Genomic DNA, 57,671 nt, shown 5'->3' on the forward strand with positions numbered 1-57,671 from the left:
GTCCGCAGCAGAGTGGTTCTGGACAATGATGTCCATAACAGCTCAAGGTATAGCTCAAGTATAAAAGTATAGTAGGAGTATAAAGTATGGCTTTTCAAGCCAGTCGGATTGCAAATCCGACATAATATGTAGGCACGGATTGCAAACCCGCGCCAGAGAGAGGAGAAGCGGACACTTGCCCCAGAAAAACTCATCCTAAAAAACCACTCCACCCCATACCAACCACTATAAACTTAAAATTCGTACCTTGCACAGTATCTATACTTAGCGGATTAAAGTATGCAGACGCAACATATCATCACGCCACCTACACCAGAGGAGTACGGCAATAACATGGCCAGCTACGTGCAGCAGGCCCGCACCGAGGACCTGATCGAAGGCCTGACGGCGAGCTACGTGTATATTACCGGCATGGTGCAGGGCCTGACAGAGGAACAACTCCTGTACCGTTACGCCGAAGGCAAATGGAGCATCAAGCAAATGATGGTGCACCTAATCGATGCCGAACGCATCTTCTCCTACCGCGCCCTGCGCTTCGCGCGCCAGGACAAAACCGAGCTTCCGGGCTTTGAGGAAAACCTGTACGCACAGACCGCCAAGGCTGATGCCCGCGACATCAACTCTATCATCGCCGAGTATACCTCGCTGCGAACCGCCACGATTGAGCTTTTTAAGAGCTTTGATGAAGAGGCCTTGCAGCAAAGGGGCATAGCCAGCGGCAAGGAAGTGAGTGTGCGTGCCATTGGCTATATGATCCTGGGGCATGAAGTGCACCACCAGAAAATTATACGCGAGCGCTACCTGAAAGCTTAATACCAAGCTGCGGGAGGCATGGTTATACTTAAGTTTTACTATATTTAAGGATTAACCTTTTGTAAAACTAGAGTATAACCATGGCCTTGACCCGTCGCAATGTAGGTATGGTAGTGGCGCCGCTGCTGGCGCTATTGGTATGGTCCCTAACACCCGCCCTGGCTTATGAAGCCCGAATGGTGGCTACCATCATGTCCTTCTGCCTCGTATTCTGGATGGCCGAGGTAATCCCGCTTTCCATGACCGCTTTTCTGGGCGTGCTGCTGGCCGTGATGCTCGGCGTTGCCGAAATGGAGACCGCCTTTCAGAACCTGGGGCACCCCATCATCCTGCTCTTTATCGGCAGCTTTCTGCTGGCCCGCTCCATGACCCGCCACGGCCTCGACAAGCGCATTGCCCTGTTTATACTTTCCCGACGGTTTTTTCAGAAGAGCCTTTTTCGCATGTTCCTGGGGTTTTCAGGCATATCCTTCCTGCTGTCGATGTGGGTGAGCAACTCCGTGACGGTGGCAATGCTGCTGCCGCTGACGCTGGGGGTAACGCAACTGGTGTGCCAGCCGGAAGATGGCAAAAACTCTGCGCTATACTTTCTGTTGGGCATCGCCTACAGCGCCTCTATTGGAGGAATCGGCACCATCATCGGTTCGCCCCCTAACCTGATTGGGGTAAACTACCTGGCGCAGCAGGGCATCCGGATCGACTTTCTGCAGTGGATGTACCTGGCGCTGCCCATAGCGGTGAGCATGTATGGGGTGATGCTGCTTTACATGCGCTATTTCCTGGGCAAAAGCGGGTACGACCCACAGGCGGTGAAGGCCTACGTAGCCGAGCGGCAGCAGCAGAAAGAGCGCTTACGCAAGGGAGAGCAGGTAACCATGGCTGTTTTTATACTGGCGGTTATCCTCTGGCTGTCACCGGGTGTTTTTAACCTGATGGGCCTGGAGCAGGCCTATACCTTCATGAATACTTATTTTGCGGAGAGTACGGTGGCCGTGCTGGCTGCTTTGCTGCTGTTCCTCATTCCGCCCGGGCAGGAAACCGGTGGCCGGGGCACGCTCACCGCAGAGGACCTGGTAAAAATAGACTGGGACACCATTCTGCTCTTCGGGGGCGGTATGGCTTTGGGGCAGCTGGTCATCAGCTCCGGCCTGGCCGATGTGATTGGCCGCAGCATCACCTCCCTTTTAGATCCTGACCAACGGGTGCTGCTGGTGTTCGTGCTGGTGCTTCTGGTGCTGCTGCTGACGGAAATAAGCTCCAACACGGCTATTGCCATCACCTTTGTGCCAATCATCATAGGCGTGCTCAACGGGCTGAACCTGCCTTTGCTGTACCCGGTGCTGGGCGTAGTGATTGCCTGCAGCTTCGCCTTTATGCTGCCCATCGCCACGCCGCCAAACGCGATTGTGTATGGCAGCAAACTGGTGCCGATCGGCCAAATGGCAAGGACAGGTATGTTGCTGAACCTGGTCGGTGCTGTGCTGATTACAGCGTGGGTGATACTTTACATGAGCCTTGTGGGCTAAACGCCGTAGATCCTATACTATACCCTATACTTCACTTCTTATGCAGAACCGCAGATTTTACAGAATCATACTGGCCGTAGCAAGCTTTGTGTTTGCAGGCCTGAACGCATACCAGATAATTAAAGGAGAATACGAGACCATGGACGTGGTGCTGATGGTAGTTTTCCTGGCAATTGGTATAACTTACCTTTTTATACTTTTCCGGAAAGACAAAACTGAGTAAGCAGGGGAGGAGACAAAAAAGAAAAACCTGAAAGTCTACATTATTCCTTCTGAACAATCAGACTTTCAGGTTCTCAACTTTTAGCCAAAGGTATCTATATTTACGGGAGCGATTTGCAGAAGGTTATACTTTGGTGTATAATTTTTCTTTTTTTAATAAATTCCCCCTCTCCAGTCCGGTTAAAACTCGAATCATAACTGTACATATTCAGGAAAGCTCAGGTAGGCGACCGTTACCTGCCAGACAGCAGGCTACACCGGGTCCACGTCGGCCACTACCCTTATCCCCTTAAAATCGGGCAGCAGCTTCAGGTTGAAAATAGCTTGCGCAATCTGGCCTTTGGCAGCCTTCAGGTTGGTCGTGTCGCGGGGCAGCTTGATGTGAATCTCCTGCAGAAACAGGTTACGGATCTTGAAGATATAGGGTACCTCCGGCCCCAGCACCTGCTGCTTGCCCAGCCTGTCTGTTAAATCCTTAGCCAGCACGATAGCGGCATTTTCCGTGGTGCGCTCTTCGGCGTGTTTCACCGTGATGCGGATCATGCGCGTAAACGGCGGGTAACCGAAACGCAGGCGTTCCTCTATCTCGTGCTCGTACAGCGTCTGGTAATCGTTGCCCATCACCTTGCTGAAGATGGGCTGGCGCGGGTCGCGGGTCTGGATGATTACCGAGCCCGGCTTTCCCTTGCGGCCGGCGCGGCCGCTTACCTGCACAAACAGTTGGTACGCCCGCTCGTGGGCGCGGAAATCCGGGAAGTTGATGATGGTATCGGCATTGAGGATGCCCACCAGGCTCACGTTCTCAAAGTCGAGGCCCTTGGTGACCATCTGCGTACCCACCAGCACGTTGGTGCGGCCGCTCTCAAAGTCCGCGATGATCTGCTGGTAGCTGTTTTTCTTTTTGGTGGTGTCCAGGTCCATGCGCTGCACCTCGGCGCCGGGCAGGAGCAGTTTTAGCTCGTCCTCCACCTTCTCGGTACCAAAGCCCATACTTTTAAGGGTGGTGGCACCGCAGGCGGGGCAGTCGTGGGGCATGCGCTCGTGGTAGCCGCAGTAGTGGCAGCGCAGTTCGTTGTTATACTTGTGGTAAGACAGGCTCACGGCGCAGAACTTGCACTTGGGTATCCAGGAGCATTCGTCGCAGGAGATGAAGGGCGCGTAACCACGGCGGTTCTGGAAAAGGATCACCTGCTCCTGTCGCTTCAGCCGTTCCTCAATATCGTTCAGCAGTTTGGCCGAGAAGTGGCTGTGCATGTTCTTGCGCTGCTGCTCACGGCGCGTGTCCACCAGCTCTATCTCCGGCAGTTTGGCCTCCCCGAAACGCTTGGTCATACTTACCAGACCCCACCGGCCGGTTTTGCAGTTGTAGTAACTCTCAATGGCGGGCGTGGCTGAGCCCAGCAAGGTTTTGGCCCCCTGCAGGTGCGCCATCATCAGGGCCGTTTCGCGGGCGTTGTAGCGCGGGGCCGGATCGTACTGCTTGTAGCTTGGCTCGTGCTCCTCGTCCACAATTACCAGCGAGAGGTCGTGGAAAGGCAGGAAAATGGAAGAGCGCACGCCCACCACCACCTGGAAACGTCCGGAAAGCACGCCTTGCCATACTTCGGCGCGTTCATTATCGGAGAACTTGGAGTGGTAAATGCCCAGTTTGTCACCAAACACCTTCATCAGGCGCGTCACGATCTGGGCGGTAAGGGCAATCTCGGGCAGCAAGTATAACACCTGACCGCCGCCATCGAGCGCGTGCTTTATCAGGTCGATGTATACTTCGGTTTTACCACTGCCCGTTACGCCGTGCAGCAGCACCGTCTCCTTCTCCTTAAACAATCCCAGGATCTCGTCCTTGGCCTGCAACTGATGCTCCGACAGAGCCATCGGCAGCTGCTGGGTGCTGTTATCCATCGGGAAGCGCGACACAATCTGATCGAACTGCTCTAATACACCCTTTTTGATGAGCGTGTTGATAGAAGAGGCCGACAGGTGCGGGTTGCCGGTCAGGGCGCTTTTTTCGATGCCGCGGAAGTTGAGGTGGATGTCCTGGTGCACGGGCACGAGCTGCAGGTAGTTGAGCAGGATGTCGAGTTGCTTGGGCTGCGGCGTAAGCTGGTTAAAAAGCTCCTCCAGCAGGCCCTCTTCCTGCACAAAATGCTCTGACAGGCGCACCTTCTTCACCACCTTGGGCGAGAATTTGTCGCTTACCTGCTCATAAATGATGATCGCCTCTTTTTGGATAAGCGATTTGATGAACTTGTGGTAGTTTTTGATCTGCAGCAGGTTGCCTACTTCGGTGAAGGTGAGGGCCTGGTTGTGCTGCAGGGCAAAAATGATCTTCTCCTCCTGCGGGGCAAGTATAAGCTCGTCCTCCTCGGGGTTGTAGTGGGGGTGCAGCTGTATCCGCGACTCACTGCTGAGCTTGAGCGCTGAGGGCAGGGCAGCGTTGATCACCTCACCCAGGGTGCACATGTAATAGTCGGCAATCCATTTAAACAGCTTGAGCTGCGGCGAAGTGATGATCGGCTTGTCGTCGAGCACGTCCAGGATATACTTGGCCTGATAATCGGCGGGGGCATTTTCGTGCACCTCGGCCACAACGCAGCTCAGCACCTTTTTGGCCCCGAACTGCACAATCACCCGCACGCCCACCGATACCTCGTCGTTCATCTCGAAGGGGATGCGGTAAGTATACAGCTTGGGCAGGGGCAGGGGCAGAATCACGTCGGCAAACAGCGTGACGCGCTCTGTGGCCGGCTCCGGCGGGTAATTAAAGTTCAGAAGATCCGACAAGGGTGTTTATACTTTTGCTTCCTACAAAGGTCGTAAAAAAATGATGAATTGCGCAGGCGTGGAGGATAGAAGTAAAAGCGGCGGAATTATACTTTGGCAGGAGCGGGTAAAACGCTTAACTTAAGCCCTGGGAAATTATTCACAGACGATTATCATCCCCCTACCCCCTTCGAAGGGGGACTTTTCTGTAAGTGTAATAAAAGTATACTTTAAGAAATTACACCTGTGGGTGTCCCCCTTTGAAGGGGGTAGGGGAATGATTTATTACCTCAATATAAACCTATACTTTCACTAAACCCTGAATCCCTATGTTAACAAAAGCGGTATACTTTGCCAGCCTGTTGCTGCTGTTTTGCAGCACTTCTGTACTTGCCCAAACCCAAACAATGCGCGTTGCCACCTACAACACCCGGTACGACAATAAAAGCGATACCGTCAACGCCTGGAACAAACGCCTGCCCGTGATTGCGGACCTGGTGCAGTTTCATGATTTCGATATTTTCGGGACGCAGGAGGTGCTGCACCACCAACTGGAGGGGATGGCCGGAGAGTTGCCAACGTATGGATATATTGGTGTGGGCCGCGACGATGGCAAGCAGGCAGGAGAGTATGCTGCCGTGTTTTTCAAGAAGGACAAGTACAAACTGCTAAAGCAGGGCAATTTCTGGCTTTCCGAGACCCCTGAGAAACCGGGTAAAGGCTGGGATGCTGATTTCCCGCGCGTGTGCACCTGGGGCCAGTTCAGGGACCAAAATTCTGGTTTTGAGTTTTTCCTGTTTAACGTGCACTTCGACCACCGGGGTGAGAAGGCCCGCCAGGAGAGCGTGAAGCTGATACTGAAGAAAGTGCAGGAGATAGCTAAGAAGGCGCCGGTTATACTGATGGGTGATTTCAACTTCGACCAGCGCGATGAGAAGTATAAAACCATGACAGCCTCTACGCTGAAAGATGCTTATGAGATAACCGCCATACGCTACGCACCGCGCGGTACCTTCAACGGCTTTGAGGCCACCCGCAAATCCGACGGCCGCATCGACCACATCTGGCTTTCCCCGGATTTCAAAGTAAGCAAGTATGGCATTCTGACCGACACCTATGCCAACGGCCTATTCCCATCAGACCACTTCCCGGTATTGGCAGAGGTGAAGTATGAGGTGAAGAAGAAGTAGGAAGTATAAATCAAGTTTCGATATACGACCTTGGTGAAGGTGTAAACCCACCCCTAACCCCTCCAAGGAGGGGAGTCATATTACACTTACAGAAATTCCCCTCTTGGGAGGGGCGGGGGTGGATTAATTGCAACTGTGATTGTAAAGTAAAAAGAGGCTCCCGACCAGGAGCCTCTTATACTTTATACTGGTACCGTCGCTTTACTTCAGGTTGATTGTCCGCTCCACATTTATCTGTTCCAGAAAATACTGGTCGTGGGAGACAACGAGGAGGGTGCCCTGGTACTCGTTTATAGCTGAGGTCAGGATTTCGATGTTCTGGATGTCGAGGTTGTTGGTCGGCTCGTCCAGCACGATGATGTCCGGGGCATGGTTGCTGATGGTGAGGCAGCAAAGTATAAGCCGCATCCTTTCCCCACCGCTTAGCGCGCCGCAGGGTTTATCCCAAGTGTCCTTGGAAAACAGAAAACGATTCAGCCTGATTTTTACCTCATGCTCCTGCAAGGCGGATTGGTTAAACTGTTGCGCCTGCTCGTAAACCTTCAACTCACTTTGGAGCAGGGAATAATCCTGGTCGATGTACACGGCCTTGTTGTCAGCCCTCCGGATTGTTCCGGTGGTAGGGGCAAGTTCGCCCAGCAGGAGCTTGATTAAAGTCGTTTTTCCCGCACCATTCAACCCTTTCAGGGTTATTCGCTCGCCGCTCGTCATCTGGAAGCTCAGCGGCTCTTTCCAAAGTATAGCTTTCCCGTAGCTGTAGTTCATGTTTTCTGCCTCGACTAAGACCTTCCCCCGGTGCAGGGTGGAGTGGTCGAAGCCAAACTTTATTTTATCTACCTCGGGCAGCTCCTTTCTTAGCTCCTGCAGCTCCTGCGAGATAGAACCGACTTTTTCAGCATGAATGCCTTTTAGCCTGGAGGTGCTGTTCTCGGCACTGTTCTTCATGATGTTCATCATGATTTTAGGCATGCCCGCTTTCTCTTGCTTTTTCTTGCCGCGGCTGTCGAGCTTCTGCTGCCTTTCCAGTGCCTCGCGCTCCATTTCCCTGGCCTTGCGCAGGGCCTTTTCCTTGCTTTTAACATCCTCTTGTAAGGCATTGCTTTGGAGCTGCTTTTGCTCCTGATAAAAATCGTAGTTGCCGCCGTACGTCGTGATGCCTCTTTTGCTCATCTCATACACCGTGTCCAGCAGGTTTAGCAGGGTTCTGTCGTGGCTCACGATCAGCAAGGCGCAGGAGCTCGAAAGTATAAAGTCGTACAACAGCTTTCTTGCGGCAAAGTCCAGGTGGTTACTGGGCTCATCCAGCAGCACCAGCTCCGGTTGATGGATGGCGATACCAGCCAGATATACCTTCGTTTTCTGCCCGCCGCTCAAGGTAGCCATCGGTTGGGTGAGGGCAACCTCCTCGAGTTTCCAGTAGCGCAACGCCGCCTGGCACCGCTCTTCAATCGTCCAGTCGTCGTTTAGTAGCGTTAGGTTTTCTTCCGTTACGTACCCTTTCAGGATGTCCTCCAGGGCCGTTAGTTTCTCCTCAATCTGCAGCGCCTGGGCCACGGATAGCTGGTCGAACTGACCGAAAAGCTGGGGCACGTAATAAGGCGTCGCCTCTGCTATGACTTGCCCACCGGAAGGCTTTGCTTTACCGGCTATAATTTTGAGCAAGGTAGATTTCCCGACTCCATTATGGCCAATCAGGGCAGCTTTCTGGTGACGGTTAAGGGTAAGACTTATGTTGCTAAACAATAAATCTTTATTGGAATGGGTATAGGAGATGTTCTGTAATGTAAGCATCATTTCTTTCTTTAAAGGCGGGAAATAACGGCAAGCCGCGCTGCAGCCTGAATTTGGTTCTTCCTGAAAGAAATGAGTGATTACATAGTTGATGCGTTGGGGGTTTGTGCCTGCAAATATACGAAGTTTTTATGGAAATGGTGTAATTGCTAGGTCTAAAATAATCTTTCCATGGCTGACGAGTGTTGAGGTACAAAATGCAGCTTGGGATCGCTGGAGCTTGCTCAATTTCATGCTCGTGGAGAGGGAAAGTATAGAAACACAAAAGGCTACTTATCTAGTAGCCTTTTGTGTTTCTATACTTTATAAAGTGTTGGTATTTTAAAATATGAATGATAGGCAATCGAACTGATTTATCAATAACGCAAGCTTCCGCTTGTTCCAAGATGCTTTTTTGCACTGATAGTATTAGCCCTTATTTTTAATAAGCTTCTTTATGTGATTTTCAGTTAATGGTTCAGTGTAGTCCACTGTGATAAGTTGCACTCCTTTTTCAGCACACAATAATCGTTTCTGTTGATCTCTTTCCTTGACTTTCTGAAGTCCTTTTTCTCCTCCCCAAGCTTTAACAGGATGGTAATGTTGTTGTCCTTGATACTCAAATGCTAAGTTGATCTTTGGTATGTAAATATCAAGTTCAAGGCCCTTCAACCAACTTGGTCTGTGATGACGGATAACTTGCTCCTCAGGGAATAGACGCTGAACTATTTTACAAAGAATAGATTCCCCTATCCATCCTTCACCTACTTTTCTAAAACCAAATTCTTGCCTAACAATATTCTCAATTTTGTTAGAGAGTTCACGATGTAGAGCTCTTGATTCTTTGTCAAGCTGTTTGTAGGTTTCTGCTTCTTCCATTTTAACATTTGACCAATAGGTTATCTCGTCATCTGATATGTCAGGTCTTTTTGGCCCAGAAACCATTTCATTTAATTTTGACAACTCCTTATATGCAGCCTTATGTGCTTTATGACCTTGTTTTACAAGTTCTACGATTTCATCAGGACATTTGCTCTCTAAATAATTGCCATGCTGGTTAATACCAAGATGAAAGTATTGTTGCTTTATGTACCAACCGTAATATTGCTTGAACTTACCACCATACATAGGGTGCATGGCTCTTACTGACGGTGTAGCAAGATTACATTTATGACAAATCTTTCCTTTGTATTTAAAAAAATGCTTGGTTTTAAGTGCTTGTTCAGAAAAATTCTCAAATACTAAGGGTGGAAAATCATGACTTAGAAGAATAATTATATTTGTCAAGTTCGAATCAATTACCTCTGGAGTTTGCTCCAATAAGTCTAAATAGTTATTAATTGCTGGCTCATTGCATAAGCAGAAGTAGATCTGTTCATTTGGTTGAGAAGCAAATCCAATAAAAGTCCCATATATATTTGGATATAAGACATACGGTAAAGGCAGTTCTTCTTTAATAAAACTACTTTCAACAAGAACTTCAGCATCCTGTCCGGTCTTTGGTCGGATTCGTTGTGTCTGCCTAAAACTATGGTTTTGCTCGTTCATCTATTTAACCAACTACAGGAACTCAATATGTACAACTTACCGCACCTGCGACTTATCCACCCTTGTCGGTGTATCCTCGCCATTTACCACACCCTCAGAGGCCAAAGCAATGGCGCGGATCATGTTGGTGAGGTGCTCCATGTTTAGCTGCTCCAGCTCGTCGTGCACCGTGTGGTAAGTTTTGTCCTGGTCTATCTGCACCGAGGAAATGGTATGAGCCGGCACACCGAGGCGGGCCAACGTGGCGTTGTCGGAGCGGTAGAACAGGTTCTGCTCCGGGTATGGGTCTGGGTGGATGCTGTAGGTGGTTCCTTCCAGTCGTTTCTGCATCAGCGGGCCCAGGTCAGAGCGCTCGAAGCCGGTCAGGTAGGCACTGTTCGGGCCGAACCTAGATGGTTTGCCTACCATCTCGATGTTGAACATGGCCACAATCTGATCGGGGTTGAGTTGCTCGGAGAAGTACTTCGAGCCAAAGCCGCCCATCTCTTCTGCCGTGAAAGCCACAAACAGTATAGTGCGCTCCGGCTGCTGCTGTTTTTTGTAGTAGTCGGCCAGCAGCATCATGGCCGTGGTGCCGGCCGCGTCATCGTCGGCGCCGTTGGCGATGCTGTCGCCGTCAATAGCCGGCTGAATGCCGATGTGGTCGTAGTGGCCGGAGAACACCACAAACTCATCTTTGCGCTTGCCCTCTATCATACCGCCCACGTTGGTGAGCTGCAGCTGCTCTACCTTGTTCTCCACCTCCAGTTTATACTTTTTAGCCTGCAGTTGGTCAGTAAGTATAAACACTTTGCTGCTGTTCTCGCCAAGCTGCTGCTTTACGCTGCCGCGGCCCATGTAGTGCTGGTAGCGGCTAAAAATCTCCTGATGCTTCGGGTGTACCAGCACCAGCATATCCTCGGTCGAGCTGTTCAAGTCACGCATCACAGTCCGGAAATCGTCGTTCTCGCCAATGGCTACCACCTTCTGCTTGCCCTTGTGTTTCCACTCTACTTCCTCTTTCTCCGTGATGGCGAACATGCTTTCCGGGTTAATCTTCTTACCGTTTAGCTTGGCCTCTTTTTCATCCGGGGTGATGCGGTACACGCTAAAGTTCTGCAGGTAACTTTGCTCGCCAGGCAGTGGCTGCAGCCCAATGCGCTGGAACTCGGCCTGAATAAATTTGGCGGCCTTCTCGATGCCGGGCGTAAAGGAGGCACGGCCCTGCATGTCGTCGGCGCTGAGGGTGGATACGATGCGGGTTACCTCGGCCTGCGAGATGGTGTTTACGTCCTGTGCAGAGGCAGCGGTATAAAGGCCACAGGCAAGCACAAGGGCGGTAATTTTTACTTTCATGGGGTAGCGTCTATGGATTCTGAGAAAATTATGAGCATATTGTCGGCGGAGGCAGGCGATGCCTTGGCAGAACAAATATAGTATTTCTATGGACAAAAGTGCTGAGATAAACTGGCTGAAGTGGCTGCAGTTTACCGTGCTGGTTTCGGTGATTTTATACTTTGGGAGTACGCTGTTTATTCCGCTCAGCTTTGCCTTGCTCATCAGCTTTGTGCTATACCCGGTTTGTCGCTGGCTAGAGGAGAAAGGCCTTCCGCGCTGGGCCGCTATTTCGCTGTGTCTGTTCCTGCTGGTGGTGCTGGTGGGCGGACTGGCGTTCCTTCTGGTGCGGCAGGTGATACAATTCGGGCAGGAGTGGCCGCAGCTGCAGGATAAAATCAGCGCTGCCTGGGCTGATATCAGCCGGTACGTAGAGCATCAGTTGGGTATAGATGCATCTCAACAGGTGAAGTGGCTTGAAAGTATAGCCTCTGATGCGGCTTCTTCGGCTTTTAACATGGTGCGGGGCGTACTTTATACGTCGGCTGTATCGGCGGTACTGCTGGTGCTCATACCTATTTACGTAGCGCTTATACTTTACAACCGCGAATCCCTGGCCAGGGCGCTCTCATCATTTTTCCCGCAGAGCGAGCACGGCAAGATCCGCCAGATTCTGCACGAAACCATCACGACCTACTACAACTTTATTAAGGGAATGGCTATCGTGTACCTGGCAGTGGGTTTTCTCAACAGCCTGGGCTTGTTTCTTATCGGGGTGCCGCACGCTATTTTCTTTGGTGCAGTGGCCTCGGTGCTGACGTTTATACCTTACGTGGGCATTACCATCGGCGCCATACTTCCGATGACGGTGGCCTGGGTGACTTATGATTCGGTGTGGTATCCGATCGGGGTGGTAGCAGTGTTTGCGGTGGTGCAGTACCTGGAGGCAAACCTGATTTTCCCGCTGGCCGTGAGCGCGCGCCTGCAGGTGAACATGCTCTTTACGCTGCTGGCCATTGTGGCGGGCGGGATACTTTGGGGAGCTTCGGGCATGATCCTTTTTATACCGTTCCTGGCTATACTTAAGCTGATTGCCGATAAGCACGAGGATATGCGCCCGATCTCGCTGCTCCTGGGCAGCGGGGATAAAGAGCCGGCTAAAAAACGTAAATAGACTATTTTTATACTTTCACAGAGGAAAAGGGGGCCTGCCGTTAGAAGGGGAGTGCTGATTGATTCGGTAGGGCCTTTAAATTTGCTTCATTTTCGTCATCCTGAAAGGAACTTGGTAGCGGATAGCGGAAGCTTGACCTCCCTTCCACCAAGATTCTTAACAGAATGACAGACGGTTGGAAGGCTTTGCGAGTGGAATGAAACAGCACTACCTGTAGCAAGTATAAATATCAACCCAACAAGTATAAAACAAAAAAGGCCACCCAAGCGGGTGGCCTTTTCTATATCTAAAGTGCTATACTTTATTCTTTTGTCTTATCAGTGTCTGTAGACTTGGTTGGCTCCGTTTCTTCCTCGCCGTCGTTGGCTTGCTTGGCTTTTTTGCCATTCGACTTCTTCGACGTGAAGGTAAGTTTCTCTTCGCCTTCCTTGTAATCGATCTGGATCACATCGCCCTGGTTAACCTCGGCTTTCAGTATCTCCTCCGCAATTGGGTCTTCGATATACTTCTGAATAGCGCGGTTCAGCGGGCGGGCGCCATACTTCGGATCGTATCCTTTCTCGGCTACAAAGTCCTTCGCCTCTTTTGTCAGTTCGATGGTATAACCCAGGCTTTCCACACGCTTGAACAGCTTGCCCAGCGACAGCTCGATGATCTTGTGCATGTCCTCACGGCCAAGTGAGTTGAACACGATCACGTCGTCGAGGCGGTTCAGGAACTCAGGCGAGAACGTTTTCTTCAGGGCGCTGGCAATCGTGCCTTTCATGATGTCGTCCACATTCTCCTGCTTGGCCTTCGACATAAAGCCGATGCCGGCACCAAAGTCCTGCAAGTCGCGGGCACCAATGTTGGAGGTCATGATGATGATCGTGTTACGGAAGTCTACCTTGCGGCCCAAACCATCCGTCAGGATACCATCGTCCAACACCTGCAGCAACAGGTTGTACACATCCGGGTGCGCTTTCTCGATCTCATCCAGCAGTACCACAGAGTATGGCTTGCGGCGGATTTTCTCGGTCAGCTGGCCACCTTCTTCGTAGCCCACATATCCCGGAGGCGCTCCCACCAGGCGAGACACGCTGAATTTCTCCATGTACTCACTCATGTCGATACGCACCAGCGAATCCTCTTTATCGAACAGGTAAGTGGCCAGCACTTTGGCAAGCTCTGTTTTACCCACGCCCGTCGGGCCGAGGAACACAAACGAACCAATCGGCTTCTTCGGATCTTTCAATCCTACGCGGGTACGCTGGATGGCTTTCACCAGCTGCGTAATCGCTTTGTCCTGACCGATCACTTTGCCTTTCAGCTCTTCACCCATGTTCAGAAGTTTCTGTCCTTCGTTCTGAGCGATACGCTTCACCGGTATACCTGTCATCATGGCAATAACCTCTGCCACATTTTCCTCTTTTACCGTGTAGCGCTTCTTCTTGGTCTCGTCTTCCCAGTTGCGTTTCGCAGTTTCGAGCTGGTCGATGAGTTTTTTCTCCTTATCGCGCAGTTGGGCTGCCTCTTCATACTTCTGGCTCTTCACCACGCGGTTTTTCTCCACCTTGATGTTCTCGATCTGCTCTTCCAGCTTCAGGATATCATCCGGCACCACGATGTTGTTGATGTGCACGCGTGCACCCGCCTCATCCAGAATGTCGATAGCCTTGTCTGGCAGGAAGCGGTCGCTCATGTAGCGGTCCGAAAGCTTCACGCAGGCCTCAATCGCCTTGTCAGTGTAGTTTACGTGGTGGTGGTCCTGGTACTTGTCCTTGATGTTGTGCAGGATCTCCATTGTCTCCTCGGGCGTGGTAGGGTCTACCATCACAATCTGGAAACGACGGGCCAGGGCGCCATCCTTCTCGATGTACTGGCGGTACTCGTCCAGCGTAGTCGCGCCAATGCATTGGATCTCGCCACGGGCAAGGGCCGGCTTGAACATGTTAGAGGCGTCCAGGGAGCCAGAGGCGCCACCGGCACCCACAATAGTATGTAGCTCGTCGATGAACAGGATAACATCCGGAGACTTCTCCAACTCGTTCATTACGGCCTTCATACGCTCCTCAAACTGACCTCTATACTTTGTACCGGCCACCAAAGAGGCAAGGTCCAGGGTTACCACACGCTTGTTAAAGAGCACGCGGCTTACCTTTTTCTGGATAATGCGCAGGGCAAGACCTTCGGCGATGGCAGTTTTACCAACACCCGGCTCACCTATCAGGATAGGGTTGTTCTTTTTGCGGCGGCTCAGCACCTGGGCCACACGCTCGATTTCTTTCTCACGGCCAACAATCGGGTCAAGCTTATCGTCTTCAGCCAGCTTGGTCAAGTCGCGGCCAAAGTTGTCGAGCACAGGTGTGCGCGACTTTTCGCCTGGTTTCTTGCTTGCAGAGCTGCCTGAGCGGGACGATGAGCTACCAAACAGCTTGTCGGAGTCGTCGGAATCGTCCGTATCGGACGACGCCAGCGGATTATTGCTATGATAATCCAGTGAGTCTCTTATTGCTTCGTAGTTCACGTTAAATTTCGCTAGGATTTGAGAAGAAATATTGTCCTCGTCCCGCAGGATGGACAATAACAAGTGCTCTGTGCCTATGATATCGCTCTTGAAGATCTTAGCCTCCAAGTACGTTATTTTGAGCACCTTTTCGGTTTGCTTCGTCAGAGGGATACTGCCCGTGATGTTGCTGCTTTGCGACGCTGTATTTCGTGTAGCCTGTTCTAAAGCGTACTTTAATTCATCTATCGAAACGCCAAGCTTCTTCAGCAGAGAGATGGCCGTACCTTCTCCTTCCCGAATCATCCCCAGCACCAGGTGTTCGGTGCCGATGTAGTCATGCCCCAACCGGATGGCTTCTTCGCGGCTAAGCGAGATGACTTCTTTTACTCGGTTTGAGAATTTTGCTTCCATGTATACTATACTCCGTGTATTCTGATTAACTATGAATTGTTATAACTGCTTGAGCCAAACAACTTTCCTTCTTTTCAAACAAGCTTTTTGGTACAATTGTTCAGCTTGCAGGGCTTCTTATTGCAGGTAGGAAATTGAAGCGGGCCCTTGGGTAAATAACAAGTCAATTATACTAAGCTCTGGTGCAAATTGTTTGCCAAACACTTGCGTATACGGTTTTACGTGCAAATTGTCAGGATAGATTTTAGGATGTATCCTGTTCCTGAGGTCAAGCACGCCTTCCGGGGCCTCGGCCTGGTACGTTGTGGTGTACTCCAGCGGCTTGTTTAGTTTGAGTAATTTAAAATAAAGCTGCAAAAGTTCAACGTTCAGGTCGAATAAAAATTTTGGCTGCCGCTCATACACCTCCTGCAGGTAATCACTGTAAAATTCAAAATAGGGCGCCCGGCCGTAAGCCGCCTGAATGGTGCGCCAGTGCACGAGTTGCCACTTCTGGCTGTAGTCAATCTCTATTTCCCGGATGGGGGTTTTTACCTGGCTGTTCCCGCGCAGCACGGGCACGCTCAGCGGCTGCACGCCGTGGGCCGTCAGCACGTGGCAACGGTTGCGGTAGCTCTGCTTCACGTAGTTCTCGCTCGCTTCCAGCAGCACGGCGTCTGCCCGCAGGGCATGCCAGAAGTAGCTGACCGGCGGGTTATACATTATTTCGGTTAAGAGAATCAAGGGGAGTTTAGGAGTTAGAGAGTTTAGGAGTTAGAGAGTTGACTTTGTGACAATGGACTGTTTGACAAAGGAAACAACGTATGAGTATCCAGTTTTTGAGAAGTCCATTGTCTTTTGTCCAACAGTCCATTGTCGGCAGCAGGGCTGCCGTTTGCTAAATAAGCACAAGTTCGGGGTATTTCATAATGCGGGAGCAGGGTTGTACCTTTGCGGCTGCACTTTTGGCCCGTGAACAAACGCATCAACATACCGCCTGCTTATTACCCGCTCTGGCTGCTGCTCAAAGGATTGGCCGCGCTGCCTCTGCCCGTTTTATACTTGTTTGCCGACTTCCTGTACTTTCTGATGTACTACGTGATTGGCTACCGCAAGAAGGTGGTGGAGCAAAACCTGCGCATGGCTTTTCCGGAGAATGGGGAGCAGGAGCGTCAACGTATAGCCAAGGCCTTTTACCGCCAGTTTGCCGACGTGATGGTAGAAATACTACACCTGGCCAGTATGAGCCGCGAGGAGATGCTGCGGCGCACCACCTTTACTAACCCGGAGGTGCTATCCAGGTATGTGGAGGGCGGTACCCCAGTACTTATACTTGGCACCCACGTAGCCAATTGGGAGTGGAGCCTGTCAGCGGCGGCCGTTACCTTTAACTTTCCCGCAGAGGGCGTGTACAAGCCACTGAACAACCCATTTTTTGAGAGCTACATGCTGCACACTCGCAGCCGGCTGGGGGCGCACCTGATCAAAATGAAAGACACGCTGCGTGAGTTTGTGGCCAAGCGAAAGGTGCCGCGCGTGGTAGCCCTGCTCTCCGACCAAACCCCGCTCCGCAGCGAGATAAACTTCTGGACTGAGTTCCTGCACCAGGACACGCCTTTTTATACCGGGGCCGAGAAACTATCGCAGCGCTTTGGGTATCCGGTGCTGTTTCTGGATGTAAAGCGCACCAGCCGCGGCCACTATGCCCTCACCTTTGAAGAAATCACGGACGGCAAAACTGTACATGGCCTGTCCACAGAAGCAGAGTTCCCGGTTACAGTAGCCTTTGCCCGAAAGCTGGAAGCCGCCCTCCGCCGCGCCCCCGCCGACTACCTCTGGACCCACAAGCGGTGGAAACACAAACGGCCGAAGAGTTAGAGAGTTAAAGAGTTTAGGAGTTTAGGAGTTTGGGAGTTAGAGAGTTGAGGAGGTAGAGAATGTATTTCTAAAGTATAAAGCCTCCTGCCGCAAGTTTAGCGAAGTGTAACTTGTGGTTATGTATGGCAGCAGTTTGAAACTGCTTTGCAAAAGCAAGAATACGAGGGCTTTGGCTATACTTTATACTTTGACTATAAAGCATCTATCGCTCGTCCCTTAAGTCCACCGAAGTATAATTGTCAGTAATTACACCAACAAGAGCGGAAAAGAATGTTAGCTATACTTTAGCCATGACCAATTGAAGTATAAAGTCTTCTTCTAACCTATACTTTTCTGCTCACGCAGAAAGCAAGTTGCAAACTTGCCTCATGCACAGCCACAAGTTACGCTTCGCTAAACTTGCGGCAGGGAAAACAAAGTATAAGCGGGGTTAACTTTCTAACTTTTTAACCTTCTAACTTTTTAACCTTCTAACTTTCTAACTTCTACAACTCTCTAACTCCTAAACTCCCCAACTCTCTAACTCTAAAGGTATTGTTCGATATCGCCGGCGCCTTCGCGCAGGACCTCAAAGCTGTTGTTGGTCACATCCACCACCGTAGAGGCAATGTTGTTGCCGGGGCCGCCATCAATTACGGCATCTACCAGGTTTCTATACTTTTCATAGATCAGTTCGGGGTCGGTGCTGTACTCGAGTATCTCATCCTCGTCGCGGATGGAGGTGGAGAGGATGGGGTTGCCAAGCTCCTTTACCAGCTGCAGCGCAATGTTGTTGTCGGGCACGCGAATCCCTACCGTTTTCTTCTTGGCGGCAGCATACTTGGGCACATGGCTGGTTGCGTTCAATACGAACGTAAACGGCCCCGGAAGCGCCTTTTTCATCACCTTATAAGTAGGAGTATCGATCTTAGCGTAGTCGGAGATGTGGGTGAGGTCGGAGCAAATAAAAGATAGGTTCACTTTATCGGGCTTCACCCCCTTTATCTGGCACACCCGCTCAATGGCACGGGCATTATGGATGTCGCAGCCAAGGCCGTAGATGGTGTCGGTAGGATAGATGATGATACCGCCGTTGCGGAGTATGTCTGCTGCTTCCCGGATCTTACGCTCCTGCGGATTGTCTGGATGAATCTGAATAAAGGCTGCGTTACTCATGGTGTCTGTTGTAGGTTTAAGGTAGAAGTACTGGTTCGGCAGTGCGATCGTTGCACTAAAACCTAGCCCTCATACTCGCTCCGGAGCAGGCTGTATACTTCTAAGTCATGGTAATGGTCGTTGAGGAACTCCCCGTCGCGCTCGACGCCCTCCAGCGAAAAGCCAAGCTGCCTCGGGATGTTGCTGCTGCGCTGGTTGTCCACGCCTACCCGTATCTCGATGCGGTTCATGCGCAGCTTCTCGAAGGCGTAGGTTACCAGGGTTTGGCAGGAGCGGCGCATGATGCCCTTTCCCTGCTTGTGCTCGGCCAGCCAGTAACCGATTTCCAGTTTCTTGTTCAGCCTGTCAATCCGCTTGTAGCCAATCAGGCCGCATACTTCCCGCTCATGCACAATCACGAAAACAAGGTCGGAGGTGTTGTTGGAGGCGGATACATACTTTAAGTAGGCCTCCGTATCGCCGGGGTCTTGTGTGAAGTCGATGAAGGGGAGCCACTCGCGCAGATAAGGGCGATCGCGGTCGATGATAAAGTATAAATCCTGGGCGTCGGCGGCGGTGGCGCGGCGCAGGTAAAGGTCTTCGGCTACAGGCAGTTGCAGCAGGGGTGCAGTGGATTTCATAGTCAGGGGTTTTATAGGCATTAGCAATATAATCAACTTAAAGCACAAGTCCAGCAAGGGTGGCGGATTAAGGGTTTCCTACGTATAGAGGTAAAGTATAAGAAGCTATGTGTATGAAAAAGATTTTTACGCTTTTCGTCTTTATCGTTGTCAGTTCCTTTACCCGCCAAGCGCTTGCGCAGGATAACGCCGAGCTGACCATCGGAGCCAAGGCGGGCATTAACTTCTACAGCCTGAGCAGCGACGCGCTGGTGGAGGATGACGACACAGGCGTGAGCTACGAGTTTGGTGTTTACGGGCGGATAGGGGACCGTTTTTTTGTGCAGCCGGAGCTGAACCTGGTAAGCCACAAAACACACCTGATTACGCGCACGCAATCCAGGGCAGGGGAGCGCGACGCCCTGAATGTACACTACCTGCGCGTGCCCGTGTTGTTTGGCTACCGTACAGACTATGAAGGGGCAGTGGCCTCGCAAATAAGGTTTATGGTGGGGCCCTCCATCTCTTATGCTTTCTCGGTAGCCGATAACAACATCAACGTAAGCAAGCGCGACCTGCATAAGGCCCAGTTTGCCCTTAATGGCGGTGTTGGGTTCGAGGTCTGGGTGCTGCACCTGGACCTGATGTACCATCACTACCTCACCTCCCTATTTAACGACGGCCGCTCGGAAGGGAAGGGGCGTGCATTCTCTTTAACCGCTGGGCTGGGCTTTTAAGGCAGATTTTATTTTACACTTCACCATGCAGCAGAACGGCGTTATACTTGTTCCCGGCCTTGGCGACTCAGGGCCTGACCACTGGCAGACCCTTTGGCAGCTGCAGCACCCTGCGTTCGATCGGGTGCAGCAGCAGAACTGGGACACGCCGGCGCGCGAGGAATGGGTAGCGGAACTGCACAAGGCCGTGCAACGGCACAATCCCGCGCAGGTAGTGCTGGTGGCGCATAGCCTGGGCTGCATTGCCGTGGCGTTCTGGGCCCAGCAGTACAAACTAAAGATAAAGGGCGCCCTGCTGGTAGCCCCCGCCGACACCGAGGCACCTACCTTTCCGGAAGAGGTTACCGGATTTGCGCCCATCCCCATGCAACGACTTCTGTTCAGAACCATACTAGTGGGCAGCAGCAACGATGCCTACCTTACCGCCAGGCGGGCACATGAGCTGGCAAGCGCCTGGGGCAGCCAGTACGTAAACATCGGCCTGGCCGGGCACATCAATAGCGCTTCCGGCTATGGCCGCTGGGACGAGGGCCTGGAGCTGCTCCGCGGCCTCTGCGGGACTTCGCGGTTGTAATGTCGAATTTCGCTCCTTTCCCAAAGCAGGGAGCGGCAATTTGCAGTACCGGGTCTAACCACCCCTTGCCCCCTCCTTAGCCAAGGAGGGGAATTTTCTACAGCCGATTACACCCCTATGGTCCCCTCAAGGGGACAGTCTGTACTTGTTGCATAGTAAAGACTGCTGCTATCGAATAGATTTCCAGCCTTTGGGTTGAGCGCCTTGTGAGATCCGGTGCCCGGTGAGGGCATGCTGAGCGGCAGCGAGGCAAGGAGGGAACACAGCGCCGAGCGGGAAAACGTGGCCTCCCGGCCTTGAGGGCACCAAAGCAGGAGGTGAAACAGTAGCTGATGTAAGGCTGGAGGATGAACAGAAGCTAGTAAGGATAGCCTGGTTGAGGTCGCGGGAAGCGGCGGCTAGGAAAGTATAATTCGCAAGTATAAAGTATAACCGAAGTATAAAGTATAGCCAAATTATAGGTATGGCTCTGCGAGCCAGTTGGGTTGCCCTGTCCCGAAGCATTTCGGGAAAACTCGACACTTAGTGAGACACGGGTTACAAACCCGCGCCAGCGGCGGGATAGAAGTATGGCCAAAGCATAAAATTCAGCGAATCCTTTAATCCTGAAAATCCTGATTCAGACAATCATAAAAGTATGGCCTGCGCGGACAAAGATGTCCGGAACAGCGGGAAAAGCTCAAGTATAAAGTATAGGAGCTTCCTTTCGTTAATTAATCTGCTTTCTAAAACCACCCCTGCCACTACCTTTGCGGCCTTTGTTGCCGGACGACCCAAAGCTTTTGCCCCTCACGTTACTGCCACTCGCAATGTTTTCCTTACTGGCTATACTTTTAAGCTGCTCCACTTCTTCCGGAGTGAGGTCGCGCCACTGGCCGGGTTGCAGATCTCCTAAGCTCAGCGGCCCTATACCTGGGCGGATAAGGCGCAGGGTAGGGTAGCCCACGGCGGCTGTCATGCGGCGCACCTGGCGGTTCATCCCCTGCGATATCCTGATTTCGAGCCAGGAGGTGGGAATGTTCTTGCGGAAGCGGATCGGTTTTGAGCGCTCCCATACTTCGGGCGCCTCCTCCAGCAGCCGCACTTTGGCCGGCGTGGTTTTGCCGCCTTTTATCTGTACCCCCAGCCGCAGCTTTGTCAGGGCTTCGTCAGCGGGCACGCCATCCACCTGCACCCAGTACGTTTTCTCAACCTTAAACATGGGGTTGGAGAGGCGGTGCTGCAGTTGTTTGTCGTCGGTTAAGAGCACCAGGCCCTCGCTGTCGTAATCGAGGCGGCCGACAGGGTAGATGCCGGGAACGGGCACAAAATCCTTGAGCGTGGCACGACCGGCCTCGTCTGTGAACTGCGTGAGAACCTCGTAGGGTTTATTGATGATGATGTATCGCAAAGTATAAAATGTATGGTTAGTAGGATGATTAAGGCCGGTGCTACACGTTATGCTTCAGCTTCCATGCCTCAAATTCCGGCTTCAGGAGCGAGTAAATGTAGGTATCCACCAGGTGTTCGTCTACTAGGTAGTGGTTGCGTAGCAGCCCTTCCCGCTGAAAACCAAAATGTTGCATGAGCTGCAGCGAGGGCGTGTTGTACGTGGTAATCACGGCCTCCACCCGAAACAGGTTCATCTGCCCGAAGCCAAAGGTAAGTATACTTTCCAGCGCTTCCTTCATCAGGCCCTTGTTTTTATACTTTTCATTCGTGATGGCATAGCCGATCTCAGCCCGCCGATGGCCGGGCACCCAGGTATGGTAGTCGCAGTGGCCAATTACCTTATTGGTTGCCTTATCCAGCAGGTGGAAGCCCTTAAAATCCTGGAAATAGGTGGTGATGCCTTTGGTGTAGCGCTCCTCCATATCGGCATACTCCTGGTCGGTTTTCAGGTTCAGGTACTCCATTATCTCCTGCTTCGTTTTCCGGAGGAACAGGTTATTGAACATGGCCGGAGTCAGTTCGCGGAGCAACAGGCGCTCGGTGGAAAGTATAACAGGAGAGGCGCTGAACATGTTGGCTGGATCAGAACTTACAGGATTTTTGGATGCACGGGATATAAGAAGCTTCATCATACTGGTATAAGTTCAGCAAAGTATAACTCAGAATAAAACCTCCTTTCCGCACCGCAAAAACAAGTATGGAAGGCAATCGAAAGTATAGATGCGTTCGAACTACAAACTCATCCAACAACTAATAACGATGCTTAATAGCTGCCGTTATACTTGCGCACAAACCACTCCACGCACACCAGGCCCAGCAGCAGGAAGAAAAGCCACTTCAGGTCCACCAGGTCGTTGAGCTCCTCTTTGCTGTAAATAACATTCTTGTGGTCGGCCTGCAGGATGTCCTGCTCCAGCTGCTGCAGCTGCTGCGGATAGTATAACTTGGATCCGCTGTTGCTGGCCAGTTGGTAAAGCAGGTTATGGTCGGCTACGGCGTTTAGGGCCTCCAGCTGCAGCTCCTCCACCACAAACTCGCCTTCGTCTTTCTGCCGCTGCCCGTTTATACTTGCCGTGGCCGTGTAGGTATAGCGCCCACCAGGCAGGGTGCCGATGTTTACACCGCTCTGGTTTTCGCCGTTGGCAAAGGTAAATGTGCGCGGCTGTTCGTCCTCCCCTCTAATGGTAAGGGTGATGCTTTGTCCGTAAACCGGCTCCAGCGCCTCGTTGTAGGCCTCGGCGTTAAAGCGAATCTCATCAGAAGAAGTGTACTCGGTTTGGGTGGGGTATACGTTCAGGCGTTTTTTATTCCGGGGGGCGCTCAGCAGCTGCACCAGGTTGGTGATGAGCTGGTTGTAGGCCTGCGGCTGCTCGTGGTTGGCTGCCTCCTGCAGGCGCCATTGCCAGGTGCCGGAAGCCAGCAGCACCGCCGTGCGCCTGTCGTCGGAGGTTTGGACGGTGAGCAGCGGCTTGTTGGTGCGCACACGGCCCACCTGCTGATAAAGTATCACCTCGGTATTGGGCGCTAACCGCACCTCGCCATATGGTACCCGGGCCGGGGGGTATTCCTGCAGCCGATCCGCGGCATTTTCGGGCAGCTGGAAGTTGCTGAAGCTGGAGTTGGGCACGGCTGTTACCTCATCCGTCTGGCCGCTGCTGTTCAGGCTGATGCCCGTGTTCAGCCGGTTAAAGCCGGACAAATCGCTTTGCGGGCCGAGGATGTAAAGAACGGGAAGGTTTTTCTGGCGCACCAGGTTGAGGGCAGGCCCGGCCCCGCCGGTGCGGCCGGGCAGTTGGTGGAGCACTGCCACATCGTAATCCTGCTGCTGCAGCTCGTTTACGCCAGGGATGAACAGCACGGTCTCATAGTTCTCATTTGATTCGATGGCAGCGCGGATAGCCTTGATGTCGGGATGCGGCGATGCGGCAGCCACCAGCACCCGGATCTTTCCTTTCACCACGTCGATGTAGGCGTGCTTGGTATTGTTGAGGGTGGTGAACTCACCTTCCAGCGGCTCTACCTGCACCACGTAGTGGCGCTTCCCGGTTCCGCTGGCCAGCACCTGAAACGGCACCTGCTGCACCGGCTGGTTATCCCGGAACGTGACTTTCTTGCTGGCAATGGTTTTGCCGTTCTCCTGAAGTATAACGTTGGCTGTTCTGCCGCCAAAGCCCTCGTGCTGCACCTCCACCTCCAGCGGGAAACGGTTGCCGCTGTAATTTACCTTGTTGTAGCGCAGCGAGGCTACCAGCACATCTTTCTTCGGTATGGTGTCGCCTACGGCCACCGGGTACAACGTATAGCCGTAATTGCTGTACACTGGCGAGATGCCTTGGTTCACAATACCATCCGACAGCAGCACCACGCCCGCCAGGTTCTGCTCGGCGTAGCCGTCCTGCACCTGCCGCAGCAGCTGGCTTAGGTTCGTTGTCTCGGAGCCGAATTGCACCTCGTTTATACTTTGTAGTTGCTCCTCGCCGAGTGTCTGAACCGCTGTGGCATAGCCCTGTTTCTCCAGCCGCTCGCGCACCTGCTGCAGTTGCTGCTGTGTGCCTTGTAGGGCCGCTGAGTCAGAAAACAGCTTCACCGACTGCGAATTATCCACTGCAAACACAATGGTGGGCGGCACCGTGGTGTTGGATACATACCTTACCAGCGGCCCCATCAGCAGAAAACACAGCACACTCACCACCACAAAGCGCAGTGCTGCCAGGCCATAGTTGAGCGGCCTGGGCCAGGGCGTTTTTTTGCTGTAGAGCAGCCACGCATACAGCGCGCCCGCTGCCAAGCAGGCAAGTATAAGCCAGGGTGAGGCGGTGGTGATGAGGCGGAACGACACTTTAAAGTTAGAAAGTTAGAAGGTTAGAAAGTTAAAGAGTTATACTTTACGGCAGTTCTGCAAGTATAGGTGCTGGTGTATCTTTTATACTTTCATACACTTTAAGACAGGCTCAGCAACTAAATATAAAGTAAAAAGACCAATGCTACTAACGTTAACGCTATCGCATTGGTCTTTTTCTATTATCAGGTTTGAGATTAGGTACTTTCCACTCCTAAACTCTCAAACTCCTAAACTCTTTAACTTATTACGTCAGCATGCCGCCGTCTACCTGCAGCACCTGGCCGGAGATGTAGGCCGAGTCGTCGGAAGCCAGGAACACGGCTGCTTTGGCCACATCCTCCGGCGTACCGCCGCGCTTCAGCGGAATCGCCTTGCGCCACTCGTCCACCACTTTCTGGTCCAGTTCGCCGGTCATCTCGGTCTCGATAAAGCCCGGGGCGATGGCGTTGCAGCGGATGTTGCGTGAGCCCAGCTCCAGTGCCACCGATTTGGTGAAGCCGATAATGCCTGCCTTGGAAGCCGCATAGTTAGCCTGGCCGGCATTGCCTTTTATACCCACCACAGAAGTAATATTGATAATAGAACCGGCTTTGGCGCGCATCATGTGCTTGGTGGCCGCCTTGGTCACGGAAAACACCGATTTCAGGTTCACGTTCATCACCGCGTCCCACTGCTCCTCGTTCATGCGCATCAGCAGGCCGTCGCGCGTGATACCGGCGTTGTTTACCACGATGTCGATTTTACCGAACTCCTTTACTACGTCCTCTACCAGTTGCTCGGCCTGGGCGTAGTCGGAGGCGTCGGAGCGGTAGCCTTTTACCTTGCCGCCGCCGGCTGCCAGCTCCTGCTCCAGTTGCTGTCCTTTTTCAACACTCGAGAGGTAGGTAAACGCTACCTGTGCGCCTTGCTCCACAAACTGTTGTGCGATAGCGCGGCCTATTCCTTTTGATGCCCCTGTAATAAGGGCTACTTTTCCTTCTAATGCTTTCATAGGCGCCAAAGTTAAAAAAGATTTCGGTAAACAGAAGAGGGGAGGAGATCGGCTGGCAAAGTATAAAACAAATCCGTTGATGATAAGCGTGTTATGGAAGGTATAGTAAAGTTAAAATGAACCACTTTTCCGGGAGATTGTACTTTAGTTTAGCTGTAGAATTCCATGGAATTGATGGTAACATATTTACAATCTGAATATTGTGCGAAAATTGTCTTTTATTTTTATAGGTTAAATTCTATTTTCGTGCGACTGTTAACCAAAGGTATCCCAAAAAATCATGTTGAAACGCAGAAAAGGACTTGCCCTCCTGATCGCGTTGTCGTTGTTGATCTGCATTACGGCTGCGCAAACATTGGACTTTATCCCATCTAACTTGCTGGGCTCAAAGCGAGTAGAAGCGGCTTCGGTGAGCGAGCTCGCTGACGCTGAGGAACACGTAAAACTGCCCGCACCCATCGTGTACGGCATCCCCACCGACTCGCTGGAGATAGTGGAGGCGGAAGTAGCCCGCGGGGAGGTGCTCTCCCAACTGCTTGCCAAGTATAACATCGACGCCACCACGGTGCACAACCTGGCCCAGAAGGCAAAAGATGTTTTTAACGTGCGCCGCATTGCCGCCGGCCGCAACTACACCATCCTGCACCAGCGCGACTCAGCCCAGACTGCACGGTATTTTATTTATGAGCCAAGCCAGGTAGAGTATGTGATTTTTGATTTGCGCGACAGCCTGAATGTAACCTTGCACCAGCGCGAGGTGCAGGTGCTGGAGCGCACGATTGCCGGCGAAATCCGCAGCTCGCTTTTTGAAAGCATGGTAGACGCGGGTGGCTCGCCGCAGCTGGTGAACCTCTTTGCCGATATCTTCGCCTGGCGCATCGACCTGAACCGCCTGCAGCCCGGTGATACTTTTAAGCTGATCTATGAGGAGAAAGTAGTGGAAGGGCAGAAGATTGGGTATGGCGAGCTGAAGTCTGCTGTGTTTGCGCACGAGGGCGAGGAGATCTACGCCATCGGCTTTGACGAGGGCAACGGCCTGAACTACTACGACCAGAAGGGGCAGAGCCTGAAAAGGGCATTCCTGAAGGAGCCGCTGGAGTATACCCGCATCAGCTCGCGCTATACCAAAAGCCGCTTCCACCCGGTGCAGAAGCGCTACAAGCCGCACCTGGGCACCGACTTTGCCGCGCCGCACGGCACGCCCATCCGTACAGTAGGCGACGGCGTGGTGCTGGCCGCCCACTATACCCGAGGCAACGGCTACTTTGTGAAAATCCGCCACAACGATACTTATACCACGCAGTACCTGCACATGTCCCGTTTTGCGAAGGGCATCAAAAAAGGCTCGCGCGTAAAAATGGGGCAGACTATCGGCTACGTGGGCAGCACCGGCCTGGCCACGGGGCCGCACCTGTGCTACCGCTTCTGGAAGAACGGCAAACAGGTAGATGCCCTGAAGGTAAAACTTCCGGCTGCCAATCCTGTTAAGAAGGAAAACATGGAACAGTTTGCGCTGATTAAGGATGAAACGATGGAGCGCATGCAGGCCATCGACATTAAAAGTATAAAACAGGAGCTGCTGGCTTCAGAAGTGACGAAGGAACCAAACGATGCATAGAACTATACTTTAGTGAACATTTAATTTTATACGACAGGAGGCGCTTTTTATAGCGTCTCTTGTCGTATTATAGCTTTTATACTTCATAGCTCCTGCTGGCGCAAGTCTTCAGACTTGTGTCCTACGTTGGCGTCAAGTTTGCAACCTGACTGGCTTGAAAAGCCATACCTATACTTTGTGTATACTTTAGCTATACTTTATACTTCAGTTTATACTTTCATAGCTGCTGCTTTCTTCCACTTGAACCAAGCTATCCTTACTAGCTTCCGTTCATCCTCCAGACTTGCATGAGCTACTGTTGCACTTCTGGCTTTGGAGCTCTCAAGCCCGAGAGGCCTCGCCTTGGGGGTAGGGGCCCTCGATAAGGGCATCGCGCGGTGTACATTTCCTTTGCTGCCCTTCGGTCGCAATGCCTTTCAGGCACCGGAAATCTAGAAGGCGCTCAACCCAAAGGCTGGGATATGGTCGATAGCCACTGCTAGCTGCTAATACTACTGTCCCCTTGAGGGGACTTCAGGGGTGTAAAGCCAGTGGTAAAAGCTTTCGCTAAAAGTAAACACCCCTATGGTCCCCTCAAGGGGACAGTTTCTGTAGAATTTAACAGCCAAAGTCCCCTTTGAAGGGGCCAGGGGATGAGAATCGCCTGCCAGATTTATACTTTGCACAGACAGCAGCGATGAAACTTATACTCCAGCCAAAGTAATGGCAGGCTCCCCGCCTTAGATAAGGAGGGGTAGGGGTGGTTGGACACGGTATTCTCGGCTATACAGTTTCTGTAGGTATTAAGCGTATCAAGGGATCATGTTACGCACCGGTCAGACACTTGCACCTGTAAAAGAAAATAGACGCAAAACCTGCGTCTATCCAAGTATAAAATCTTCGTAATTTATTACATCCTACAAATCACCGGTCCTACTTACAATACTTCTTCAGATAAGGCTCAGCCTCTTTCAGGCCGAGTTTCTTGGCGGTGGTCCAGTCGGCGCAGGCGTTGGCTTTTTCGCCGATGTTGTAGCGGGGGGCGCCGCGGTTGTAGTAGGCTTCTGCGTAATCCGGGTCCAGCTGGAGGGCCTTGGTATAGTCGGAGATGGCGCCGCTGTTGTCTTTGAGGGCGTAACGCACCAGGCCGCGGTTGTTGTAGGCGCGGGCGTCCTTGGGCTTTAACTCGATGCCTTTGTTAAAATCCTGAAGGGAAGCTTTGTAATCGCGGAGGTTATACCTGGTGAGGGCACGGCTCAGGTAGGCCTCAGCATACTTTGGGTTAACCGAAATGGCTTTGGTAAAATCGTCAATGGCTCCCCGGTAATCGCGCAGGCGGTCTTTGGCCACGCCGCGGTTGGTCAGGGTGGCGGCATGGCGCGGCTCCAGCTTCAGCACCTCGTCGTACTGCTGTATGGCTTCCTGGTAGCGGCCGGCCTTAAACTTCTCGTTCCCGTTCCTGAAATAATCCTTGGAAGTTTGCTGTGCGGCAGCGCTGAAGCTAAACAGGACGAAAATCAAAAGGGGTAGAACTTTGTGCATAGGTACTGACTAATTTATACTTTCGCGGGCTAAAGTATAGAATTGAGTGTATTAGTCAAAATTATTTTTGTATTATTAAAGTATAAGTGGAGTTGAATATAGTTTTTGCGATAATATCCGTCTTAAAATCAGGAGGGTAAAAGGTGGTTTTGCAGAGTTGGGATTATCGTTTAATTTTGTCTGCAAACTTATAATAAAGAAACTATGGCATCAAAATACGATTTAGTAGTGCTGGGTAGTGGCCCGGGAGGCTACGTGGCGGCAATCCGTGCCTCGCAGCTAGGGATGAAAGTAGGCGTTGTCGAGCGCGAGTCGCTGGGAGGCATCTGCCTGAACTGGGGCTGTATCCCGACCAAGGCACTGCTGAAAAGCGCTAACGTGTTTGAGTATATTAACCACGCAGCCGACTATGGCATCAGCATCGGCGAGGCTTCGGTTGACTTTAATAAAGTAATCCAGCGCAGCCGCGGCGTGGCCGATGGCATGAGCAAAGGCATCCAGTTCCTGTTCCGCAAGAACAAGATCGACGCCATCATGGGCAACGGCAAAATCGTTGGCAAAGGCAAGCTGGAAGTGACAGATGCCGAAGGCAAGAAGAGCATTGTAGAAGCTGACAACATCATCATCGCTACGGGTGCCCGCTCCCGCGAGCTGCCTAACCTGCCTATCGACGGCAAGAAAATCATCGGCTACCGCCAGGCCATGGCCCTGGAGAAGCAGCCTGAAAGTATGGTGGTGGTAGGCTCTGGCGCTATCGGCGTGGAGTTTGCCTACTTCTACAACGCCATGGGCACGAAAGTGACCATCGTGGAGTATATGCCGAACATCGTTCCGGTAGAGGACGAGGAGGTTTCACGCCAGCTGTCCAAGTCTTTCCGCAAGTCTGGTATCAACATCATGACCGACTCTTCTGTGGAGCACGTGGATACGAAAGGCGACCTGTGCAAGGTAACGGTGAAGACGGCCAAGGGCGAGGAGATCCTGGAGGCGGAAGTGGTGCTTTCTGCCGTGGGTATCCAGACAAACCTGGAGAACATTGGCCTGGAAGAACTGGGCATTAAGGTAGACCGCGGCCGCGTGGTGGTAGACGAGTTCTACAAAACCAACGTGGACGGCATCTACGCTATCGGCGACATCGTGCCGGGCCCTGCGCTGGCGCACGTGGCCTCTGCCGAGGGAATTATCTGCGTGGAGAAAATTGCCGGGCACAACCCTGAGCCGCTGAACTATGGCAACATCCCGGGCTGTACGTACTGCTCTCCCGAGATCGCCTCGGTGGGTCTGACCGAGAAGGCTGCCCGTGAGCAAGGCCTGGAGATTAAGGTAGGCAAGTTCCCGTTCTCTGCGTCTGGTAAGGCGAGCGCTGCCGGTGCCAAGGATGGCTTCGTGAAGGTGATTTTCGATGCCAAGTATGGCGAGTTCCTGGGCGCGCACATGATCGGTGCCAACGTAACCGAGATGATTGCCGAGGTAGTGGTTGCCCGCAAACTGGAGACAACCGGACACGAAATCATCAAGGCGGTGCACCCGCACCCAACCATGAGCGAGGCCGTTATGGAAGCCGCCGCCGCTGCCTACGACGAAGTTATTCACCTGTAACGGGTAAGTATAGCAATTCAAAAAATGGGTTGGCCGGGTATCTGGCCAACCCATTTTTATTGCAGGCCCTATACTTTAGCGCGGGTTTTATTCGTTTACCATATAGTCCGGGCTTGCAATTGACCGGATTTTAATGCGTATATTGTACGCCTTTTACAGCCAGTAATTTTTCTGCCACTGCCTTTAAGGCAAGTTTGGTACTATTATAGCAGTAGGAGACCCTGAACTACATGCTGCGGGTATTTTTGCCCACGATTCACTCCTGAGTATTTCCTCCTCGTCGTGTGAGTTCTGTTTCACACAATCTAATTTCCCTTTAATGAAGCTCAAAGGCAAAGTAAAATTCGTTAACAAAGACAAAAGCCTGTTTTTCCCGACCCTCCGCAAGCGAGTAGATACTTATTTCAAGGACAATAATATTTCGAAGGAAGGCAACGCGCGCATGATCACCAAAAGCGTCATCCTGCTTTTAGGCTACGTGGTTCCGTTTGTGCTGCTGCTCGCCTTTACCCCCTCGCTGGGCATCAGCCTGGCCCTGTGGCTGGTGATGGGCGTGTGCCTGGCGGGCATCGGCATGAGCGTGATGCACGACGCCAACCACGGGGCCTACTCCAAAAACAAAACCATGAACTACCTGATGGGCCACTCGGTGAACCTGGTGGGCGGTTCGGCTTTTAACTGGAAGCTGCAGCACAACATCCTGCACCATACTTATACCAACGTGGTGCACATGGACGAGGACATACAGGACCGGGTGATGCTGCGTTTTTCGCCCCACACCGATGTGAAGTTTTACCACAAACTGCAGTGGATCTACGCTTTCTTCTTCTACGGCCTGCTGACGCTGTACTGGGTGATTCTGAAAGACTTTGTGCAGTATATCGGCTTTATCCGGAGCGGCGTGAATGCAAACTCCAAATCAGAGAACCGGGCGGTACTAGCAAAAATCGTGGTAATGAAGGTTTTATACTTCTTCTCGATGCTGGTGGCCCCGACGCTTCTTTTTGGCATCCCGTTCTGGGAGGTGCTGCTGGGCTTTGTGCTGATGCATTTTGTGGGTGGAATTATACTTTCAGTTGTCTTCCAGCTGGCGCACACCGTGGAGGGCACGAGCCACCCGCTGCCTTGCGAGAATGGCACCATTGAGAACGACTGGGCGATACACCAGCTCAACACGACAGCTAATTTTTCGCGCAACAGCAGGTTGCTCTCCTGGTACGTGGGCGGCCTTAACTTCCAGATTGAACACCACCTGTTTCCGCGTATTTGCCACATTCATTACCCGGCTCTGGCCGAAATTGTGCGCCAGACAGCCGAAGAATTCGACATTCCATACTTAGAGAACAAGACTTTCCTGACGGCTGTGCGCTCGCACCTGGCCACGTTGCACCGGTTTGGCCGGCTGGAGTTGCCCCACCTGAAGGAAGTAATGGCGTAACACGCGTTTTATACTTTAAAGCAAAGGGCAGGAGGGCAACTTCCTGCCCTTTGCTTTTGCCCATGCGGCATTTCCATTCCGGCTTAGCGATTTTAAGTAAATTTGCGGCTATAAAAAGCTATGCCCATGCCCGATATCCGCATCACGCCCTGCACCACTGCAGACCTGTATACTTTGCAGGACATTGCCATCCGATCCTACAACGACCATTATTTATACTTATGGTTTGATGGCGGCGCCTGGTACGTAGACCGCAGCTTCCGGGAGGAAACGTTGCGCGGGGAGTTAACCGAACCGAATGCAGCCTTTTACCTAATCTACTATCAGGAGGAACTGGTAGGCTTCCTCAAGCTCAACCTGCACAAGGAGTTCGAAAACCATACTGCTGCGGAGGCCCTGGAGCTGGAACGCATCTACCTGACCAAAGCTGCCTCGGGCAAAGGCATTGGCCGGGAAGTGGTGGACTTTACTAAAGCGGTGGCAGGCAAGTATAACAAGCGCCTTATCTGGCTCAAAGCCATGGACAGCAGCCGCTCCGTGGACTTTTATGAGCAAAACGGGTTTGTGAAGTGTGGTACCTATACTTTGCCTTTCGAGCAGATGAAGCCCGAGTACAGGGGCATGTACGTGATGAAGCTGGAGATTTGAGGGATCTGAGCAATGTTACGCCAGGGCAGTTAGATTAGCGTTAACGGAGTAAATGCGTACTATACTTTTAGTAACTCAAATCTGACAAATCATGAAAATAGCCATCATAGGAGCCAGCGGAAAAATCGGTTCCAGAATCACAGAAGAAGCCCTGAACAGAGGTCACGAGGTAACAGGCATTGTGCGCCACCCGGAGAAGCTGACGCTTGAAAACGAGAGCCTGATTGTAACGGAGGGAGACGTGCTGCACCCTGACGATCTCGCTGCCAAGATTAGGGAACATGATGCCGTGGTGGTGTCCTACAGCCCGGGTTGGGGACCGGGAACCGATTACCAAAAGCACGTGGAGGTGGCCGAAAAGGTGCTGGCAGCCGCGAAGAAAGCCGGCGTGAAGCGGGTGCTGAACGTGGGCGGTGCGGGCAGTTTGTATGTGGCCGAAGGCGTGCAGGCCGTAGATACGCCAGAGTTTCCCGCCGATTGGAAAGAAGGCGCCTCTGCCCAGCGCGATTCCCTGGAAGTATACCGCAAGGAAAAAGACCTCGACTGGACCTTCTTCAGCCCCTCCTTCATGATTGGCCCCGGCGAGCGCACCGGCAAATTCCGGCTCGGCACCGAGAACCCCATCTTCGACGACAAAGGCGAAAGCAACATTTCCTACGAAGACTTCGCCGTAGCCGTGCTCGACGAGCTGGAGAACCCGCAATTTATTAAGCAGCGCTTCACTATTGGGTACTAAAGTGTGAGCTTGTATCTTCTCCAGCCCTTTGGATACTTTGCAGTAACGGGTCCAACCACCCCTACCCCTCCTTGCCAAGGAGGGGAGCCTGTTATTGCTGTGGCAGAAGTATAAGTTTCATTGCCACAGTTCTCGCGCGGACAGGTCGCGACCTGTCCCTACTGGTATAAACCCACCCCTAGCCCCTCCCAAGAGGGGAATCTATACTTACAACACTCCCTGTCATCTCGGATGCAGTGAGATATCTATCCGAAATTCTAACTAGTTCTCTCCCCAAGCTCGAGATGACAGTAAGGGCAGGAGCTATCGAAGTGCTTCCCAGCCTTTGGGTTGAGCGCCTTCTAGATTTCCGGTGCCCGTCAAGGGCATTGCGGAGCAAAGGAAATGTAGACAGCGCGATGCCCGAAGGCGAGGCCTCCCGGCCTGGGAGGGAGCCAAGTTGGATATGCAACGAGACGTCTGTGGGAACTAGAGGATGAGCGGTAGCTAGTAAGGATAGCTTAGCTCAGGTTGCGGGAAGCGCTGGCTAATAGCGGCACAAGCGGACGCTTGCGCCAGAGAAAGAGTATAGAAATTATAGCTGACAAGTATAAAAAAGCCGCTACAACCACGTTCTTTCTCCATTCCCTAAACTTAAACAAACCATCCCCTGTTTCTAGAACAACACATCTGAAAGTATAGCATCAGAAAGTATAAACTTGAAAGACATCCTAGACATACTCATTATCGGGGCCGGACCGATTGGCCTGGCAGCAGGACTGGAGGCACAGCGCGAGAAGCTAAGTTACCTGATTGTAGAGCGCGGTTGCCTCGTGAACTCCATCTACAACTATCCGCTTAACATGACCTTCTTCTCCACCTCCGAAAGGCTGGAGATTGGCGGTATTCCCTTTACCTCGCTCAACGCCAAGCCCACGCGGGCCGAGGCGCTGGAGTACTACCGCCGCGTGGCCGACTCGGCGGACCTAAATATAAACCTCTTTGAAGAGGTGCAAAACCTGCAGCCGGAGGGCGAAGTATACCGCATCTTCACGAGCAAAGACGAGTACCTGGCGCGCAAGGTAGTGGTGGCCCTGGGCTTTTACGGCATCCCGAACCTGCTGCATGTGCCCGGCGAGGAACTGCCCAAAGTTCGTCATTACTACTTCGACCCGCATTATTACTTCCGCCAGAAGGTGCTAGTGGTAGGCGCCAACAACTCTGCCGCCGACGCTGCTCTAGAAACCTGGCGCAAAGGGGCAGACGTCACGCTGGTGGTACGACAGCCGGAGCTGGGAAGTATAAAGTACTGGACCAAACCCGACCTGGAAAACCGCATCAAAGCCGGCGAGATAAAGGCGTACTTCAACACAAGTATAACCGAAATCCGGGAGCGTGAGGTGGATATTCAGACGCCGGAGGGCAAACTGACGCTGGAAAATGACTTTGTGCTGGCTATGACAGGCTACCAGCCGGACTTTAGCTTCCTGGAAAAGATAGGGGTAAAGCTGAGCGAGGACCAGAAGCGCTACCCGCAGTACGATACTGAAAGTATGGAAACCAACCTGCCCGGCGTGTACCTTGCCGGCGTAGTCTGTGGCGGCATGGACACCCACGTCTGGTTTATCGAGAATTCCCGCGAGCACGCCGTGAAGATTGTGAGACACATTAAAGAGGAGTTGCAGGCCGAGAAAGTATAAAATACCGTGGTGTAAGCACGAGATGGTGCCTGAGGCGAATTTTCTAGCTCTCTTCCCACGGTAAAAGCAGGTTTTTGCAGTGCCGGGCCCAACCACCCCTTACCCCTCCTTGGCTAAGGCGGGGAACATGTCATTACTGGTGTTAAAGTATAAGTTTTGTAGTTGCTGTCCCCAAAAGTATAAACCTGGCACACGATTACACCCCTGTGGTCCCCTCAAGGGGACAGTCTGTACCTGTTGCATAGTAAAGACAGAGGCTATCGAATGAATTCCAGCCTTTGGGTTGAGCGCCTTCTAGATTTCCGGTGCCCGTAGGGGCATTGCGACGTCAGGAGCAAAGGAAATGTAGACAGCGCGATGCCCGAAGGCGAGGCCTCCCGGCCTAGGAGGGCACCAAAGCCCGAATTGAAACGATCCGCTTGTGGTAACTAGAGGATGAACGGCTGCTAGTAAGGATAGCTAGGTTCAAATGGAAGGAAGCCGAGGCTATGAAAGTATAGCCGAAGTATAAGTATGGCTTTTCAAGCCACTCGGATTGCAAATCCGAGGAAATAGCAAGGCACGGGTTGCAAACCCGCGCCAGCAGGGTATTTGAGACAGCAGCGTATGTATACGCTAGTAGAGTAAAGAGTATAGCAGCAGGTATAAAAGTATAACCAAAGTATAAATCCTGCCAAAATAGGAACTGAGCAAACCTGGCGTTATCTTTGCAGCTTGTGTTTCGCTCAAGTTCCTAAAAGAAACTATACTTTCCGTTTTTAGGTTGATGAGAGCAACACCGGTCGGGAATGGCCTTTTGCAGCCTGCTGCAGTGATATCAAATTCCGGCCAACCTTACCGCAAAGTGGCGCACATGGCGTCGCGCGGTTTTTAATTCAAAAACCATTTGATGACATTCGAGAATCTAAACCTCATTGAGCCAATCCTAAAAGCTCTTAAAACAGAAGGATACACCACCCCAACTCCCATCCAAGCCAAATCTATCCCGCTTATACTTCAGAAAAGAGACCTGTTGGGTTGTGCCCAGACGGGTACCGGGAAAACGGCGGCTTTCTCTATTCCGATTCTGCAGCTGCTGCACGAAAAACAGGGAAGCGACAGAGGGCAGCGTAAAATCAAGGCGCTTATCCTGACGCCCACCCGCGAGCTGGCACTTCAGATTGCAGACAGCATTGAGGCGTATGGCAAGCATACGGGCCTGAAGCATACCGTTATTTTCGGTGGTGTGCCGCAGAAGAAGCAAACCGACGCCCTGCGTGCCGGTGTGGACATTCTCGTAGCTACCCCGGGCCGTCTGCTTGACCTGATGGCCCAGAAGTACATCCACCTGCAGCATATTGAGCTGTTTGTGCTGGACGAGGCCGACCGCATGCTGGACATGGGCTTTGTCAACGACGTGAAAAAGGTGCTCAAAGTGCTGCCGGAGAAAAAGCAGTCGCTGTTCTTCTCGGCTACCATGGCCACGGAGATTATGAAGCTGGCCGACACCATCCTGGTAGACCCTGCCAAGGTGGAGGTAACGCCGGTATCGTCTACGGCCAACACGATTCAGCAGTCGGTATACTATGTAAAAGGGCCGGATAAGCGCAAACTGTTGCTGCACCTGTTAAAGGATGATGCCATGGAAAGCGTACTGGTGTTTACCCGCACCAAGCGTGGCGCTGACCGCGTGGCCAAGGACATTGCCAAGGCCGGCGTAACGGCGGAGGCCATCCACGGAAACAAAGCGCAGAACGCCCGCGTGCGTGCGCTGGATAACTTCAAGTCACGTAAGACGCGCGTGCTGGTAGCTACCGACATTGCCGCCCGCGGCATCGACGTGGACGACCTGAGCCACGTGGTGAACTACGAACTGCCAAACGAGCCGGAGACCTACGTGCACCGCATCGGTCGTACGGGTAGGGCAGGGGCAAGCGGCATTGCTTTGTCGTTCTGCGGAGCCGACGAGGTGCCGTACCTGGCCAGCATCCAGAAGCTGATTTCCAAGAACGTTCCGGTTATTGACAACCACCCGTTCCCGCTCACGGCCAAGGATTTTGCTGAGGCGGCCAGCACGGTGAAAGAGCAGAAGAAGCAAGGCGGCCGTGGTGGCAGAAGCCGCTGGGGCAACAAACCAGCAGCAGCCAGCAGCAATGGCAGTGGAGATTTCAGCACGCAGAACCGTGGTAATAACGGCGGAGGCGGACAGCGCACAGGCGGAAACCGCAGCAATGGCAACCGCAATAGGTCGCACCGATCCACCTAATCAGCATACTTAAGTGTAAAGTGTAAAAGCCCTGCCGGATATGTTCTGGCAGGGCTTTTTGTTTATCTGATTTTCCATAACCTCGCAACGTCATCCAGACTTGCGGGTGTCTTTTGAGTTTATGCCGCAAGTTTAGCACTAGCGTAACTTGTGGCTGTACATAGCAGCAAGTTTGCAATTTGCTTTGAAAGAGCAAAGATTAGCAATGGTTCAAGCCATACTTTATACTTCCTGCTAAAACACCTAGAAACCCTAGCTTACCCCTCCGTCACCGCCTGCCGCGTGTGGCTCACCAGGTATACTCCGGCAAAGATAAGCAAGGCAAAGAGTGCCTTCTGCACCGTAAAGACATCCTTACCGGCCCATACCGCCACCAGAATAGCCAGCACCGGCTGCAGGTAGATGTAGGCGCCTACCAGCGAGGGATTGGCGTAGCGCAGCGCCCAGGTGTTGAACAGGTACGCGATAATCGTCACGGCAATCACCATAAAGGCAATCGCCCACCAAATGGACGCCGGAAAGGAAGCGTAATCGGGCGCCATTACCTGCTGCCAGCCGAAGGGAACCACAATTACGGCGCCTACGGCAAAAATGCGGCTCACGACGGTAAAGGCGTTATACTTCTGCATCAGCGGTTTTACCAGCACCAGGTACAACCCGTAGCTGGCTGCGTTCAGCACGATCAGCAAATCGCCCAGCAGGTTGCCGGGAGTGCCCTCGCCGCTGGAAGTATAAATAAGCAGAAAGGCCCCGGCACAGGCCAGCGCAATCCCGCCCACTTTCCGCAGGCTTACCTTTTCCCGCAAAAGTATGGCCGAGAACATGAGTACAATAATCGGTACGATCACCATGAGCAGCGCCGCGTTGATGGGCGAGGTGAGGTTGAGTCCGCCGAAAAAGCCAAGCTGGTTGATGGCAATGCCCGTGATGCCGCAAAGTACGGCGCGCAGGTTGTCGGCCATTCCTACGATCTTTTCCTTGATCACCAGCCGCGAAAAAATGCCAAAGAAGATTGCCGCCGACACCACCCGGATTACAATCAGCCCGTAAGGACCCACATAAACCGGCATCACTTCCTTGGCTATACTATAGTTGCTTCCATAGATCAGGGCCACCAAGAAAAGTGCCCCATGCACCTGCATTTGCTTGCTCATAGCACAAAGGTACGCGCTTCTTCCAATCCTGCCGTATAAGGACAAACAAGAAAAAGACATTGCATGAACCAGCTGCCGCTTACCGTCCGGAGAGCCATTGAGATTACCGGACTATTCTTTTTGGGTTGGATTATCGTACTGGGCAGAGGCCTGCTGGCCCCGCTGCTCATGGCGTTCTTTATCAGCATCATGCTGCTGCCCATCTACCGCTTCTTCCGGAACCGTAGGTTTCCTGATACGGTGGCTATTGGCATTAGTCTGCTCGCGCTTATCGTTATCCTGGGAGGCATCGTCTGGTTTTTCTCTTCCCAGATGAGCATCCTGATCCGTGATTTCCCCACTATCCAGAAAAACGTGATGAACCACCTGACCGCCCTGAGCGAGTGGGTTGGGAGCAAAACGCCTTTCTCCACGCAGGAGCAGACCGCTTTTATCCGGGAGCAGAGCAACAACCTGCTCAACTACGCCGGCAACCTGCTGGGGACCGTGGCGGGGAGCGTAACAGGCACGCTGGTGTTCCTGGGGCTCTTGCCCATTTATATTTTTCTGCTGCTGTTTTACAAGAACCTGCTGCTGCGCTTCGTGTTTCTGTGGTTCCCGCGCGAGCGGCACGAGAAAGTGGAGGAAACGCTGGGCGAGATACAGGCCATCATCAAAAGCTACCTCTTCGGGCTGCTGATCCAGGTGACGTACATGACCATTCTGCTGGGCGGTATCCTGATGATCATCGGCATCAAGCACGCGTTGCTGATCGGGGTGATCTTCGCCTTCCTGAACCTGATCCCGTACGTGGGTGCCCTGCTGGGCAACATCATCGGGGTGCTGCTGACGCTGGCTTCTTCGGAGGAGCTGTGGCCGGTGCTGGCGGTGCTAGGTACCATCGCCGTAGTGCAGTTTCTGGATAACAACATCCTGATGCCCCGCATTGTGGGCTCTAAAGTGAAGATTAACGCGCTGGCGACCATTGTGGGCGTGGTGCTGGGCGGCGAGATAGCGGGGATAACCGGCATGTTTCTGTCGCTGCCGGTAATTGCCATGCTGAAGGTGATTTTTGACCGCACCGATCAATTTAAGCAATGGGGCGTGCTGTTTGGCGACGAACGACCGGAACACAGCCCCATGGCGGTACCGGCGTTTCGCTGGCGGGGCGATCGCATCCGCAAATTTCTGGAGCGCAAAAACAAGATAAAGCCGCCGCATGCCGACTAAAGAGACCTGTTTTATACCTGCCTCTTTGGCTGCAAATTCGTAGCTTTGTTTTTAACCGATTCCGGAGAAAGTATAGAGCAGATGAATCACCCGAACATACCTTTGGCCGAGCGCATGCGGCCCCACAACCTCGATCAGTATTACGGACAAAAGCACCTGGTAGGGCCCGATGGCATCCTGCGCCGCTACATTGAGGGGGGCGTGATCCCAAGTATGATCCTGTGGGGACCTCCCGGCGTGGGCAAAACCACGCTTGCCAACATCATTGCTAACCAGATGAAAGTGCCTTTTGTGGCCCTGAGTGCCATTAACTCCGGCGTAAAGGACATCCGCGAGGTGATAGATCAGGCCAGGAAACGTCAGGGCACGGTGCTGTTTATCGACGAGATACACCGCTTTAACAAATCACAACAGGATGCCTTGCTGGGTGCCGTGGAAAAAGGCACGGTAACGCTGGTGGGCGCCACGACCGAGAACCCTTCCTTTGAGGTGATCTCGGCCTTGCTGTCGCGCTGCCAGGTATACATCCTCAAGCATTTATCCAAAGACGAGCTGATTGAGCTGGTGGACAAGGCCCTGGAGCAGGACGAGTGGATGCGCCACCGCAAGGTGCGTGTGGAGGAGTATGAGGCCCTGCTGACCATCTCCGGCGGTGATGCCCGCAAGCTGCTGAACCTGCTGGAGATTGTGGCCGAAGGCGTAAAAGCCGAGGAGGTGGTCATCACCAACGAGTTGGTGAAGCAGGTGGCGCAGCAGAACATTGTGATGTATGATAAGAGCGGCGAGATGCACTACGACTTGGTGTCAGCCTTCATCAAATCCATCCGCGGCTCAGACCCCAACGCAGCCGTGTACTGGCTGGCCCGCATGATCGAGGGCGGCGAGGATCCTAAATTCATTGCCCGCCGCTTGCTCATTTCCGCTTCTGAAGATATCGGCCTGGCCAATGCAAACGCGCTGCTGATGGCCACCAACTGTTTTCAGGCGGTGCAGATGATCGGCTACCCCGAGGCGGAGATTATACTTTCGCAGTGCACGGTGTACCTGGCCACCTCGCCGAAGAGCAACGCCAGCTACAAAGCCATCAAAACAGCCAGGGCCCTGGTGCAGCAGACCGGAAACCTGCCGGTGCCTTTGCACCTGCGCAACGCCCCCACCAAGCTGATGAAGGAGATAGGCTACGGCAACAACTACAAGTATGCCCACGACTATGAGGGCAACTTTGTGCAGCAGGAGTTCATGCCGCAGGAGCTGAGCAACACCGCCCTCTACCAGCCCGGCAACAACGCCCGCGAGCGCGACATGCTAAAGCAGCTGCAGGCGCAGTGGGGAAAGAAATACCGGTATTAAGAGTTAGAAAGTTAAAGAGTTAGAGAGTTAGAAAGTTGGATAAACTGACAACCAATAACTAATAACTAGCAACGATTAACGAACACATGAGCAGGTTTGTATTTATACTTTCGTTTGGGCTGCTGATAGCCTTTTACATCGCGTGGGGCTTGCTGGGTTTTGCATTCGGGGGCATCCTGACGGTGGTGGGCACCATTGCGCTCATCTACTTCAGAAGGCGCTACCTGGGCATGCGGCCATACTGGGCGGGACGCTTGTCTGATATCCCCAAATACTTTAAATTACCCTGAGTTACAACTTTCTAACTTTTAACATTCTGACTTTCTAACTTAAAAGGTTTGTCTAGAAATTGGCGTGGTTGGTCGAGTAGGTGCGAAAAGGATGAACTTTAAGCAATATTTTTGATTGTCAAGTACGGGGGCAGACGGCTCCCGAAGTATAAAGAATCAATCCAAACCAAATAATACCAGAATAAACCATGCTAAATTTCCTGAAGTATGTGCTGGCTACCTTTGTAGGCCTGCTCATATTCTGCTTCATCAGTCTGCTGATCCTGATAGGTATACTTGCCAGCGCAGGCTCTGACAATGAGGTTAAAATTGCCAACAACTCCGTACTGGAGCTTAAACTAGACAAACCGATTTCGGAGCGCGACCCGAAAGATCCCTTCTCAGAACTCGGCTTCTCGTCCGGCCCTTTCTCGGGCTTTGTTTCCAGCACCGATGGCCTGGACCAGATTAAGGCGGCCATCCGCCGCGCCAAGCAGGACGACAAAATCAAAGGTATTTTCCTGAACATGACCTTCGTGGATGGCGGAATGGGCAAGCTGGAGGAAATCCGCAAAGACCTCCTCGACTTTAAAGAGTCCGGCAAGTTTGTGGTGTCCTATACCGATCTGTCTACCGAAAAAGCGTATTACCTGGCTTCTGTTGCCGATAAAATCTACATAAACCCGATGGGTACGATGGAATTTAACGGCATGAGCTCCGAGCTATACTTCTTCAAGCGCATGCTCGACAAACTGGGCATCGAGGCGCAGATCTTTAAGGTAGGAACTTACAAGAGCGCCGTGGAGATGTTTGCCATGGAGCAGGCCAGTGAGGCCAACAAGGAGCAGGTTACCTCTTTCCTGAACTCTATCAACAGCTACCAGCTGGAGCAGATTGCCAAAACGCGCGGCATGACCGCCGAAGAGCTTAAAAACATACAGGATAACCTCTTGGTGCGCGACCCGCAGGACGCCAAAAAGTATAAGCTCGTGACCGATGTGGGCTATTTTGACGAGGCCATCAAGTACATGAAGGACGAGATTGGCCTGGAGGAGAAAGACAAGCTGGAGCTGGTGCAGCTCTCCAAGTATAAAAAAGTAAAAGACAAGAACATCAGCACCTCCAAAAACCGCATCGCCCTGATTTATGCCGAGGGTGACATTGTGGACGGGGAAGGCGATGAGGACAACATTGGCAGCCGCCGCTTTTCCGACGCCATCCGCGACGCCCGCCTCGACGAGAACGTGAAAGCCATCGTGCTGCGCATCAGTTCGCCGGGCGGAAGCGCCCTGGCCTCCGATGTGATCTGGCGCGAAGTGCAGCTGGCCCGCGAGGTGAAGCCTGTTATCGCCTCCATGTCTGATGTGGCGGCTTCCGGCGGTTACTACATTGCCATGGGTGCCGATACGATTGTGGCGCACCCCAACACCATTACCGGAAGTATAGGCGTGTTTGGCGTGGTGCCGAACATGGAGGGCTTCCTGGGCGATAAGCTGGGCATTACCGTAGACCACGTGAGCACCGGCAAATTCTCCGACATGCCTACCGTTACCCGGCCTATGACAGGGCAGGAGAAGCAAATCATGCAGCACCAGATCGACCAGATCTACGAAGTGTTTACCAGTAAGGCGGCGCAGGGCCGTAACATGACGCAGGACCAGCTGAAGGAGTATGCCTCCGGCCGCGTTTGGTCTGGCATTGAGGCCAAGGAGCGCAAGCTGGTGGACGTGTACGGTGGCCTGGATGAGGCGTTGGCCATTGCCGCTAAGAAAGCCGGCGTGGAAGGCGATTACCGCCTGAAGGAGCTGCCGGCCCGCAAAACGTTCTTCGATGAGTTGCTGGGCGGTAGCATGGGTTCCAAAGCCAAGGATCAGGCCATTAAGGCCGAGATGGGCGAGATGTACCCCCTCTACAAACTTTACAAGAAGGCCTCCACCATTGTGGGCGCACAGGCCCGCATGCCGTTCGAGATGGTAGTGGAGTAATTCCAAATGAATAAGTAACGCAGCACTGCTGTAGAAGTATAGAAAGCGCCTCCAGGACATCGGACTGGAGGCGCTTTTGTTTTCGGGGCATGCAATTTTTTTGCAACTTGCCCACCTATACTTATTGCTGCAGCTTATAGCAGCTCACAAGTATAAATTATAGGCAGAGCGTAAAGTATGGGGCATGATGAAAATCATTTCAGCGGACAAGTCAAACGTGTTACTTCGTCTTGCAAAAGGTAGAAACTCATTCACCCATTCGCTCATTCACTCATTCAAAATTATACTATGCAGCAACTACACGAATCCACAGCACATATTAAACGGGTTACCAACGACTTTGCACCCGAGTTTGGCATTATACTGGGCACCGGCCTGGGCGCATTGGTAAACGAGCTGGAGGTGGCCTACTCCCTTCCTTACGCCGAGATCCCGAATTTCCCGGTTTCTACGGTGGAGAGCCACTCCGGCATCCTGATCTTCGGGCACCTGGCCGGGCGCAGGGTGGTGGTGATGCAGGGGCGCTTCCACTTTTACGAGGGCTACAGCATGGAGCAGGTGGTGTTTCCGGTGCGCGTGATGAAGCTGTTGGGTGTGAAGAAGCTGTTCGTTTCCAATGCGGCGGGCGGCCTGAACCCAGCCTTCAACACCTCTGATCTGATGATTATCACCGACCACATCAACCTGCAGCCAAGCAACCCGCTTATCGGCAGGAACATGGACGAGCTGGGCCCGCGCTTCCCGGACATGAGCGACACGTATGACGAACAGATGGTGCGCCAGGCCATGGTGATAGCCGAAGATGCCGGCTTTACGGTGCAGGAGGGCGTGTACGCAAGCGTTCCCGGCCCCATGCTGGAAACGCCGGCGGAATACCGTTACATACGTATAATTGGCGCCGATGCCGTGGGTATGTCTACAGTGCCGGAAGTGATTGCGGCCCGCCACATGGGCCTGCCTGTGTTTGCCGTTTCGGTAATCACGGACATGGGCACGCCGGACCGCATCAAAAAAGTAGTGCTAGCCGATATCCTGGAGGCCGCCGCCATCGCCGAACCGCGCATGACGCTGCTCATCAAAGAACTGGTGCGAAACGCCTAAGCTATAGGTACCAAAGTATAAAAGGACAGCGGCAGGGGAAATCATACTTTCCCTGCCGCTGTCCTTTTATACTTTCCCATCCTTAAACCCCTGCCCAGTATCCGAGCAGCACCAGCAGCACAACCAGGTTATGGAACATGTGCAGGGCAACAGACCAGCCCATGCCCAGCCGCAGCCGCGTGTAGCCCATAAAAATGCCCCCCACCAACTTGTGCAGCAGCAACAATAGAAACAGTGCTTGCGGAAGGGCGTAGCTTTGAGGGGAGGTAAAATGCAACAGGGCAAACAAAACCGTAAAAGTATAGAATACCAACCCAAAGTGCCGCTCCCAGAGCAGGTGCACCCTTAGTTTGTGCTTTCGGTGGGTAAGCAACCAAGAGGCGAGGCCAAGAAGCAGTATGGCCCCCATAGCGTAAGGTACCAGCGGTATGTTCAGGGCAAGCGCTACCACAGGGCCCAGACTAAGTAGGAATGTGAGCAACGCCACGAGTATAAAAGTACGCGAGTAAATCAGCGGTAACCGGAAAATCAGCTCCTCTGTTACAGGGGCCAGCAGCACCAGCGTCGCAAACAGCGGTACAAAGGAGCTTTGGGAGAAGATATACCCGGCGATGTTTGCGTTGAGCACCTGCAAACCTAACAGATTACCCAGCAGTGCAATGGCAATAAACAACCCCACCTGCAGCAGGAGCAAGATAAAAGCCAATTGGAAGATGAGGGGCAGCTTCACCTCCAGCACGTTCTGCTCGCGCTTTAGCAGCCGGGGGCGCCGAACAAACTCCCAGAGTCCTTTAAGTGTATCCTTAAGGGCCGGAGGGGCTATGTATGGCGCTGCGGCGGTATAAAAAACAGGTGTTTTCATAGAGGATTTGATGAGCTGTAATTATTATACCGATATAGTTATATAAAAATACTTATATAAACAAAGGTAAGTTCAAGTATTTATCGGAAAACGTCTATAGAAGGAGTGGTGGATAGGCGCGCATTTTACTGTGGCTGTTTGCCCGCAGCAATCACATACTTTACTGCATTTAAGCTATTTAGTTGGGCTCCGCCAAAAAAAGAGCGGCTACATTGCTGCAGCCGCCCCAAAATGCCCATGTAAGGCACCAGTTATTTTTTTATAACCACGGTTTTGCGGTCATACGCCAGGTTGGTGAAAATGCCGATGCCGCCCTCCAAGGAGGATTTGATTTGTGAGGGCTGCGCAAAGGGGTTGCCGTTGGCGTTCTTGGCATCGGAGACAGAGGCCAGGAAATCATAGTACTGCTTCTCGATGTGGTAGAGCGTTACAATCAGGGTGTCGCCTTCCGCATACCGGTAAGAGGAGCCCAGCGACACGCGCTTGCCATCCGTCAGATCATCGGAGGTGACAAAGTCCCGGTCAGAGCCGCCGCTCAGGCTGTCGACGTGGGTCATGTAGCGGTAGTAGTTGGGCATATGGGGCGCATCCTGAAACGTGGTGAGCAGTAGCGCCTCGTCCTTGTCGTTAAAGCGCCACTCCACCTCCTCTATGTTTACTTTCGGCTGGATTTTAGTGAAGCCGGAGATCTTTCGGCCGCTTCCGTCCTCTACCTCCAGGTGATAAATGTCGCCGGGCTTGCCGGTCATCACCTCTGAGGAAGTATGGGTGTAGAAGCGGCCGGTGCTTTTCACCATCACAGGCTTATACTTTAGCTGCACGCGCTTTCCGGATGGGGAGGTAATATACACGATGGCGTCCGGCACTACGGGAGGGTTGGGTTCCTCAAAGTATCCGGAACTCTCCAGCACGGTGGCCCGCATCTGCTTGCCCGGCTCCAGGTAGCACTCCACCACCAACTGCGGCGCATAGGCCGGCAGGCTCACATCAATGTCCTTCTCCAAATCGCAGGAGGAAAGCATAGCCAGCAGCGGCAGGAGCAAGTATAGAACACAGTTGCGCATCATCAGAATTTAAAGTTATAGGTAACCGAAGGGATAACCGGGAAAAGCGACACCTGCTTTGCCTGGAAGCCGACAATCTGCTGGTTTGACCGGTCCTTCTGCTGCTCAAAGTATATAAAGTAAGGGTTGCGGCGGTTATACACGTTATACACGCTAAAGGTCAGGTCGGCCTCACCACGCCGGGGCTTCAGCTTCAGCACCGCCCCCAGGTCCAGGCGGTGGTAAGCGGCCAGGCGATAAGAGTTACGGTCTTCGTAAATAGGCACAATGCTGGGGTCTTTCCCCTCCACATCCTGAAAGGCAAAACGGGCAATGGGAACCGAGTAAGGACTGCCGGAGCCATACACAAAAGCCCCCGTCAGGCTGAGGCGCTTGTTGAGCTGGTGCATCAGCACCAGGCTGATGTCGTGGCGGCGGTCGTGGCGGGCCGGAAAGCGCCTGCCGTTGTTAATCTCGTCGAACTTGCGGTAGGTCCAGGAGAGGGTGTAGCCCAGCCAGCCGGTAGTTTTGCCGCTCACTTTCTCCAGGTACAGCTCGTTGCCATAGCTTTCGCCTTTGCCGAACAGAAACTCGTTTTCCAGGCTGTCGTTTACAAAAAGGTTGGCGCCGTCGCGGAAGTCTATCTGGTGCTGCATCCATTTATAGTATACTTCGTTGGTGAGCAGAAACCGGCCTTTCCCAAACAAGTGGCTCACGCCAAGGGCCGCCTGCTGGGAGCGCTGCGGCCGCACCCCCTGGCCCGAGGGGTACCAGATATCGGTCGGGAGCGAGGCGCCGGAGTTGGTGAGCAGGTGCACGTACTGCATCATGCTGGCGTAGCTGGCCTTCAGGGACGTATGCTCGTTCAAGGTATACTTTACTGAGGCGCGCGGCTCCAGGGCAGCGTAGGTTTTGCTCCCGCTGTTAAAACCCGACAGGCGCAGGCCATAGTTAAAGGAGAGCATCGGGCTGAGCACAAAGTCGTCGGAGGCGTAGAGGCCAAACTCGCTGCCGCTGTAGGTGTTCCCGGCGCCAAAGTTCTGCGTGCTGTCCTCCGACTCAAAGTTCAGGCGGCCCACCGTAAAATCGTGGTGTGTAGCCTGCGCCCCAAATTTTAGGCTGTGCCCGTTGCCCACAAACCAGTCGAAATCACTTTTCAACGTATAATCCTGCACCTGCGAGGTCAGTTTAAAGCTGAAGATATCAATCTTGTTGTTGATGTTATACTTGTAGCCGGTGGATGTGAGGGAGGTGGAGGCAAAGAGGTTGTCGCTGAACTTGTGCCGCCAGCGCAGGGTGCCCATGGTGTTGCCCCAGTCAAAGCCAAAACTGAAGCCGCTATCGTCGAAGCCAAAGAAGTCGCGGCCAAAATAGCCGCTGAAGGTCAGGTCGTTCTTCGCGTCTAAAGTATAGCTCAGGTTGGCGTTCAGGTCATAGAAGTAGTAATCGGGGATGGGACTGAAGTCGTCGTCGCCCTCCTTGAGGCGGTTAATCTGCCGCGTGAATATATCGACATAGGTGCGCCGCCCGGAGACGGAGAAGTTAAGCTTGTCCTTCAGGATGGGACCGTCCACGGTGAGGCGCGAGGAGATAAGCCCCAGGCCGCCGCTGCTGCTGATGCGTTCGTTGTTTCCCCGGTTCATCTTCACATCCACCACCGACGAGAGCCTGCCGCCAAACTGCGCCGGAAAGCCGCCTTTGTACAGCTCCACGCTCCTCACTGCATCGGGGTTAAACACGCTGAAAAAGCCAAAGAGGTGCGAGGGGTTGTAGATCATGGCGTCGTCCAGCAGCACCAGGTTCTGGTCGGGGCCGCCGCCGCGCACATACAGGCCGCTGGTGCCCTCCCCCCCGGACTGGATGCCGGGTTTCAGTTGCAGCGTTTTTACCAAGTCTACCTCCCCGAACAGAGCAGGCAGCAGTTTGGCCTCTGTGGAGGAGAGCGTTTCCACGCTCATGCGGGTGTCGTTCAGCTTCTGCTCAAGGGAGCTGGCCTGTATCTCCACCACCTGCAGTTCGTTGCTGGCCGGCTGAAGTATAAAATTTATACTTTGCCCGGTTGTTGCCACCCTGATGGTGCGGGTGCCGGTGGTATAACCAATGTAAGTAGCTTGTAAAGTATGCTCCCCCTCTGGCAGGCTAAGGGTATAATAACCATTCTCGTTGGTGATAGTGCCGGCCCCCGACTCTGGCGAAGTTACCGTGGCCCCGATCAGCGCCTCACCGTTGCTGGCGGCGCGCACGTAGCCCTGCACCACCTGTCGTTGCGCCCAGGCTGGCCAAGAAATGAAGAGCAACAGTAACAGTAAGGTAGTATAGTAAATTCGCATGTATCCATCTGTTACGGTGAGGCAAGGCTAAAATAACCAGAAGTACCGGCAACAGGAAATAAACTTTTATCAGTGAGTCTTAGGGTTAGAACTGCAAGTACGGCTAATTGGTTTACCCGGCGCCCGTTTTAATTCAAATACAAAGGCCGCTGCCACCGGCAACGGCCTTTGCAAAGTATGGGTAATAGTAGATAGGTTAGGTGATAAGTTTTGCGTTATTAGGTACTTAGTTTGCCTGCCCCTGGTACAGCTCCAGAATCCGTTTCTTCAGGTAGAACTCGCATTTGCTCTGCAGCAGCTCCGCCTGCGACCTGTTCATGTTGTTGAGCGATTCCATGTAAGCAAAGAAATCGATGGAGCCCAGCTCGTAGCGCCGCTTGGCCGACTCAAAAGCACGCTGGGTATACTCCAGGTTAGCGGTGACGGTGTTATACTTCTCGCGGGCGGCCAGCACATCCTGGTAGGCTTGCTGCACCGTCTGGCGAAGCTGGTTTTGGCTGGCCACATAGTCGAGCTCGGCGTTGCGCAGGTCCAGGCGCGCGGTTTGGGTATCGAATTGGCGGCTCAGGCCGTTAAAAATCGGCACGCTCAGGTTCAGGGCTACTACCTTGCGTTGGTTCAGGTCCAGCTGGTCAAAGTAGGGCATCGTCTTGAGGTTTCCGTTTTCAGGGTCTTTGTAAATGTTGCTGGAGTAGTTGGAGCCCAGCATCCCTTCCAGCGAAAGAGTGGGGGAGAAGTTGCTCTTAGCGATCTTGAGCTCGGTTTTAGCGGCATCCAGGCTGGCAGCGGTAGATTTTACCAGAGGCGAGTAGGCCAATGCATTGCTCATTACCTGGTCCTCTGTAGGCAGCTCCATGTGCACCTCATCCGGTGTGGCCGGCAATGCCAGCTGGTAACTCGGCGCGCCCTCCACGTTCATCTCCTGGATGAGCTGGAGCATGGCCCGGCGGTAATTGTTCTGGTGCGTGATCAGGTTGAGTTTCTCAGTGGCTACCTGTGCCTTTATTTGGTATACTTCGTCCATGGCACGCACCCCGGCCTGCTCCAGCTTCTCCATCTGGCTCAGCTGCCCTTCCAGCAGCGCTATCCTGGCTTCCGATATTTTGATGTTCTCTCCGTCCACCAGGGCCTGCAGATAGTAAGCCGTAATGTTGGTTTCTAGGTCTATCTCCGCCTGGTCCTCGGCAAAAGCCCTTGCCTGCGCCAACTGCTTGGACTGCCTGAGCTCATGGAGCTTGGCAAAGCCATCAAACAATACCACCTGCCCCGACACGTATGGGTAGGAGGCTGTGGTGTTGCCCCGCTTCACCTCGCCCGCTACGTTGTCGAACACCAGGCCGTTGGTGCGGCTCACGTCGGCGTTGGCCGAGATGGAAGGCAGGTAGCTATACTTGCTGCGGCGCACGTTAATATCGGCCTTGCTGCTGTTGTAGCGCGCCTGGCGCAGCGCCACGTTGTTCTGGCGGGCCAGGTCCAGGCTTTTTTCCAGCGTCAGGGGCTCTTGCGCGTAGGCGGCGGAAGTTAGGCCAAGGCATAGGGCCAGCCCTCCCAGCTTTGCCAGCAGGGCTTTGGTGGTACATTTTTTCATAGTTTTATTTTATACTAAGTGGCAATGATCCTCTGCAAAGTATAGCTATGCACCCTCAATGCCCAGCCAGGCGTTGCGTAGCTGCAGCTGCTCCGGCGTGGCCATGGGGTCTGGCTTAAGCAGGTGCTGTTGCTCGCGCTTGATGGCCGTGGCCCTCCCTTTCAGCTTCTTCTCCTTCATCTCGCCTTTCTCGTTTAGCCTGCCCACCGTAAAGGTCAGCTTCTCGCCAGGCTTCATGTTCTGCAGATCCTCGCTGATGAGCTGGCGTATGTTAGCCGGGGTGATTTCGGTGCCGTTAAAAGCAAGCAGGAGGTCGTTGTTCCGGAAACCGATCTTGCGGCCAAAGGCATCCATGTCCGTGGTGTCAGCTACCTTAATCTTTCCTGTCTCCTCGTCATAACCCGGGGCAAAGCTGCCGTAGGAGATAATCTCCTGCTGTCCCTTTGGCTGGTACAGGATGCCCACCTTGCGGAACGTCTCCTCCAGCGGAAGCGGCTCCGAGCCCTCGACATACCTGGCAAAGAAATCCCGGATCTCCGGGTAGGTTAGCTCTGCGATTTTATCAAACAGCTCGTCGTCCTTAAAGGCGTTTTCCTTGCCGTAGGTCTTCGACAGGTCGAGCATCAGGTCGCGCAGGCTATACTTGCCCTGGCTGAGCTCGCGCAGCCGCACGTCCAGCACCATCCCTATCAGGGCGCCCTTCTGGTACACGTTGCCATACTCGTTCGCATACTTGTCCAGCACGTTGGCGCTCATCTCGGTAAAGGGCAGGGTGTCGTTGTAGTAGGTCTTGGAGGTGAGGATATAGTCGCGGGTTTTGTCCAGGAACGTGTCCATGTCATAGAGGCCCTCATAGAGCTGCACGTGTGTGGCAAAATACTCTGTCACGCCCTCGTACAGCCACAGGTGCTTCGACATTTTAGGGTTGATGAAGTCGAAGTTGCCGATCTCCTCAGAATGCACGTTCAGGGGCGTTACGATATGGAAGAACTCATGGGCCGCCACGTCGCGAATGGTGCTGCTGAACTGCTCCTCCGGCATCTCGGGCAGAAAGTATACTGAGGAATAGGAGTGCTCCAGGGCTCCGAAAGAACCTGACTTGCCCACACGCTCCGGCACGTAAATCAGGAACGCGTACTTATCCACCGGAAGCGTGCCGCCCAGGTAGCTGCGCTGTGCCTCCAGTATACTTTTAACGTTGGCGGCAATCGGGCCGGAGGTGACACGGCCGCTTGGTGAGTATACCGATACAAGCACATCCGTTCCGCCCAAATCTATGATGGTGGTGTCGGGGCGGTTATACATCAGCGGCGAGTCGGCCAGCTCCACGTAGTTGGGCAGCTCGAAAGTGTCCTGCTTGTCTGTGGTGGCCGCGGCAACCAGCGGAGTGGAGCCGTAGAAGCCCTCGGGCTTGGTGATGTTCAGGGTATAGGGCACCTGCTTCAGGTCATCGAAATAGCCAATGAAGCCGAAGGGGTTGATGAGGAAGTTTTTGCCCTCTTCGATGTTGGTGCCGCCTGGCTCAAACACCACGTCCTCGCGTTTGGGGGCATCAAAGGTATCATCCACCCAATAAGTGATTCTGTCGAGCTGGGTGGCATTGCTTATTTTCCAGCGGTTGGTGTCCAGCCGTTCCACGGCCAGGGTGTCGCCCTTGGCGTTATAAGCCTTAAAGTCGTTTACAAACTTGCCGAAGTCGGAGACGGAGTAAGTGCCGGGTACGATTTTGGGCATGTTGTACACGATGTCGTTTCGGGTGATGGCCGGCGCCTGCACCGTTACCTGCACCCTGTCGTTTTGAGCGTTTGCTAGGTCTACGGTCACGTTATACTTTGTGCTGGCGGGGTTCTGCGGCGCATTGCCGGCCAGGGTTGCCATACTCAGGCTGAGGCAAAGTGTAAGAGCGGTAAAAGTTTTTTTCAGCATAGTGTGTTTCTGTTTCTATCAATTTAACTTCTACGAAGTATAAAGGATAGTCTTTTTAGACAAATAGGCCTAATTTGTAGACCAGCTCTTAAATGCCTTGCCAGCCACCCGACCAACAGATGCAGGAAAAGTATAAATGGTTGCCTGCCTATACTTTCAGGATGATGCCCCGGGGGCCGGCAGGCGTGCCGGCATCCCCGGGATACTCACCATACAAACAAACAACAAACATTTGGGAGTTAAAGAGTTAGAAAGTTTAGGAGTTAGAGAGTTTAGAAGTATAAAAACTATTAACTATTAACTATTAACTATTAACTATACTTTACAGCAGCTCTGCTGCGTGGCGGCGCACGTTCAGGTTTTCGGTTACAATCTGCCCGTCGAACAGGTTAACGATGCGGTGGGCGTACTCGGCGTCGGTGGGAGAGTGCGTTACCATCACCACGGTGGTGCCGGCATCGTTCAGCTCCGACAACAGTTGCATCACCTCGCGGCCATGTACCGAATCCAGGTTACCGGTGGGCTCGTCGGCAAGTATAAGCGCCGGTTCAGACACCACGGCCCGGGCAATGGCGGCACGCTGCTGCTGACCGCCGGAGAGCTGCTGCGGGAAGTGGCTGCGGCGGTGCGCGATGCCCATCCGCTCCATGGCCTGCAGGGTGCGCTGCGCCATCTCCGACTTGGAATAGCCCAGGTAAGCCAGCGGCAGGGCGATGTTCTCCTCCACGGTCAGCTCATCAATCAGGTTAAAGCTCTGGAACACGAAGCCCAGGTTTTGCTTGCGCAGCTTGGCGCGCTGGCGCTCCGACACGTTGGCTACCTCCTGGCCCAAAAACTTAAAGCTGCCCGCCGACGGGCTGTCGAGCATGCCCAGGATGTTGAGCAAGGTGGACTTGCCGCAGCCAGAGGGGCCCATGATAGCCACAAACTCACCACGTTTAATCTTCAGGTCTACCCCGGCCAGGGCGGTCGTTTCCACCGTGTCGGTCACATACTTCTTCTGCAGGTTCTGTGTATCGATGATAAGTTCTTGTGTGCTCATGGTTATTGCTTTTGAAATGAGGTTAACGTTTTATTTTGTACTAATGGCGAATCAATTTTTAAATCACTTCAACTCCAGCTTGTCAATGTCTCCATAGCTGTCGTAGGAGGAGAGGACCACTTTCTCGCCAGGCTGCAGGCCTTCCAGCACTTCGTAATAGTTCGGGTTCTGGCGGCCCAGCTTGATACTACGCTTCTCGGCAGTGCCACCAGCCTCGTTGAGGACGAACACCCAGTTGCCGCCGGTGCTCTGGTAAAAGCCGCCTCGGGGCAAAAGTATAGCCTGGGCACCGTCATTCAGGTTCAGTTTGATCTGTAGCGTTTGGCCGCGTCTAACACCTGCCGGGGTGCCCTCTGCAAACTCCAGGTCCACCTGAAACGTGTTGTTCTGCACCTCCGGGAACACCTTGGCCACGGTTACGTTGTAGCTCTTGCCGTTAAAGTCGAAGGTGCCGCTCAGGCCGGGGTGTATTTTCGAGATATAGTGCTCGTCTATATTGGCCTTCACCTTGTAGCCGTTCAGGTCGTCAATCTGGCCGATGTTCTCGCCAGCGGCCTTCGACTCACCAACCTCTGCCTTCAGGGTGGATAGCTGTCCAGTGAAAGGAGCGGTGACATACAGGTTGTTGAGCGTGTTGCGGGCCATACCAATGTTGGCCTCCATGCGGCGGATGGACTCGTCGAGCTGCTTGAGGCGGTCCGTCATGAGCTGCGCGTCCTGCTTTACAGAGCGCTCCGCCAGGCTTTTGCGGGTCGTCAGGTAATCGTACTCATCTTTGGCCGCCTCATACTCTTCGCGCGAGATTACTTTCTCTTCGATCAGCATTTTGTTGCGGTCATACTTGCGCTGGGCCAGGGCCAGTTGGTACTTTATCTCCGCCAGGTCATTCTCTTTGCGGATCAGGTCCTGCTTCATGGTGATTTCGGAGTTCTGGCGCTCGTTCATCAAATCGTACAGCTGCGTTTCGCGGGTCATGAAGTCAATCTGCAGCGTGGTGTTGGACAGCTTCAGAATCGTGTCGCCTTTCTCTACCATTTTGCCGTCGTCGGTGTAAATCTTCTCCACGCGGCCTCCCTCGGTAATATCCAGGTAAAACGTCTTGAGGGGCTCCACGGTGCCGTCAATGGCGATGAACTCCTGAAACATGCCCTGGCTCACCTGCCCTACGGTAAGGCGCTTGCTATCCACATTAAGTGTGGAGCTGTGCTCGGCAAACAGCAGGTTGTAGAGCAGCAGCGCCAGGCCCGTTGCACCGGCCGCTAGCAGGATTATTTTCTTTGGCGTTACCTTCTTTTTCTCAATGACGCGGTCCATAGTAGTAGATTGAGGTCGTGAGTCCATAGCTTTCATAGTTTCTGTATCCGGTACGCCAATTTACATGCCACGTTTTGTAAGTAATTGAAAATCAAATATTTAACGCAAAGTATAGAGGTGTGGCTATGTCATGAGTGTCCGCTTCCGTACACTTTAGTGTCCTGTACCGAACAGCAATAGGATAGTATAGCTGGGGTTTAGAGGCAGGGAATTTATACTTTGCCGGATGAGGGCAGGCCCTACAAATGAAAAAGGATCTTACCCCTGCCATGGCTTAGCGCCCAAGAGGGAAGCACCCCGTGTTTAGAGGGATGTGGAAGACAGACTGGGTATACCTGCTGAAGCAGGCTTCGGCGGGGAAATGAATGCATGAGTGAGTGTGGGGATTACCTATTCACTCATGCACTCAATCACTCATTCAAAATTAAACCCTACACATACTGCTGGATAACCTGCGTGAGTTGCTGTGCCGGCATCGCCCCGGACTGCCGCCATACTTGCTGGCCTTTGTGGAAAAGTATAAATGTGGGCACCCCCTGTACCCGATACTGGGAGGCGGCAGCCTGGTTGTTGTCCACGTTTATTTTAATCACCTTCAGCTTGCCGTTAAACTGGCTGGCTACCTGCTGAATTACCGGGCTCATGGCTTTGCAGGGGCCGCACCAGTCGGCATAAAAGTCCACCAGCACCGGCATGCCCGGGCTATTTATAAGTTCCTGAAAAGATTTCTTTGCCATTGCTTCTCTTAAAGTATGTCGTGCTACTAATACGTCTGCTTAAACTATACCGTTGGTTTCTCCGGCATACTTGGTTATGAGCCAGTTAGCCGCTTCACCCGCTAGCCGGGCCTGGGTGCTTTACTTTCGAAAGTTAATATTTTAAATATGCTACGTTTAAATTAGAAATTAACTATATTTCGGATCACAACTAAAGCCAAAACAAATATGCCAAAATTCGACGGAACTGAGGGTGCTCCTATAGAAAGGGGCACAGCCGCAAAATGGACCAGGAACTACCGCCAGGGAGCCAAACCAGACCCTGCCCTAGGAGTAGTTGTCAAAGCCCACTTTTTCGGCCGCGAAATACTGGAGAAGATCCTTGCGCAGGATGGCTGCATGGGCATCCGGATGTACTATGCCCGCGATGAGCGGGGCCAGCGGCAGCTGGTGCTGGTAGGTGCCAACGCCGACGGCAACGACATGTTGGAAGGCACCATTGCGGATGGATCTAAGGTATGTCCTCCTGACTGCTCGACGGGAGATTTGGATGAATAATGGAATTTTACATCCAGGAAATATATCCTTGGCTGGCAAACATTTCTTCTTACAGTTTTAGTATACCGCTTCTAGCCGGCCTTTTCCTGATATACAAGCGGAGCAGTTTGCATTTCAATCTGCTCCTGCTTTATACTGCATTTATCGCCTTGGTAGAGATAGCAGGGCAGCTTACCGTGTACCTGGGCACTAGGAACAACCACTGGATACAGCATATTTACACACCTGTGGAGTACCTGCTGCTGGGAATGATTTATTATTATAGCCTTAGGGGGAAGTTTGTGAAGCTTGGGGTGCTGGCAAGTATCGTCTGTGTGGGTATAGTGTGTATGCTGAGCGTGGTTTTAGCAGAAAGCATTACGCAGATGAATACCACACCGCGCATGGTAGCCGGGGCAATGCTGGTCGCTTTGGCCGTATTATACTTTTACCAATCCGCCAGAGAGCCCAACTTTATTTACCTGGACCGGGACCCGATGTTTGTGCTCAGCAGCGGGATTATCGTTTATCAGGCAGGCACTGCCATGGCCTATAGCATGTTTAATGCTGCGTTGGCAGAGTCTTATGATGCGGCTAGGATTTGTCTGTCCATCATTATGGTGCTCAACATTTTGTTTAGAGTTATACTTATGATGGCCCTGCGAAGGACCACCTAACATGAAGACGCTGGACCCACTTATACTCATTACACCCGTCATGCTGATGCTGGCAGTGGGCATCATTGTGTTTGTGGTGCTCTACCAGCGGCGCATGCTGCAGCACCAGGAGCAGCTGCGCGAACTGCAGTCTGTAAAGCAGCAGCAACTGCTGGAGGCGACGCTGCATGCCCAGGAGGAGGAGCGGCGGCGCGTGGCCCGCGACCTGCACGACGAGGTGGGCGCCATGCTGGCCCTCGTCCGCCTGAACCTGCACCAGATGGTGAGCAACACCGAGTGCAAGGATGAGAAGATGCAGGAGGGCGCCCGGCACATGAAGCAGCAACTGGATGAGGTACTGAACAGCGTGCGGCGCATTTCACATGACCTGATGCCGGTGGTGCTGGAGAAAATGGGCCTGGCCCAGGCCTTGGATGCGCTGCGCCGCAACCTGGCTGCCAGCGGGTTTATTAACCTGACCGTCAGCTACAACGATAAAACAAAACGGCTGAAACCCAAACACGAGTTGCTGTTATACCGTATGGTGCAGGAGTTACTCAACAACACCATCAAGCACGCGCAGGCTACGCAGGTTAGCATTGAGTTGCGCTTTTCTCCGTCCGAAACAGTACTTTTGTATAAAGACAACGGGGTAGGCTTTGATATGGCAACCGTGCAGCAGGAACAGGTACCAAGTGGGGGCTTGGGAATTATGAGCCTGCAGAGCCGTGCGGCACTCATGGACGGGAGCATTGAGATTGTTTCCGCTCCCGGAACCGGCACATCTGCCAGTATTACCATACCACAAGCATCACCCGAACACACACAATAACGTACCAACTTAAACCTGTTACTGCACATGGAGTATCAGCCACTCACATTGGCTATTGCCGATGACCACAACTTGTTCCGGAAGGGGGTTCTGGAACTGCTGAAGGCGTTTGATGAAATCACGCTGGTTGCCGACGCGAGCAACGGCGCTGAGCTGCTCGAGAAAATCGAGTCCGATTTACCGGATGTAATCATGCTGGACCTGGAAATGCCGGAGATGGACGGGGTGGCCACGTCCCGGTACCTGCTCTCGAAGTACCCGGATGTGCGCATCCTGGTCATGTCCACTTATGGCGATGAGGCCTTGGTGGAGAGCCTGCTAGAAGAAGGCGTAAAAGGCTACCTGCTCAAAAACTCGGAGCCCGACGAGCTGCGGCAAGCGCTGCAGGCCCTGAAGGCAGGCAAGGGCTTCTTTTCCTCAGGAATTAAAATAGATATGCTCAACTAAGCTTTATACTCAGCTACCCTACCAAAACCCGGCTATGCACAGCCGGGTTTTTTATTTTATACTTTTATAATACTAAAATAAACTTTTTCTGTATTAATCAGTATTACGCTTATATAAGATCAATCTGATATAGGCTTGGTATTATTCAATTGTATTCCTGGAAGTATAATATCGCGGCTAGCTATGCTGGTTGTGGGGGTGCTGCTTTGTGTGCTGGTACTGCCAAATGCACAGGCGCAGAGCCCTATGCAACAGGATACGACTGCGAGGAGGCAGGCAGCGCCGCGGCCTAATCAGTTTGAGGAGGCTGTTCGCAGCTCAGCAGACCTGGAGGTGGACGGCCTGGTGGTGGATGAGACCATCACCAAGATTGGGCGCGACTTCTACGATGTTTTCCACCGGCAGTGGGAAGCCCCTCCCT

General features: G+C 52.9%; 47 protein-coding genes (1 of these 47 cut by a window edge). 25 read left to right on the forward strand and 22 right to left on the reverse strand.

The annotated features are described in order from the left end of the window. Positions 1-279: 279 nt before the first annotated feature. The 3 genes from C8N40_RS04395 (at position 280) to C8N40_RS04405 (ending at position 2,562) form a co-directional block, all read left to right on the forward strand. Positions 280-813, forward strand: a complete 534-nt coding sequence (locus C8N40_RS04395; protein WP_170114018.1) for a DinB family protein — start codon at positions 280-282, stop codon at positions 811-813. A gap of 80 nt (positions 814-893) precedes the next feature. Continuing rightward, a complete protein-coding gene (locus C8N40_RS04400) occupies positions 894-2,339 on the forward strand; it encodes an SLC13 family permease (RefSeq protein WP_108210579.1) in 1,446 nt (481 codons plus the stop codon). A 40-nt stretch (positions 2,340-2,379) separates the two neighbouring features. Continuing rightward, complete coding sequence (locus tag C8N40_RS04405) at positions 2,380-2,562, forward strand: hypothetical protein (protein WP_108210580.1); 183 nt, start codon at positions 2,380-2,382, stop codon at positions 2,560-2,562. 251 nt (positions 2,563-2,813) lie between these two features. On the opposite strand, the gene priA is transcribed toward C8N40_RS04405, so the two are convergent. Further along, a complete protein-coding gene (gene priA / locus C8N40_RS04410) occupies positions 2,814-5,345 on the reverse strand; it encodes a replication restart helicase PriA (protein WP_108210581.1) in 2,532 nt (843 codons plus the stop codon). 308 nt (positions 5,346-5,653) lie between these two features. Between priA and C8N40_RS04415 the strand changes: the two genes are divergently transcribed. Next, positions 5,654-6,514, forward strand: a complete 861-nt coding sequence (locus C8N40_RS04415) for an endonuclease/exonuclease/phosphatase family protein (protein ID WP_108210582.1) — start codon at positions 5,654-5,656, stop codon at positions 6,512-6,514. Positions 6,515-6,715: 201 nt separating this feature from the next. Here the strand turns inward: C8N40_RS04415 and abc-f are convergent, their stop codons facing one another. The 3 genes from abc-f to C8N40_RS04430 form a co-directional block, all read right to left on the reverse strand. Next, complete coding sequence (gene abc-f, locus C8N40_RS04420) at positions 6,716-8,308, reverse strand: ribosomal protection-like ABC-F family protein (protein ID WP_342749947.1); 1,593 nt, start codon at positions 8,306-8,308, stop codon at positions 6,716-6,718. A gap of 405 nt (positions 8,309-8,713) precedes the next feature. Beyond that, the gene (locus C8N40_RS04425; RefSeq protein ID WP_108210583.1) at positions 8,714-9,832 is read right to left on the reverse strand and encodes a PDDEXK family nuclease; all 1,119 of its coding nucleotides are present in this window, start codon (positions 9,830-9,832) and stop codon (positions 8,714-8,716) included. Positions 9,833-9,868: 36 nt separating this feature from the next. Then, complete coding sequence (locus C8N40_RS04430; protein WP_108210584.1) at positions 9,869-11,167, reverse strand: M20/M25/M40 family metallo-hydrolase; 1,299 nt, start codon at positions 11,165-11,167, stop codon at positions 9,869-9,871. 88 nt (positions 11,168-11,255) lie between these two features. On the opposite strand from C8N40_RS04430, the gene C8N40_RS04435 reads away from it, so the two are divergent. Continuing rightward, positions 11,256-12,320 (forward strand): AI-2E family transporter, encoded by a 1,065-nt coding sequence (locus tag C8N40_RS04435; protein WP_108210958.1) that lies wholly within the window; start codon positions 11,256-11,258, stop codon positions 12,318-12,320. Between the two features lie 301 nt (positions 12,321-12,621). On the opposite strand, the gene C8N40_RS04440 is transcribed toward C8N40_RS04435, so the two are convergent. Then, positions 12,622-15,219 (reverse strand): ATP-dependent Clp protease ATP-binding subunit, encoded by a 2,598-nt coding sequence (locus C8N40_RS04440; RefSeq protein WP_108210585.1) that lies wholly within the window; start codon positions 15,217-15,219, stop codon positions 12,622-12,624. Positions 15,220-15,336: 117 nt separating this feature from the next. Beyond that, a complete protein-coding gene (locus C8N40_RS04445) occupies positions 15,337-15,942 on the reverse strand; it encodes a WbqC family protein (protein ID WP_245904989.1) in 606 nt (201 codons plus the stop codon). Between the two features lie 228 nt (positions 15,943-16,170). Here C8N40_RS04445 and C8N40_RS04450 point away from each other — a divergent pair, with 228 nt between their 5' ends. Then, on the forward strand, positions 16,171-17,076 hold the full coding sequence (locus tag C8N40_RS04450; RefSeq protein WP_108210959.1) for a lysophospholipid acyltransferase family protein: 906 nt from the start codon (positions 16,171-16,173) through the stop codon (positions 17,074-17,076). Between the two features lie 525 nt (positions 17,077-17,601). On the opposite strand, the gene C8N40_RS04455 is transcribed toward C8N40_RS04450, so the two are convergent. Both C8N40_RS04455 and C8N40_RS04460 read right to left on the reverse strand, forming a co-directional pair. Beyond that, positions 17,602-18,231 (reverse strand): L-threonylcarbamoyladenylate synthase, encoded by a 630-nt coding sequence (locus tag C8N40_RS04455; protein ID WP_108210587.1) that lies wholly within the window; start codon positions 18,229-18,231, stop codon positions 17,602-17,604. A gap of 62 nt (positions 18,232-18,293) precedes the next feature. Then, positions 18,294-18,851, reverse strand: a complete 558-nt coding sequence (locus tag C8N40_RS04460; protein ID WP_108210588.1) for a GNAT family N-acetyltransferase — start codon at positions 18,849-18,851, stop codon at positions 18,294-18,296. Between the two features lie 113 nt (positions 18,852-18,964). Here C8N40_RS04460 and C8N40_RS04465 point away from each other — a divergent pair, with 113 nt between their 5' ends. Together C8N40_RS04465 and C8N40_RS04470 are read left to right on the forward strand one after the other, a co-directional pair. Then, entirely contained in the window at positions 18,965-19,567 is a 603-nt protein-coding gene (locus C8N40_RS04465; RefSeq protein ID WP_170114019.1) for a porin family protein, read from the forward strand. A gap of 25 nt (positions 19,568-19,592) precedes the next feature. Beyond that, positions 19,593-20,141 (forward strand): RBBP9/YdeN family alpha/beta hydrolase, encoded by a 549-nt coding sequence (locus tag C8N40_RS04470; RefSeq protein ID WP_108210590.1) that lies wholly within the window; start codon positions 19,593-19,595, stop codon positions 20,139-20,141. Between the two features lie 709 nt (positions 20,142-20,850). Here the strand turns inward: C8N40_RS04470 and C8N40_RS04475 are convergent. The 4 genes from C8N40_RS04475 to fabG all read right to left on the reverse strand — a co-directional run bounded on the left by C8N40_RS04475 (position 20,851) and on the right by fabG (position 25,405). Beyond that, positions 20,851-21,531 (reverse strand): pseudouridine synthase, encoded by a 681-nt coding sequence (locus C8N40_RS04475; protein ID WP_108210591.1) that lies wholly within the window; start codon positions 21,529-21,531, stop codon positions 20,851-20,853. Positions 21,532-21,571: 40 nt separating this feature from the next. Beyond that, the gene (locus tag C8N40_RS04480; RefSeq protein ID WP_108210592.1) at positions 21,572-22,204 is read right to left on the reverse strand and encodes a GNAT family N-acetyltransferase; all 633 of its coding nucleotides are present in this window, start codon (positions 22,202-22,204) and stop codon (positions 21,572-21,574) included. Between the two features lie 131 nt (positions 22,205-22,335). Continuing rightward, positions 22,336-24,411 (reverse strand): hypothetical protein, encoded by a 2,076-nt coding sequence (locus C8N40_RS04485; RefSeq protein WP_108210593.1) that lies wholly within the window; start codon positions 24,409-24,411, stop codon positions 22,336-22,338. Positions 24,412-24,658: 247 nt separating this feature from the next. Beyond that, positions 24,659-25,405 carry a 3-oxoacyl-[acyl-carrier-protein] reductase gene (fabG, locus tag C8N40_RS04490; RefSeq protein ID WP_108210594.1) on the reverse strand — a complete coding sequence of 249 codons (747 nt, stop codon included), beginning with the start codon at positions 25,403-25,405 and terminating at the stop codon, positions 24,659-24,661. A gap of 280 nt (positions 25,406-25,685) precedes the next feature. Between fabG and C8N40_RS04495 the strand changes: the two genes are divergently transcribed. Then, positions 25,686-27,023, forward strand: a complete 1,338-nt coding sequence (locus C8N40_RS04495) for a peptidoglycan DD-metalloendopeptidase family protein (RefSeq protein WP_108210595.1) — start codon at positions 25,686-25,688, stop codon at positions 27,021-27,023. A 912-nt stretch (positions 27,024-27,935) separates the two neighbouring features. Here C8N40_RS04495 and C8N40_RS04500 read toward each other — a convergent pair. Continuing rightward, positions 27,936-28,544, reverse strand: a complete 609-nt coding sequence (locus C8N40_RS04500; protein WP_108210596.1) for a tetratricopeptide repeat protein — start codon at positions 28,542-28,544, stop codon at positions 27,936-27,938. A gap of 204 nt (positions 28,545-28,748) precedes the next feature. Here C8N40_RS04500 and lpdA point away from each other — a divergent pair, with 204 nt between their 5' ends. The 6 genes from lpdA to C8N40_RS04530 all read left to right on the forward strand — a co-directional run bounded on the left by lpdA (position 28,749) and on the right by C8N40_RS04530 (position 36,889). Further along, the gene (lpdA, locus tag C8N40_RS04505) at positions 28,749-30,143 is read left to right on the forward strand and encodes a dihydrolipoyl dehydrogenase (RefSeq protein WP_108210597.1); all 1,395 of its coding nucleotides are present in this window, start codon (positions 28,749-28,751) and stop codon (positions 30,141-30,143) included. Positions 30,144-30,462: 319 nt separating this feature from the next. Continuing rightward, complete coding sequence (locus tag C8N40_RS04510; RefSeq protein WP_108210598.1) at positions 30,463-31,581, forward strand: fatty acid desaturase family protein; 1,119 nt, start codon at positions 30,463-30,465, stop codon at positions 31,579-31,581. A 126-nt stretch (positions 31,582-31,707) separates the two neighbouring features. After that, positions 31,708-32,229 (forward strand): GNAT family N-acetyltransferase, encoded by a 522-nt coding sequence (locus C8N40_RS04515; protein WP_108210960.1) that lies wholly within the window; start codon positions 31,708-31,710, stop codon positions 32,227-32,229. Between the two features lie 91 nt (positions 32,230-32,320). Further along, positions 32,321-32,965, forward strand: coding sequence for an NAD(P)-dependent oxidoreductase (locus C8N40_RS04520; protein WP_108210599.1), 645 nt, complete (start codon positions 32,321-32,323; stop codon positions 32,963-32,965). A gap of 698 nt (positions 32,966-33,663) precedes the next feature. Further along, positions 33,664-34,644 carry a YpdA family putative bacillithiol disulfide reductase gene (locus C8N40_RS04525; protein WP_108210600.1) on the forward strand — a complete coding sequence of 327 codons (981 nt, stop codon included), beginning with the start codon at positions 33,664-33,666 and terminating at the stop codon, positions 34,642-34,644. 889 nt (positions 34,645-35,533) lie between these two features. Beyond that, positions 35,534-36,889 carry a DEAD/DEAH box helicase gene (locus C8N40_RS04530; RefSeq protein ID WP_108210601.1) on the forward strand — a complete coding sequence of 452 codons (1,356 nt, stop codon included), beginning with the start codon at positions 35,534-35,536 and terminating at the stop codon, positions 36,887-36,889. A 257-nt stretch (positions 36,890-37,146) separates the two neighbouring features. Here C8N40_RS04530 and C8N40_RS04535 read toward each other — a convergent pair whose 3' ends face one another. Continuing rightward, a complete protein-coding gene (locus C8N40_RS04535) occupies positions 37,147-38,043 on the reverse strand; it encodes a DMT family transporter (protein WP_108210602.1) in 897 nt (298 codons plus the stop codon). A 63-nt stretch (positions 38,044-38,106) separates the two neighbouring features. On the opposite strand from C8N40_RS04535, the gene C8N40_RS04540 reads away from it, so the two are divergent. From C8N40_RS04540 to C8N40_RS04560, 5 genes are all read left to right on the forward strand, one after another. Next, positions 38,107-39,252 carry an AI-2E family transporter gene (locus tag C8N40_RS04540; RefSeq protein ID WP_108210603.1) on the forward strand — a complete coding sequence of 382 codons (1,146 nt, stop codon included), beginning with the start codon at positions 38,107-38,109 and terminating at the stop codon, positions 39,250-39,252. 81 nt (positions 39,253-39,333) lie between these two features. Then, positions 39,334-40,602 (forward strand): replication-associated recombination protein A, encoded by a 1,269-nt coding sequence (locus tag C8N40_RS04545; RefSeq protein WP_108210961.1) that lies wholly within the window; start codon positions 39,334-39,336, stop codon positions 40,600-40,602. An 86-nt stretch (positions 40,603-40,688) separates the two neighbouring features. Further along, entirely contained in the window at positions 40,689-40,892 is a 204-nt protein-coding gene (locus C8N40_RS04550; protein WP_108210604.1) for a hypothetical protein, read from the forward strand. Positions 40,893-41,080: 188 nt separating this feature from the next. Further along, entirely contained in the window at positions 41,081-42,856 is a 1,776-nt protein-coding gene (sppA, locus tag C8N40_RS04555; protein WP_108210605.1) for a signal peptide peptidase SppA, read from the forward strand. A gap of 288 nt (positions 42,857-43,144) precedes the next feature. After that, positions 43,145-43,957 (forward strand): purine-nucleoside phosphorylase, encoded by an 813-nt coding sequence (locus C8N40_RS04560; protein ID WP_108210606.1) that lies wholly within the window; start codon positions 43,145-43,147, stop codon positions 43,955-43,957. A gap of 82 nt (positions 43,958-44,039) precedes the next feature. Here the strand turns inward: C8N40_RS04560 and C8N40_RS04565 are convergent, their stop codons facing one another. The 8 genes from C8N40_RS04565 to trxA form a co-directional block, all read right to left on the reverse strand. Continuing rightward, positions 44,040-44,819, reverse strand: a complete 780-nt coding sequence (locus C8N40_RS04565) for a hypothetical protein (protein WP_108210607.1) — start codon at positions 44,817-44,819, stop codon at positions 44,040-44,042. 251 nt (positions 44,820-45,070) lie between these two features. Beyond that, positions 45,071-45,886 (reverse strand): DUF4249 domain-containing protein, encoded by an 816-nt coding sequence (locus C8N40_RS04570; RefSeq protein WP_108210608.1) that lies wholly within the window; start codon positions 45,884-45,886, stop codon positions 45,071-45,073. Then, entirely contained in the window at positions 45,886-48,159 is a 2,274-nt protein-coding gene (locus tag C8N40_RS04575; protein ID WP_245904990.1) for a TonB-dependent receptor, read from the reverse strand. Before C8N40_RS04575 ends, C8N40_RS04570 begins: the two co-directional genes overlap by 1 nt. Positions 48,160-48,418: 259 nt before the next feature. Then, entirely contained in the window at positions 48,419-49,780 is a 1,362-nt protein-coding gene (locus C8N40_RS04580) for a TolC family protein (protein ID WP_108210610.1), read from the reverse strand. A 45-nt stretch (positions 49,781-49,825) separates the two neighbouring features. Beyond that, positions 49,826-51,706 (reverse strand): M61 family metallopeptidase, encoded by a 1,881-nt coding sequence (locus tag C8N40_RS04585; RefSeq protein ID WP_170114020.1) that lies wholly within the window; start codon positions 51,704-51,706, stop codon positions 49,826-49,828. 322 nt (positions 51,707-52,028) lie between these two features. After that, entirely contained in the window at positions 52,029-52,730 is a 702-nt protein-coding gene (locus tag C8N40_RS04590) for an ABC transporter ATP-binding protein (protein WP_175491093.1), read from the reverse strand. 81 nt (positions 52,731-52,811) lie between these two features. Further along, a complete protein-coding gene (locus C8N40_RS04595; protein ID WP_245904991.1) occupies positions 52,812-54,098 on the reverse strand; it encodes an efflux RND transporter periplasmic adaptor subunit in 1,287 nt (428 codons plus the stop codon). A gap of 395 nt (positions 54,099-54,493) precedes the next feature. After that, positions 54,494-54,799 (reverse strand): thioredoxin, encoded by a 306-nt coding sequence (trxA, locus tag C8N40_RS04600; RefSeq protein ID WP_092103055.1) that lies wholly within the window; start codon positions 54,797-54,799, stop codon positions 54,494-54,496. 207 nt (positions 54,800-55,006) lie between these two features. Here trxA and C8N40_RS04605 point away from each other — a divergent pair, with 207 nt between their 5' ends. The 5 genes from C8N40_RS04605 to C8N40_RS04625 all read left to right on the forward strand — a co-directional run. Continuing rightward, positions 55,007-55,336 carry a hypothetical protein gene (locus tag C8N40_RS04605; RefSeq protein WP_108210612.1) on the forward strand — a complete coding sequence of 110 codons (330 nt, stop codon included), beginning with the start codon at positions 55,007-55,009 and terminating at the stop codon, positions 55,334-55,336. 149 nt (positions 55,337-55,485) lie between these two features. Continuing rightward, complete coding sequence (locus C8N40_RS04610) at positions 55,486-55,992, forward strand: hypothetical protein (protein WP_146173509.1); 507 nt, start codon at positions 55,486-55,488, stop codon at positions 55,990-55,992. Position 55,993: 1 nt separating this feature from the next. Then, positions 55,994-56,803 carry a sensor histidine kinase gene (locus tag C8N40_RS04615; protein WP_108210614.1) on the forward strand — a complete coding sequence of 270 codons (810 nt, stop codon included), beginning with the start codon at positions 55,994-55,996 and terminating at the stop codon, positions 56,801-56,803. A 27-nt stretch (positions 56,804-56,830) separates the two neighbouring features. Further along, complete coding sequence (locus tag C8N40_RS04620) at positions 56,831-57,250, forward strand: response regulator (RefSeq protein ID WP_108210615.1); 420 nt, start codon at positions 56,831-56,833, stop codon at positions 57,248-57,250. Between the two features lie 183 nt (positions 57,251-57,433). Next, a protein-coding gene (locus C8N40_RS04625; RefSeq protein WP_108210616.1) for a CsgE family curli-type amyloid fiber assembly protein crosses the window boundary here: on the forward strand, positions 57,434-57,671 show its 5' portion. 233 nt of this gene lie beyond the right edge of the window; only the first 238 of its 471 coding nucleotides appear in the window; its start codon is at positions 57,434-57,436; its stop codon lies beyond the right edge, outside the window.

This window comes from Pontibacter mucosus (genome assembly GCF_003054055.1).
Lineage (GTDB): Bacteria > Bacteroidota > Bacteroidia > Cytophagales > Hymenobacteraceae > Pontibacter > Pontibacter mucosus.

What these genes read in the sequence shown, in the direction of transcription:
- C8N40_RS04595 (WP_245904991.1), bottom strand. Translation starts at nt 54,098, where the DNA reads ATGAAAGCTATGGACTCACGACCTCAATCTACTACTATGGACCGCGTC.
- C8N40_RS04580 (WP_108210610.1), bottom strand. Translation starts at nt 49,780, where the DNA reads ATGAAAAAATGTACCACCAAAGCCCTGCTGGCAAAGCTGGGAGGGCTG.
- C8N40_RS04415 (WP_108210582.1), top strand. Translation starts at nt 5,654, where the DNA reads ATGTTAACAAAAGCGGTATACTTTGCCAGCCTGTTGCTGCTGTTTTGC.
- fabG (WP_108210594.1), bottom strand. Translation starts at nt 25,405, where the DNA reads ATGAAAGCATTAGAAGGAAAAGTAGCCCTTATTACAGGGGCATCAAAA.
- lpdA (WP_108210597.1), top strand. Translation starts at nt 28,749, where the DNA reads ATGGCATCAAAATACGATTTAGTAGTGCTGGGTAGTGGCCCGGGAGGC.
- abc-f (WP_342749947.1), bottom strand. Translation starts at nt 8,308, where the DNA reads ATGATGCTTACATTACAGAACATCTCCTATACCCATTCCAATAAAGAT.
- C8N40_RS04540 (WP_108210603.1), top strand. Translation starts at nt 38,107, where the DNA reads ATGAACCAGCTGCCGCTTACCGTCCGGAGAGCCATTGAGATTACCGGA.
- C8N40_RS04530 (WP_108210601.1), top strand. Translation starts at nt 35,534, where the DNA reads ATGACATTCGAGAATCTAAACCTCATTGAGCCAATCCTAAAAGCTCTT.
- C8N40_RS04470 (WP_108210590.1), top strand. Translation starts at nt 19,593, where the DNA reads ATGCAGCAGAACGGCGTTATACTTGTTCCCGGCCTTGGCGACTCAGGG.
- C8N40_RS04585 (WP_170114020.1), bottom strand. Translation starts at nt 51,706, where the DNA reads ATGCTGAAAAAAACTTTTACCGCTCTTACACTTTGCCTCAGCCTGAGT.
- C8N40_RS04515 (WP_108210960.1), top strand. Translation starts at nt 31,708, where the DNA reads ATGCCCGATATCCGCATCACGCCCTGCACCACTGCAGACCTGTATACT.
- C8N40_RS04495 (WP_108210595.1), top strand. Translation starts at nt 25,686, where the DNA reads ATGTTGAAACGCAGAAAAGGACTTGCCCTCCTGATCGCGTTGTCGTTG.
- C8N40_RS04535 (WP_108210602.1), bottom strand. Translation starts at nt 38,043, where the DNA reads ATGAGCAAGCAAATGCAGGTGCATGGGGCACTTTTCTTGGTGGCCCTG.
- C8N40_RS04465 (WP_170114019.1), top strand. Translation starts at nt 18,965, where the DNA reads ATGAAAAAGATTTTTACGCTTTTCGTCTTTATCGTTGTCAGTTCCTTT.
- C8N40_RS04435 (WP_108210958.1), top strand. Translation starts at nt 11,256, where the DNA reads ATGGACAAAAGTGCTGAGATAAACTGGCTGAAGTGGCTGCAGTTTACC.
- C8N40_RS04400 (WP_108210579.1), top strand. Translation starts at nt 894, where the DNA reads ATGGCCTTGACCCGTCGCAATGTAGGTATGGTAGTGGCGCCGCTGCTG.
- C8N40_RS04550 (WP_108210604.1), top strand. Translation starts at nt 40,689, where the DNA reads ATGAGCAGGTTTGTATTTATACTTTCGTTTGGGCTGCTGATAGCCTTT.
- C8N40_RS04615 (WP_108210614.1), top strand. Translation starts at nt 55,994, where the DNA reads ATGAAGACGCTGGACCCACTTATACTCATTACACCCGTCATGCTGATG.
- C8N40_RS04570 (WP_108210608.1), bottom strand. Translation starts at nt 45,886, where the DNA reads ATGATGCGCAACTGTGTTCTATACTTGCTCCTGCCGCTGCTGGCTATG.
- C8N40_RS04545 (WP_108210961.1), top strand. Translation starts at nt 39,334, where the DNA reads ATGAATCACCCGAACATACCTTTGGCCGAGCGCATGCGGCCCCACAAC.
- C8N40_RS04510 (WP_108210598.1), top strand. Translation starts at nt 30,463, where the DNA reads ATGAAGCTCAAAGGCAAAGTAAAATTCGTTAACAAAGACAAAAGCCTG.
- C8N40_RS04560 (WP_108210606.1), top strand. Translation starts at nt 43,145, where the DNA reads ATGCAGCAACTACACGAATCCACAGCACATATTAAACGGGTTACCAAC.
- C8N40_RS04460 (WP_108210588.1), bottom strand. Translation starts at nt 18,851, where the DNA reads ATGAAATCCACTGCACCCCTGCTGCAACTGCCTGTAGCCGAAGACCTT.
- C8N40_RS04620 (WP_108210615.1), top strand. Translation starts at nt 56,831, where the DNA reads ATGGAGTATCAGCCACTCACATTGGCTATTGCCGATGACCACAACTTG.
- C8N40_RS04455 (WP_108210587.1), bottom strand. Translation starts at nt 18,231, where the DNA reads ATGAGTAACGCAGCCTTTATTCAGATTCATCCAGACAATCCGCAGGAG.
- C8N40_RS04565 (WP_108210607.1), bottom strand. Translation starts at nt 44,819, where the DNA reads ATGAAAACACCTGTTTTTTATACCGCCGCAGCGCCATACATAGCCCCT.
- C8N40_RS04440 (WP_108210585.1), bottom strand. Translation starts at nt 15,219, where the DNA reads ATGGAAGCAAAATTCTCAAACCGAGTAAAAGAAGTCATCTCGCTTAGC.
- C8N40_RS04405 (WP_108210580.1), top strand. Translation starts at nt 2,380, where the DNA reads ATGCAGAACCGCAGATTTTACAGAATCATACTGGCCGTAGCAAGCTTT.
- C8N40_RS04425 (WP_108210583.1), bottom strand. Translation starts at nt 9,832, where the DNA reads ATGAACGAGCAAAACCATAGTTTTAGGCAGACACAACGAATCCGACCA.
- sppA (WP_108210605.1), top strand. Translation starts at nt 41,081, where the DNA reads ATGCTAAATTTCCTGAAGTATGTGCTGGCTACCTTTGTAGGCCTGCTC.
- C8N40_RS04480 (WP_108210592.1), bottom strand. Translation starts at nt 22,204, where the DNA reads ATGATGAAGCTTCTTATATCCCGTGCATCCAAAAATCCTGTAAGTTCT.
- C8N40_RS04605 (WP_108210612.1), top strand. Translation starts at nt 55,007, where the DNA reads ATGCCAAAATTCGACGGAACTGAGGGTGCTCCTATAGAAAGGGGCACA.
- C8N40_RS04430 (WP_108210584.1), bottom strand. Translation starts at nt 11,167, where the DNA reads ATGAAAGTAAAAATTACCGCCCTTGTGCTTGCCTGTGGCCTTTATACC.
- C8N40_RS04395 (WP_170114018.1), top strand. Translation starts at nt 280, where the DNA reads ATGCAGACGCAACATATCATCACGCCACCTACACCAGAGGAGTACGGC.
- trxA (WP_092103055.1), bottom strand. Translation starts at nt 54,799, where the DNA reads ATGGCAAAGAAATCTTTTCAGGAACTTATAAATAGCCCGGGCATGCCG.
- C8N40_RS04500 (WP_108210596.1), bottom strand. Translation starts at nt 28,544, where the DNA reads ATGCACAAAGTTCTACCCCTTTTGATTTTCGTCCTGTTTAGCTTCAGC.
- C8N40_RS04520 (WP_108210599.1), top strand. Translation starts at nt 32,321, where the DNA reads ATGAAAATAGCCATCATAGGAGCCAGCGGAAAAATCGGTTCCAGAATC.